65 protein-coding genes (2 of these 65 cut by a window edge) are annotated in these 53,671 nt (G+C 63.2%); 30 read left to right on the top strand and 35 right to left on the bottom strand.

The genetic code is table 11. The features are described 5' to 3' along the window. Positions 1-742: the 5' portion of an L-malyl-CoA/beta-methylmalyl-CoA lyase gene (locus tag BUB53_RS07915; protein ID WP_073034176.1), read on the bottom strand. 218 nt of this gene lie to the left of the window's left edge; only the first 742 of its 960 coding nucleotides appear in the window; it begins with the start codon at positions 740-742; its stop codon lies beyond the left edge, outside the window. A gap of 364 nt (positions 743-1,106) precedes the next feature. Between BUB53_RS07915 and BUB53_RS07910 the strand changes: the two genes are divergently transcribed. From BUB53_RS07910 to BUB53_RS07870, 10 genes are all read left to right on the top strand, one after another. Beyond that, the gene (locus BUB53_RS07910) at positions 1,107-2,351 is read left to right on the top strand and encodes an MFS transporter (RefSeq protein ID WP_229709506.1); all 1,245 of its coding nucleotides are present in this window, start codon (positions 1,107-1,109) and stop codon (positions 2,349-2,351) included. 125 nt (positions 2,352-2,476) lie between these two features. Next, the gene (gene dgcN, locus BUB53_RS07905) at positions 2,477-3,478 is read left to right on the top strand and encodes an N-acetyltransferase DgcN (RefSeq protein ID WP_073034174.1); all 1,002 of its coding nucleotides are present in this window, start codon (positions 2,477-2,479) and stop codon (positions 3,476-3,478) included. A gap of 75 nt (positions 3,479-3,553) precedes the next feature. Continuing rightward, the gene (gene dgcA, locus BUB53_RS07900; protein ID WP_073034346.1) at positions 3,554-4,519 is read left to right on the top strand and encodes an N-acetyl-D-Glu racemase DgcA; all 966 of its coding nucleotides are present in this window, start codon (positions 3,554-3,556) and stop codon (positions 4,517-4,519) included. A 4-nt stretch (positions 4,520-4,523) separates the two neighbouring features. Continuing rightward, complete coding sequence (locus tag BUB53_RS07895; RefSeq protein ID WP_073034173.1) at positions 4,524-5,384, top strand: D-amino-acid transaminase; 861 nt, start codon at positions 4,524-4,526, stop codon at positions 5,382-5,384. Positions 5,385-5,528: 144 nt separating this feature from the next. After that, positions 5,529-5,738, top strand: a complete 210-nt coding sequence (locus tag BUB53_RS23495) for a type II toxin-antitoxin system prevent-host-death family antitoxin (protein WP_084729035.1) — start codon at positions 5,529-5,531, stop codon at positions 5,736-5,738. 102 nt (positions 5,739-5,840) lie between these two features. Beyond that, on the top strand, positions 5,841-6,152 hold the full coding sequence (locus BUB53_RS22435; RefSeq protein ID WP_143163163.1) for a hypothetical protein: 312 nt from the start codon (positions 5,841-5,843) through the stop codon (positions 6,150-6,152). 21 nt (positions 6,153-6,173) lie between these two features. Beyond that, entirely contained in the window at positions 6,174-6,530 is a 357-nt protein-coding gene (locus tag BUB53_RS07885) for an iron chaperone (protein ID WP_073034172.1), read from the top strand. Positions 6,531-6,846: 316 nt separating this feature from the next. Then, on the top strand, positions 6,847-7,464 hold the full coding sequence (locus BUB53_RS07880; protein ID WP_159437776.1) for a phage minor head protein: 618 nt from the start codon (positions 6,847-6,849) through the stop codon (positions 7,462-7,464). Next, a complete protein-coding gene (locus BUB53_RS07875) occupies positions 7,436-7,783 on the top strand; it encodes an endonuclease toxin domain-containing protein (protein WP_073034170.1) in 348 nt (115 codons plus the stop codon). The genes BUB53_RS07880 and BUB53_RS07875 overlap by 29 nt, the downstream gene beginning before the upstream one ends. After that, entirely contained in the window at positions 7,780-8,349 is a 570-nt protein-coding gene (locus BUB53_RS07870) for a contact-dependent growth inhibition system immunity protein (protein WP_073034169.1), read from the top strand. Before BUB53_RS07875 ends, BUB53_RS07870 begins: the two co-directional genes overlap by 4 nt. Positions 8,350-8,403: 54 nt before the next feature. Here the strand turns inward: BUB53_RS07870 and BUB53_RS07865 are convergent, their stop codons facing one another. The 3 genes from BUB53_RS07865 to BUB53_RS07855 are packed head-to-tail and all read right to left on the bottom strand — an operon-like array spanning position 8,404 to position 9,710. Further along, positions 8,404-8,622, bottom strand: a complete 219-nt coding sequence (locus BUB53_RS07865) for a hypothetical protein (RefSeq protein ID WP_073034168.1) — start codon at positions 8,620-8,622, stop codon at positions 8,404-8,406. 42 nt (positions 8,623-8,664) lie between these two features. Next, the gene (locus tag BUB53_RS07860) at positions 8,665-8,991 is read right to left on the bottom strand and encodes an AzlD domain-containing protein (protein WP_073034167.1); all 327 of its coding nucleotides are present in this window, start codon (positions 8,989-8,991) and stop codon (positions 8,665-8,667) included. Then, positions 8,988-9,710 carry an AzlC family ABC transporter permease gene (locus tag BUB53_RS07855; RefSeq protein ID WP_073034166.1) on the bottom strand — a complete coding sequence of 241 codons (723 nt, stop codon included), beginning with the start codon at positions 9,708-9,710 and terminating at the stop codon, positions 8,988-8,990. Before BUB53_RS07855 ends, BUB53_RS07860 begins: the two co-directional genes overlap by 4 nt. A gap of 54 nt (positions 9,711-9,764) precedes the next feature. On the opposite strand from BUB53_RS07855, the gene fdhD reads away from it, so the two are divergent. The 4 genes from fdhD to BUB53_RS07835 all read left to right on the top strand — a co-directional run bounded on the left by fdhD (position 9,765) and on the right by BUB53_RS07835 (position 13,174). Beyond that, positions 9,765-10,655: a formate dehydrogenase accessory sulfurtransferase FdhD gene (gene fdhD, locus BUB53_RS07850; protein ID WP_073034165.1), complete on the top strand. Its 891-nt coding sequence runs from the start codon at positions 9,765-9,767 to the stop codon at positions 10,653-10,655. After that, complete coding sequence (mobA, locus tag BUB53_RS07845; protein ID WP_073034164.1) at positions 10,652-11,296, top strand: molybdenum cofactor guanylyltransferase MobA; 645 nt, start codon at positions 10,652-10,654, stop codon at positions 11,294-11,296. The genes fdhD and mobA overlap by 4 nt, the downstream gene beginning before the upstream one ends. Then, a complete protein-coding gene (mobB, locus tag BUB53_RS07840; RefSeq protein ID WP_073034163.1) occupies positions 11,293-11,784 on the top strand; it encodes a molybdopterin-guanine dinucleotide biosynthesis protein B in 492 nt (163 codons plus the stop codon). The genes mobA and mobB overlap by 4 nt, the downstream gene beginning before the upstream one ends. An 88-nt stretch (positions 11,785-11,872) precedes the next feature. After that, positions 11,873-13,174: a molybdopterin-binding protein gene (locus BUB53_RS07835; RefSeq protein ID WP_073034162.1), complete on the top strand. Its 1,302-nt coding sequence runs from the start codon at positions 11,873-11,875 to the stop codon at positions 13,172-13,174. 491 nt (positions 13,175-13,665) lie between these two features. Here the strand turns inward: BUB53_RS07835 and BUB53_RS07830 are convergent, their stop codons facing one another. From BUB53_RS07830 to greA, 14 genes are all read right to left on the bottom strand, one after another. After that, positions 13,666-14,361, bottom strand: a complete 696-nt coding sequence (locus BUB53_RS07830; protein WP_073034161.1) for an ABC transporter ATP-binding protein — start codon at positions 14,359-14,361, stop codon at positions 13,666-13,668. After that, positions 14,361-15,077, bottom strand: a complete 717-nt coding sequence (locus tag BUB53_RS07825; RefSeq protein WP_073034160.1) for an ABC transporter ATP-binding protein — start codon at positions 15,075-15,077, stop codon at positions 14,361-14,363. The genes BUB53_RS07830 and BUB53_RS07825 overlap by 1 nt, the downstream gene beginning before the upstream one ends. After that, positions 15,074-16,021, bottom strand: a complete 948-nt coding sequence (locus BUB53_RS07820) for a branched-chain amino acid ABC transporter permease (protein ID WP_073034159.1) — start codon at positions 16,019-16,021, stop codon at positions 15,074-15,076. The genes BUB53_RS07825 and BUB53_RS07820 overlap by 4 nt, the downstream gene beginning before the upstream one ends. After that, complete coding sequence (locus BUB53_RS07815; RefSeq protein WP_073034158.1) at positions 16,018-16,944, bottom strand: branched-chain amino acid ABC transporter permease; 927 nt, start codon at positions 16,942-16,944, stop codon at positions 16,018-16,020. The genes BUB53_RS07820 and BUB53_RS07815 overlap by 4 nt, the downstream gene beginning before the upstream one ends. 428 nt (positions 16,945-17,372) lie before the next feature. After that, complete coding sequence (locus BUB53_RS07805) at positions 17,373-18,131, bottom strand: TIGR02186 family protein (protein WP_073034156.1); 759 nt, start codon at positions 18,129-18,131, stop codon at positions 17,373-17,375. Position 18,132: 1 nt separating this feature from the next. After that, complete coding sequence (locus tag BUB53_RS07800; RefSeq protein ID WP_073034155.1) at positions 18,133-19,050, bottom strand: sulfite exporter TauE/SafE family protein; 918 nt, start codon at positions 19,048-19,050, stop codon at positions 18,133-18,135. A gap of 112 nt (positions 19,051-19,162) precedes the next feature. Then, positions 19,163-19,588: a GNAT family N-acetyltransferase gene (locus BUB53_RS07795; RefSeq protein WP_073034154.1), complete on the bottom strand. Its 426-nt coding sequence runs from the start codon at positions 19,586-19,588 to the stop codon at positions 19,163-19,165. Next, positions 19,578-20,177: a tRNA (adenosine(37)-N6)-threonylcarbamoyltransferase complex dimerization subunit type 1 TsaB gene (tsaB, locus tag BUB53_RS07790; protein ID WP_188744982.1), complete on the bottom strand. Its 600-nt coding sequence runs from the start codon at positions 20,175-20,177 to the stop codon at positions 19,578-19,580. The genes BUB53_RS07795 and tsaB overlap by 11 nt, the downstream gene beginning before the upstream one ends. Further along, positions 20,167-20,730 (bottom strand): NifU family protein, encoded by a 564-nt coding sequence (locus BUB53_RS07785; RefSeq protein ID WP_073034153.1) that lies wholly within the window; start codon positions 20,728-20,730, stop codon positions 20,167-20,169. Before BUB53_RS07785 ends, tsaB begins: the two co-directional genes overlap by 11 nt. Positions 20,731-20,861: 131 nt before the next feature. Next, the gene (locus BUB53_RS07780) at positions 20,862-21,563 is read right to left on the bottom strand and encodes a class I SAM-dependent methyltransferase (RefSeq protein WP_073034152.1); all 702 of its coding nucleotides are present in this window, start codon (positions 21,561-21,563) and stop codon (positions 20,862-20,864) included. A 234-nt stretch (positions 21,564-21,797) separates the two neighbouring features. After that, entirely contained in the window at positions 21,798-21,986 is a 189-nt protein-coding gene (locus tag BUB53_RS07775) for a type II toxin-antitoxin system Phd/YefM family antitoxin (RefSeq protein ID WP_073034151.1), read from the bottom strand. A 177-nt stretch (positions 21,987-22,163) separates the two neighbouring features. Next, the gene (locus BUB53_RS07770) at positions 22,164-22,619 is read right to left on the bottom strand and encodes a universal stress protein (RefSeq protein WP_073034150.1); all 456 of its coding nucleotides are present in this window, start codon (positions 22,617-22,619) and stop codon (positions 22,164-22,166) included. 88 nt (positions 22,620-22,707) lie between these two features. Next, the gene (locus tag BUB53_RS07765) at positions 22,708-23,730 is read right to left on the bottom strand and encodes a 6TM ABC transporter family protein (protein WP_084728999.1); all 1,023 of its coding nucleotides are present in this window, start codon (positions 23,728-23,730) and stop codon (positions 22,708-22,710) included. A 13-nt stretch (positions 23,731-23,743) separates the two neighbouring features. Beyond that, complete coding sequence (gene greA, locus BUB53_RS07760) at positions 23,744-24,214, bottom strand: transcription elongation factor GreA (protein WP_073034148.1); 471 nt, start codon at positions 24,212-24,214, stop codon at positions 23,744-23,746. Between the two features lie 263 nt (positions 24,215-24,477). On the opposite strand from greA, the gene BUB53_RS07755 reads away from it, so the two are divergent. From BUB53_RS07755 to BUB53_RS07745, 3 genes are all read left to right on the top strand, one after another. After that, positions 24,478-26,127, top strand: coding sequence for an electron transfer flavoprotein-ubiquinone oxidoreductase (locus tag BUB53_RS07755; protein WP_073034344.1), 1,650 nt, complete (start codon positions 24,478-24,480; stop codon positions 26,125-26,127). Positions 26,128-26,234: 107 nt separating this feature from the next. After that, positions 26,235-27,950, top strand: coding sequence for a tetratricopeptide repeat protein (locus BUB53_RS07750; protein WP_073034147.1), 1,716 nt, complete (start codon positions 26,235-26,237; stop codon positions 27,948-27,950). Continuing rightward, the gene (locus BUB53_RS07745; RefSeq protein WP_073034146.1) at positions 27,937-28,779 is read left to right on the top strand and encodes a 4-(cytidine 5'-diphospho)-2-C-methyl-D-erythritol kinase; all 843 of its coding nucleotides are present in this window, start codon (positions 27,937-27,939) and stop codon (positions 28,777-28,779) included. Before BUB53_RS07750 ends, BUB53_RS07745 begins: the two co-directional genes overlap by 14 nt. Here BUB53_RS07745 and BUB53_RS07740 read toward each other — a convergent pair. After that, positions 28,772-29,773, bottom strand: coding sequence for a polyprenyl synthetase family protein (locus tag BUB53_RS07740; RefSeq protein WP_073034145.1), 1,002 nt, complete (start codon positions 29,771-29,773; stop codon positions 28,772-28,774). The two genes, BUB53_RS07745 and BUB53_RS07740, sit on opposite strands and share 8 nt — an antisense overlap. A gap of 60 nt (positions 29,774-29,833) precedes the next feature. Between BUB53_RS07740 and BUB53_RS07735 the strand changes: the two genes are divergently transcribed. The 3 genes from BUB53_RS07735 (at position 29,834) to BUB53_RS07725 (ending at position 31,102) form a co-directional block, all read left to right on the top strand. Beyond that, on the top strand, positions 29,834-30,049 hold the full coding sequence (locus tag BUB53_RS07735) for a putative signal transducing protein (RefSeq protein WP_073034144.1): 216 nt from the start codon (positions 29,834-29,836) through the stop codon (positions 30,047-30,049). Then, positions 30,042-30,818, top strand: coding sequence for a tRNA1(Val) (adenine(37)-N6)-methyltransferase (locus BUB53_RS07730; protein WP_073034143.1), 777 nt, complete (start codon positions 30,042-30,044; stop codon positions 30,816-30,818). Before BUB53_RS07735 ends, BUB53_RS07730 begins: the two co-directional genes overlap by 8 nt. 113 nt (positions 30,819-30,931) lie before the next feature. Next, positions 30,932-31,102, top strand: a complete 171-nt coding sequence (locus BUB53_RS07725) for a YdcH family protein (RefSeq protein WP_073034142.1) — start codon at positions 30,932-30,934, stop codon at positions 31,100-31,102. A 227-nt stretch (positions 31,103-31,329) separates the two neighbouring features. Here the strand turns inward: BUB53_RS07725 and phbB are convergent, their stop codons facing one another. The 3 genes from phbB to BUB53_RS07710 all read right to left on the bottom strand — a co-directional run bounded on the left by phbB (position 31,330) and on the right by BUB53_RS07710 (position 34,383). Continuing rightward, positions 31,330-32,052 carry an acetoacetyl-CoA reductase gene (gene phbB / locus BUB53_RS07720; protein ID WP_073034141.1) on the bottom strand — a complete coding sequence of 241 codons (723 nt, stop codon included), beginning with the start codon at positions 32,050-32,052 and terminating at the stop codon, positions 31,330-31,332. A gap of 185 nt (positions 32,053-32,237) precedes the next feature. Then, the gene (locus BUB53_RS07715) at positions 32,238-33,413 is read right to left on the bottom strand and encodes an acetyl-CoA C-acetyltransferase (protein WP_073034140.1); all 1,176 of its coding nucleotides are present in this window, start codon (positions 33,411-33,413) and stop codon (positions 32,238-32,240) included. 133 nt (positions 33,414-33,546) lie between these two features. Further along, positions 33,547-34,383 (bottom strand): EAL domain-containing protein, encoded by an 837-nt coding sequence (locus BUB53_RS07710; RefSeq protein ID WP_073034139.1) that lies wholly within the window; start codon positions 34,381-34,383, stop codon positions 33,547-33,549. A 112-nt stretch (positions 34,384-34,495) separates the two neighbouring features. Between BUB53_RS07710 and BUB53_RS07705 the strand changes: the two genes are divergently transcribed. From BUB53_RS07705 to BUB53_RS07685, 5 genes are all read left to right on the top strand, one after another. Beyond that, a complete protein-coding gene (locus tag BUB53_RS07705) occupies positions 34,496-35,065 on the top strand; it encodes a DNA-3-methyladenine glycosylase I (RefSeq protein ID WP_073034138.1) in 570 nt (189 codons plus the stop codon). Between the two features lie 139 nt (positions 35,066-35,204). Further along, positions 35,205-36,392 carry a dual-specificity RNA methyltransferase RlmN gene (rlmN, locus tag BUB53_RS07700; RefSeq protein ID WP_073034343.1) on the top strand — a complete coding sequence of 396 codons (1,188 nt, stop codon included), beginning with the start codon at positions 35,205-35,207 and terminating at the stop codon, positions 36,390-36,392. Between the two features lie 54 nt (positions 36,393-36,446). Beyond that, positions 36,447-37,412, top strand: coding sequence for an amidoligase family protein (locus tag BUB53_RS07695; protein ID WP_073034137.1), 966 nt, complete (start codon positions 36,447-36,449; stop codon positions 37,410-37,412). Beyond that, positions 37,409-38,122, top strand: coding sequence for a gamma-glutamyl-gamma-aminobutyrate hydrolase family protein (locus BUB53_RS07690; RefSeq protein ID WP_073034136.1), 714 nt, complete (start codon positions 37,409-37,411; stop codon positions 38,120-38,122). Before BUB53_RS07695 ends, BUB53_RS07690 begins: the two co-directional genes overlap by 4 nt. 202 nt (positions 38,123-38,324) lie before the next feature. Then, positions 38,325-38,525 (top strand): hypothetical protein, encoded by a 201-nt coding sequence (locus BUB53_RS07685; RefSeq protein ID WP_073034135.1) that lies wholly within the window; start codon positions 38,325-38,327, stop codon positions 38,523-38,525. Between the two features lie 96 nt (positions 38,526-38,621). On the opposite strand, the gene BUB53_RS07680 is transcribed toward BUB53_RS07685, so the two are convergent. The 4 genes from BUB53_RS07680 to BUB53_RS07665 form a co-directional block, all read right to left on the bottom strand. Continuing rightward, a complete protein-coding gene (locus tag BUB53_RS07680; protein ID WP_073034134.1) occupies positions 38,622-39,446 on the bottom strand; it encodes an LOG family protein in 825 nt (274 codons plus the stop codon). Positions 39,447-39,510: 64 nt separating this feature from the next. After that, positions 39,511-40,584, bottom strand: coding sequence for a 5-(carboxyamino)imidazole ribonucleotide synthase (locus BUB53_RS07675; RefSeq protein WP_073034133.1), 1,074 nt, complete (start codon positions 40,582-40,584; stop codon positions 39,511-39,513). After that, on the bottom strand, positions 40,577-41,065 hold the full coding sequence (gene purE, locus BUB53_RS07670; RefSeq protein ID WP_073034132.1) for a 5-(carboxyamino)imidazole ribonucleotide mutase: 489 nt from the start codon (positions 41,063-41,065) through the stop codon (positions 40,577-40,579). The genes BUB53_RS07675 and purE overlap by 8 nt, the downstream gene beginning before the upstream one ends. Positions 41,066-41,129: 64 nt before the next feature. Further along, positions 41,130-41,354, bottom strand: coding sequence for a YdcH family protein (locus BUB53_RS07665; RefSeq protein ID WP_073034131.1), 225 nt, complete (start codon positions 41,352-41,354; stop codon positions 41,130-41,132). 157 nt (positions 41,355-41,511) lie between these two features. On the opposite strand from BUB53_RS07665, the gene BUB53_RS07660 reads away from it, so the two are divergent. Both BUB53_RS07660 and BUB53_RS07655 read left to right on the top strand, forming a co-directional pair. Continuing rightward, on the top strand, positions 41,512-41,925 hold the full coding sequence (locus BUB53_RS07660; protein ID WP_073034342.1) for an Hsp20 family protein: 414 nt from the start codon (positions 41,512-41,514) through the stop codon (positions 41,923-41,925). A 5-nt stretch (positions 41,926-41,930) separates the two neighbouring features. Continuing rightward, positions 41,931-42,158: a DUF1150 family protein gene (locus BUB53_RS07655; RefSeq protein ID WP_073034130.1), complete on the top strand. Its 228-nt coding sequence runs from the start codon at positions 41,931-41,933 to the stop codon at positions 42,156-42,158. 48 nt (positions 42,159-42,206) lie between these two features. On the opposite strand, the gene BUB53_RS07650 is transcribed toward BUB53_RS07655, so the two are convergent. Both BUB53_RS07650 and BUB53_RS07645 read right to left on the bottom strand, forming a co-directional pair. Further along, positions 42,207-42,908, bottom strand: coding sequence for a hypothetical protein (locus BUB53_RS07650; RefSeq protein ID WP_073034129.1), 702 nt, complete (start codon positions 42,906-42,908; stop codon positions 42,207-42,209). Between the two features lie 101 nt (positions 42,909-43,009). After that, on the bottom strand, positions 43,010-44,722 hold the full coding sequence (locus tag BUB53_RS07645; protein ID WP_073034128.1) for a bifunctional sulfate adenylyltransferase/adenylylsulfate kinase: 1,713 nt from the start codon (positions 44,720-44,722) through the stop codon (positions 43,010-43,012). Positions 44,723-45,024: 302 nt separating this feature from the next. Between BUB53_RS07645 and BUB53_RS07640 the strand changes: the two genes are divergently transcribed. Then, positions 45,025-46,077 (top strand): cytochrome-c peroxidase, encoded by a 1,053-nt coding sequence (locus BUB53_RS07640; protein ID WP_073034127.1) that lies wholly within the window; start codon positions 45,025-45,027, stop codon positions 46,075-46,077. Positions 46,078-46,263: 186 nt separating this feature from the next. On the opposite strand, the gene trxB is transcribed toward BUB53_RS07640, so the two are convergent. Continuing rightward, entirely contained in the window at positions 46,264-47,208 is a 945-nt protein-coding gene (trxB, locus tag BUB53_RS07635) for a thioredoxin-disulfide reductase (protein ID WP_073034126.1), read from the bottom strand. Positions 47,209-47,352: 144 nt separating this feature from the next. Here trxB and BUB53_RS07630 point away from each other — a divergent pair, with 144 nt between their 5' ends. Next, positions 47,353-47,727 carry a hypothetical protein gene (locus tag BUB53_RS07630; RefSeq protein WP_073034125.1) on the top strand — a complete coding sequence of 125 codons (375 nt, stop codon included), beginning with the start codon at positions 47,353-47,355 and terminating at the stop codon, positions 47,725-47,727. A gap of 76 nt (positions 47,728-47,803) precedes the next feature. Here BUB53_RS07630 and BUB53_RS07625 read toward each other — a convergent pair whose 3' ends face one another. Continuing rightward, positions 47,804-48,622 (bottom strand): VWA domain-containing protein, encoded by an 819-nt coding sequence (locus BUB53_RS07625; RefSeq protein WP_084728997.1) that lies wholly within the window; start codon positions 48,620-48,622, stop codon positions 47,804-47,806. A gap of 354 nt (positions 48,623-48,976) precedes the next feature. Between BUB53_RS07625 and BUB53_RS07620 the strand changes: the two genes are divergently transcribed. Beyond that, positions 48,977-49,477, top strand: a complete 501-nt coding sequence (locus BUB53_RS07620) for an Lrp/AsnC family transcriptional regulator (protein WP_073034123.1) — start codon at positions 48,977-48,979, stop codon at positions 49,475-49,477. Positions 49,478-49,507: 30 nt separating this feature from the next. On the opposite strand, the gene BUB53_RS07615 is transcribed toward BUB53_RS07620, so the two are convergent. The 5 genes from BUB53_RS07615 to lgt form a co-directional block, all read right to left on the bottom strand. Then, positions 49,508-50,311 carry a Hint domain-containing protein gene (locus BUB53_RS07615; RefSeq protein WP_084728995.1) on the bottom strand — a complete coding sequence of 268 codons (804 nt, stop codon included), beginning with the start codon at positions 50,309-50,311 and terminating at the stop codon, positions 49,508-49,510. A gap of 266 nt (positions 50,312-50,577) precedes the next feature. Beyond that, positions 50,578-50,715 carry a hypothetical protein gene (locus tag BUB53_RS22935; protein WP_188744981.1) on the bottom strand — a complete coding sequence of 46 codons (138 nt, stop codon included), beginning with the start codon at positions 50,713-50,715 and terminating at the stop codon, positions 50,578-50,580. 273 nt (positions 50,716-50,988) lie between these two features. Then, positions 50,989-51,744 (bottom strand): peptidoglycan editing factor PgeF, encoded by a 756-nt coding sequence (pgeF, locus tag BUB53_RS07605; RefSeq protein WP_073034120.1) that lies wholly within the window; start codon positions 51,742-51,744, stop codon positions 50,989-50,991. Further along, entirely contained in the window at positions 51,741-52,805 is a 1,065-nt protein-coding gene (locus BUB53_RS07600; RefSeq protein ID WP_073034119.1) for a class I SAM-dependent methyltransferase, read from the bottom strand. Before BUB53_RS07600 ends, pgeF begins: the two co-directional genes overlap by 4 nt. Continuing rightward, positions 52,802-53,671: the 3' portion of a prolipoprotein diacylglyceryl transferase gene (gene lgt, locus BUB53_RS07595; RefSeq protein WP_073034118.1), read on the bottom strand. 18 nt of this gene lie beyond the right edge of the window; 870 of the gene's 888 nt are visible here — the last part of the coding sequence; the start codon falls outside the window, past its right edge; it ends in the stop codon at positions 52,802-52,804. Before lgt ends, BUB53_RS07600 begins: the two co-directional genes overlap by 4 nt.

Below are 53,671 nucleotides of genomic sequence, written 5' to 3'. Positions count from 1 at the left end.
TTCCGACCATACCCAGCGTGGCCGAACGCAGCGCCTGCGCGCGGAAGCCGTCATCGTCCGAGAAATCCCCGAACGGGCCGTCCACCGGCAGCAACCCGTGGGTGCGGCAGGCGGCGACGATGGCGGTCTGCGCCCAGTGCCATGGGTCGGACCAGTATTTCTCGCCCTCGCGGATCATGTAGTAGTTTTCCTGCGTTCCGCCGATGCCGGTGGTGGCCATGCCCATCGACGCGGCAAAGTCGGCAGCGCCAAGGCTCATGGCTTGCAGGCGCGGGCTGGCGGCGGCGATTTCCTCGACATGGGCGATACCAGCGGCGGATTCGATGATCACCTCGAAGCTGATCGGTTTGGTGCGACCCTTGGCGGCCTCGATCGAGGTCACCAGAGCATCGACCGCATAGATATCCCCGGCGCACCCGACCTTGGGGATCATGATCTGATCCAGCCGGTCGCCGGTCTGTTCCAGCAGGTCGACGACATCGCGATACCAGAACGGCGAATCCAGCCCGTTGATGCGAACCGACAGGTACTTGTTGCCCCAGTCCACGGTGTTGATCGCCTCGATGGCCTGTTTGCGGGCCATGTCCTTGTCCGTCGGGGCGACGGAATCTTCGAGGTCGATATTGATGACGTCGGCGGCGCTGCCGGCCATCTTCTCGAACAGTTTGGCATTCGAGGCCGGGCCGAACAACTGGCAACGGTTCGGACGGGCAGGAGCGGGAGGTTGCAGGCGGAAACTCATTTTGCGTGGCCTCTTTTCAAAAGTTGCACGAAAGGTCGCCTGATCGGTATATAATTGCACGTCGACCTGCAACCGGGTTTTGTGATGCAATGCAGCATGACCGGAATGCGCCCGCAGGATACTTCACGTCTAATGCGCTGAATCCATGAGATAAACCCTGCCTGCAAGCGGCCGATATAATGTCAGTACAGCATTGGCGCCGGATGCGGCGGCGCAGCATATTGCCCGATCCTGCGCTTATCAGCGCCCGATAACCTATTTCACGACGCGCAATGGGCGCAATCGCAGGTAAGCGACATTTTTTGTCGCAAAGTGAGGGGCCATTGTGGATGGTCCGTGTGACCCCATACATATGCAACGCGCATTGATCGATAACTGGGCGCTGTTCGCCGGCATCCTGATGCTGATGGTGGCCAACGGGCTGATGATGACCTTGTTGACGATCCGGGGGTCGGAGCTTGGGTTTTCATCGACAGTGGTCGGGATCATGCAGGCCGGGTATCCGGCCGGGGCCCTGATCGGTACGGTGATCGCGCCCAGAATGATCGAAGGGTCGGGCCATGTGCGGGCCTTTGCGGCCCTGGCCTCGCTGTGTTCGATCTCGGCAATCATTCACCTGTTGACCGACGACCCCTACACCTGGACGGCAATGCGGGTTCTGGCCGGGTTCTGTTTTCCGGGGCTTTACGTGATCACCGAAAGCTGGCTCAACGGAGAGGTCGAGAACCATCAGCGCGCCCAGGTCCTTTCCGTTTACTTCTTTGCGCAGTTCGGAGGGCAAGCCTTTGGCACCGCCCTGATCGGGGTGCCGGGGGCCTCGGTCACGGTGTTGTTCGGCACCGTATCGATCCTGATTTCACTGTCGATCGTGCCGCTTCTTCTGACGGCGGGTGACCCGCCGGACTATGAGGTACCCGAGCGTATGCCGATGCGCAGCCTGTTCAGGATTTCGCCCATCGCGGTGATCGGGTCGATCCTGTCCGGCGCGACGATGGGGGCGCTGTTTGCCTCGGGGCCGCTTTACGGGCTGGATCTCGGCATGACGCGTGGCCAGGCGGCGGGGATTTCGGTGGCGCTGACGCTGGCCGGAGCGGTCGCGCAGTATCCTGCCGCCTATGTCGCGGACCGGTTCGACCGGCGCGGGGCCCTGATCGGCTTGTCGGCGATCGGGTGTCTTGTGGTGGTTTACTCGTTGTTGCAATCCGGCGAGGCCGCACTGACCCTGCGGTTCGCGATCATGTCGGCGGCCTGTGTGCCGGTGTATTCGGTCTGTCTTGCCCATGCCAACGACCAGTTGCGGCGATCTCAGGTGGTGGCCGCCGGGGGCGCCATGGCGTTTTCGCTGAATCTTGGCCTGTTTTTCGGGGTGTTCTCGGGTCCGGCGATCATGGACCTGATGGGGCGGACGGGGTTGATGCTGTATCTGCTGTTGCTTTTTGGGCTGACCCTTTTGATCACGTTGCTGCGCCGGGTCCAGAGGGAAAGCCCGGAAGAGACCGGAAAGGTCGTCACCGTGGGCAGCTTTGGCCAGCCACAGACCGCCTATTGGAGCGCCGAGACCATGGTAGCCGAGGGTCAGGAGGATGATGCGGGAGAATCTTCGGAATAATCTTGATATAGTCGAAAGTTATTGCTCTCTTTGTGCAAAGAGTCGGAATTTCGGTAGAATTTAGCGCCGTTCACGTCGCAAGCTGCGTCTGAAACCGTGATTCCCCCGCTTCGAAAGGTGCTGCCATGATCGAGACCCCTTATCTGCTGTTTCTGGGCGATGCCCCCGATATGCTGGCTGCCAAGGTGGCCATCGGTATCCGCGACTGGCGCCCCGAAAACGCCGTGGGGCAATTGCGGCTGGAGGGCTGCGGCGCCGATCTGGGCCTGACCGACATGACCCTGGCCGAAGCCAGGGCCGCCGGTGCCAAGACGCTGGTGATCGGCGTGGCCAACCGGGGCGGCGTGATTTCCAAGGAATGGAAAAAGGTTCTGGTCACCGCCCTCGAGGAAGGGTTCGACCTTGCCGCCGGGTTACATAACCTGCTGCGCGACGAACCCGATCTTGTCGCCGTGGCCGAGGCCACAGGCCGCGCCCTGCATGACGTGCGCGTTCCCGAGGTGGATTACCCCATCGCCGACGGCAAGAAACGGCGCGGCAAGCGCTGCCTGCCGGTGGGAACCGACTGTTCGGTGGGCAAGATGTACACCGCCATGGCGATGGAACGCGACATGCACGAGCGCGGGATGAAGGCCACCTTCCGCGCTACCGGCCAGACCGGCATCCTGATCACCGGCGACGGCGTGCCGCTGGATGCGGTGATTGCCGATTTCATGGCCGGGTCGGTGGAGTGGCTGACCCCCGACAACGACGAGGATCACTGGGACCTGATCGAAGGTCAGGGCAGCCTGTTCCACGTTTCGTTTTCCGGCGTGACCATGGCGCTGATCCATGGCGGGCAGCCCGATGCGCTGATTCTGTGCCACGAACCCACCCGCGCCCATATGCGCGGTCTGCCGGAATACACCCTGCCGTCGCTCGAAGATCTGCGCGACACCGCCCTGCCGCTGGCCCGCATCGCCAACCCGGCCTGCGTGGTGGCGGGCGTTTCGGTGAACACCCAGCACATGAGCGAAGACGAGGCCCGCGCCTATCTGGCCGAGGTCGAAGAGCGCATGGACCTGCCCGCGACCGATCCGTACCGCTTTGGCGCGGCCAGGCTGGTGGACGCGCTGGACGCCCTGTGATCTGATCGCAGCACCCGGAGGCGTCCGGTGGATGCCTCCGGCGGGGATATTTGGAGCAAGAAGAAGGGTGGGAGCGTGGAAATTTCAGTGGCCCGCGATGTGTTCCGGCTGGCGCAGGTTTTTACCATCAGCCGTGGCTCGCGCAGCGAAGCACAGGTGCTGACCGTGCGGATCAGCGACGGTGACGTGACCGGCTGGGGCGAATGCGTGCCCTATGCCCGGTATGAGGAAACGCTGGACAGCGTGACCGCCCAGATTGAAAGCCTGCCCGCCCGGTTCAACCGGACCGAATTGCAGGGGCTGCTGCCCGCCGGGGCCGCGCGCAACGCTGTGGATTGCGCCCTGTGGGATATCGAGGCGAAACGCGCGGGCAAGCGCGTGTGGGAACTGGCCGGGCTGCCCGCCCCGACCCCTGAAATCACCGCCTATACCCTGTCGCTGGACACGCCTGAAAAGATGCGCGAACAGGCCGCCCGAAACGCGCACCGTCCGCTGCTCAAGATCAAGCTGGGCACGCCCGACGACATGCCCCGCGTCGAAGCCGTGCGCGCGGGCGCGCCGGATGCGCGCATCATCGTGGACGCCAACGAGGGCTGGAGCGCCGATGTCTATGCCGATCTGGCCCCGCATCTGGTGCGCCTTGGCGTCAGCCTTGTCGAACAACCCCTGCCCGCAGGCGATGACGAGGCCCTGCGCGGGATCGAGCGCCCTCTGCCCGTCTGCGCCGACGAGGCCTGCCATGACCGCGACAGCCTGCCGGGGCTGAAGGGCAAGTATGACGTGATCAACATCAAGCTCGACAAGACCGGCGGCCTGACCGAGGCGCTGGCGCTGCGCGAGGCCGCGCTGGCGCAGGGCTACAAGGTGATGGTCGGCTGCATGGTGGGCAGTTCGCTGGCGATGGCGCCGGCGGTGCTGGTGGCGCAGGGCGCGATGGTGACAGACCTTGACGGCCCGCTTTTATTGGCCGAAGACCGCGAGAACGCTTTGACATTCGACGAGGCCGGGGTGCATCCGCCGACGGCCGATCTTTGGGGATAACGCCATGCGCACTGTTTACGTGAACGGAACCTACCTGCCGGAAACCGAAGCCACGGTTTCGATCTTTGACCGGGCCTTTCTGATGGCCGACGGGGTCTATGAAGTGACCAGCGTTCTGGGCGGCAAACTCATTGATTTCGAAGGACATCTGGCGCGGCTCGAACGTTCGCTGAGCGAGTTGGACATCAGGAAGCCCGCAGTGTTCGACGATCTGCTGGAGATTCATCGCGAACTGGTGAAGGTCAACGGGATCGAGGACGGTCTGGTGTATCTCCAGATGACGCGGGGCAGTGACGGGGACCGGGATTTCGCCTTTCCCGATCCCGAGACGACCGAGCCGACCGTGGTGCTGTTCACCCAGTCGAAACCCGGCCTCGCCAACAGCCCGCAGGCCGAAAAAGGGTTGAAAATCATTAGCATAGACGACATTCGCTGGGGCCGTCGCGACATCAAGACAGTGCAGCTTCTGTATCCCTCGATGGGCAAGATGATGGCCAAGAGGGCGGGGTGCGACGATGCCTGGCTGGTCGAGGACGGGCATGTGACCGAAGGCACCAGCAACAACGCCTATATCGTCAAGGGCGGCAAGATCATCACCCGTCAGCTGAGCAACGATATCCTGCACGGCATCACCCGCGCCGCCGTTCTGCGGTTCGCGAAAGAGGCGCAAATGACTGTGGAAGAACGGTTTTTCACCGTCGACGAGGCAAAACAGGCCGACGAGGCATTCGTCACCTCGGCCAGCGCCTTCGTCATGCCGGTGGTGGAAATCGACGGGCAAAGCGTGGGTGACGGCACGCCGGGGCCGGTCGCGAAACGACTGCGCGAAATCTATCTGGAAGAGAGCCTGAAAGCGGCGATCTGAGACAGCCCGCGTTTCGTACGTTTTGTACGACGTGTACGCGGGTTTTGTACGAAAATCGGGGGGTATGCGGAAATTTGCGTCCATCGTGGACGCATCGCCGCGCGGCGCGACCGGTTTTCCCGCTGTTAACCCGCTGCGGGCAGGCTGACCGGGTCATGCCAAAGGAGCGCCGATGTTCATACGGGTCAACAGCCGCAAACTGCGCAAAAACCGGGGCGCCTATCTGGATCACGTCATGGCGACCACCTGACGATCACCCGCCACGGGCGCGAACAGGTGGCGCTGATCCCGGCGGCAGACCTGCACCGGCTGGAAGAGGTGGAACCCGAGACATCGGGCGAGGCCGACGGATGACGGTGATCACGAGACAGAAACCGGAGGCCGCCGCGCAGTGCCATGCGGACCGGGAGAGGCGGCGACCGGGCACGTATCGAACCCATGCTCCGGTTTGCAACGATGATTGAGAGCCTGAATGGAGTCGAAGGGCTGTTTGAAACCGATTGTGTTGAAAAAGTCGGTGTGCTGCGAAGAAGTAGCAAATCTGCCGAACATCCTCCCGCGAAAGCTCCGTCGCTCAAACACAGTTTGCCCAAGGGCGACATGCGGGAACGCTGTTCCAAAATTTTGAGGCGATTTTCAGGTTGCAGAGTTTTTCAACAGAATCAGCCCAGATTGATGGATGCTGCAGGGCGCGCGAACGACCGCTCTGAAGAGGCCGCCGTTTCAAATGACGCCACAAACTGTGATAATGGGCATCGCACCAATTGATTGCAGGGAGAAATTCGAGCGATGGCAAAGTTTGCGAACCACGACGAGTACATCGAAGCAGCGCCGGAGCAATTTCATGATCTTCTTGTGCAGTTGCGTGCCCGATTGGCAGAAGCTCTTCCAGACGCTGACGAAGTGATCATGTACGACATGCCTGGGTTCGGTTTTGGAAAGGACGTTGTTGCCGGATACGCCGCCTTCAGCAATCAATGCGGTCTCTATGTAAGCAAAGGGGCCATAGCAGCCCACGCCGACGAGATCGCTGCTGCTGGACTTAAAGCGACTAAGACTGGTGTTACATTTTCGGCGAAGAAGCCCATCCCTGATGACTTGATTTCAAAGCTGGCTCTTGCATCTCGCGAGGAGTTGGGCGTTTAGCCCTCCCAACATACAAGATCGGTCTTTGGCCGGATCGTCACCAACGGCAGCTTTGTCCCACGGTGCCCCGCTCAGGCAAGCCGCGGCGAAGGTCGGGCGCGAGCCCATACTTCCAATTGCTGCGCGAAGTACGAATGGCCGCTATGGCCAATCAATCCAATTGGCACCGAACGGTGTGATTTCAGCTTGTTAACCGGACTCCCGGAAAATGCCCCCCGTTCATTCGGATGCGGCGTGGGTCATGGAAACGAAGTTTACTCAATTTCTGAGGTCGGGTGGGAGCGGCGGTTACGTGTTGTCGAGGGGCACGCGTGGGATGCTCGCGCGCCCGCTATCGCGCAAAGCAGATATCCCCGGCCTTGCCGCTTTGCAGCAGAGGTTTGCCACCAATCTGGACTTTGCGGATCAGATCAACGTTGACCTCCTGCTGCGATTCACGCGCGACGGATTTGAAGCCCCTCTTTCCTTCGGCGACTTGGCGGATGTTTCCGGCGACAAAAACGCTGCGATGCAGGCGTGGTCGGAACGGCTGGAAACGATCTGGGCTGACCATGGCGAGCGGCCAAGTCGCTTCAACTCCGTCCGTCGTGCGATGGAAGAAAACCTGATCACGTCATTCTCCGGGCTGATCAATGAACGCAGGCAACGCGCCCTTGGAATTGATCAGTATATCTGGCGGTCCCGTGATGACGACAAAGTGCGCCACAAACATGCAGAGCATGACGACAAGGTCTTTGATTGGGACAATCCGCCCGAAACCGGCCATCCCGGACAAGCCTATAACTGCCGGTGTTTTGCCGAACCATACCTCCTTGATGAACCGGATTGTGAGCCTGATTTCGTCGCGGCTCAGGGGCGGGCCGATCAGGGAACAGGGCGGACCTTGGGAAGATCACCTCGAGCGATTGGGCGGGCTGGGAGAGCGTACACCTGACAACTTCAAGACCTTCGACTTCTGGGACGGCGATGCAGGCATTGCGACCAGCGCAAAGACGATAGACACGCGTGCACCGGGATATGTGGACCGACCGAGCCGTCTCTATGGTGCTTTGAAGCGTTACATCGACCAAATTGACAGCTTCGAATACGACAACAAGAAGGGCATCGAAATCAACGCGGACGACATCACCCTCAAACGCCTAGAACTCGCCGTGCCCGACGGCACCACCCCGGAACAGTTTACCCAAATTCAACGGGCGATAGACTACGCTGAGAGTTTGGGGATCGACGTAAATGTAAGGCAAATCCAATGAGAAAAGTGCTTACTTTCGAAGAACAAAGAGCGAAAGCTCTCGCAGAGGCGGCTGAGCGGAAAAAACGCGCCAAGCCTCCCAAAGAGCGTAAAAGTGCCTATGTCACGGGCTATCGCAAATTTACGGAAATCGCCTCCCAAGCGGTTTATGGGGCCTCGTATCCAGACCCCAAGGGATACCATCAATATTTGTTGCCAGACCTAACGGCTCTGGAGATCGGCGGTCACGCGCGGGCCGCCCTCTTGGCCAGCCGGTTCATTACGCCAGAACATCCAGAGTGGGATGACGTCATCCGTTTTCCAACAAAGGAAGAATTCAAAGCGTGGGAAGAGGCAGACAAGGCGCGCGCTGGTGTCAAGACGCTGAAAGCGCTGTTTAACGGTGCGGGCCATGTTTCGTTGAAATTGCGGGACGGCAAAATCGCAATCAAGCCAACGCGCTATCGCGGACATGGTCACTGGGAGGGCATTCGCGGCCATGAAGATACGGTCTTGCCGGAAGACGTGTCGGACGAAGCGTTTGGCAAGGCCATTCTGGAGGCGCTGGAGGTGAGCCGATCGGCGTAGGTCTTCAATGGAAATGCGCCAGTTAAAGCAGACCTTGGAGCAGGTGCAGCGAAGTCACACTTTGTTCCGCATATCAGCCATCGGCACCATGCCCGGCTGTTGTCTGGATTGTGCCCGCAGAGGTTTTTCCCACTTGCGCGAAACAGCGCCGAAGGCGCCGCGCATCGCCGGGCCGCCTGCACGGGCTGGCGATTGGGTGAGGATGGTGCGCCGCTTTGATCTCTTTCGGATTTGGCAGGCATAAACCGCAAAGAATGGCCGTTTGATCGCCATCCCGCGGCCCGACGATGCGCGGCTTGCCTGATGACCACGTCACTACCCCAGCAGGTACAGCCCGCCATAGAGCGTGGATGCGCCGAGGAAAATCGCCAGCAGCATGTTGCGCGTCACGATGCCCGCGATGATCGTGACCAGCGCCGCCGCCATGCGCGGCGCATCCGGCACGCCGCCCGTCGCCTCGGGCCAGACCACCAGCGGGGCCACCAGCCCCGGCAGAACCGCCACCGCCGTATAGCGCAGGTGCCGCAGAATCCACGGCGGCAGGGGCCGGTCCCCGATCAGCCCGAGAAAGGCAAAGCGCAGCGTGAAACTGCCCAGCCCCAGCAGGATCATCACCAGCCACAATTCGCCCTTGTCGATCATGATCCGCTCCTTTCTGCCCGGCGGCTGTCGATCAGTTCCACCTGCGCCCCGGCCATCATGCCCAACAGCCCCGCCACCAGCAGGCCCAGGTTATAGGGCAGGAAGGCAAAGATCAGCGCCGTCGCCACCGAAACGAACCCCGCCGCCACATGGGCACGGGTGCGCATCATCGGCCCGATCAGCGCCAGGAACATGATCGGAATCGCGAAATCCAGCGCGAAACTTTCGGGAATCGCCTGCCCCACCACCGCGCCGACACCGGTGAACAGGTACCACGGCGGACAGACCGGCGCGGCGACGCCGAAGAAATAGATCAGCCGCTGCTTCACCGTCCATTCGCGCCGCGCGTCGAATTTCAGGATCGAACAGGCATAGGTCTGATCGACGATGAAATAGGCCGCCCAAGCGCGCTGCGCCAATGTCGCCTTGCCCAGGTAAGGCACCAGAGAGGCCGAATACATCGCCATCCGCAGATTGACCGCCAGCGACGAAATCAGCACGATCAGAGTCGGCGCGTCGTTGCGCATCAGCTCGATCGCCGTGAACTGCGCCGCGCCCGCGATCACCAGAAACGAAAATGTCACCGCTTCGAACACGTTCAGGCCCGCTTCGGCAGCGACGACTCCGAACAGGGTTGAAAACGGGACCATCACCAGAATGAACGGCGCACTGTCCCGAACACCCTGAAAGAAGATGGATTTCGAACTTTCCGTCGGCACGGCATCGTCCTAGATTGGTTGCAATGCCAACGGCCTAGACCGAACCCGCAGGAGATGCAATTGGCCACCACCGACGATCTGTCCGGCTACATCATCGCGCCCGATCCGAACGCCCCGCGCCTGACCCGCGCGGTGGACGGCGTCGATCACGAGGGCCGCCCCGCGCATATTTCCGTGGTCGAGGAACGCCCGCTGACCATTTTCCTCAATGGGCAGGAAATCGTCACCGCCATGACCATCGGCGATTACCCGGAATACCTGGCGCTCGGCTTCCTGCGCAATCAGGGCATGCTGCGCGCCGATGAAACCGTGCATCGCGTGGAGTATGACGACGACCTCGAAACCGTCGTCGTGCGCACCGACGGGCAAACGACGTATGAGGAAAAGCTCAGGAAAAAGACCCGCACCAGCGGCTGCGCCGTGGGCACGGTGTTCGGCGACATGATGGAGGGGCTGGAGCAGGTCACGCTGCCCGATACGCAGGTCAGAACCTCGGACCTCTACGCGCTGGCCGCCACCATCAACCGCACGCCGTCGCTCTATCTTCAGGCCGGGGCGATTCATGGCACGGTGCTGTGCGCGGGTGACCGCCCGCTGGTCTATATGGAGGACGTGGGCCGCCACAACGCCGTCGACAAGATCGCCGGATGGATGTTCTCCGAAGGCGTCGCGCCGGGTGACAAGCTGCTTTACACCACCGGGCGGCTGACCTCGGAAATGGTGATCAAGACGGCGCTGATGGGCATCCCCGTTCTGGCCTCGCGCTCGGGGTTCACCGCATGGGGCGTGGAAATCGCGCGGCAGGTGGGCCTGACCCTGATCGGCCGGATGCGCGGCAGGCGTTTCGTCTGCCTGTCCGGCGAAGAGCGTCTCTTGCGCGATGCCGACCCGTCCGGCATCCCCGACGAGGACAGCAAACACCGCCGCAAGGGCGCCCCGACATGAGCCGACCGCTTGGCGTGATCCTGGCCGGGGGGCAGGCGACCCGCATGGGCGGGGGCGACAAGGGGCTGCTGCCGCTTGGCGACGGCACGATCCTGTCCCATGTGATCGACCGGCTCGCGCCGCAGGTGGCGGGGCTTGCGCTCAACGCCAATGGCGACCCGGCGCGCTTTGACGCCTGCAATCTGCCCGTCCTGCCCGACAGCATCGCCGATTTCCCCGGCCCTCTGGCCGGTGTCCTCGCCGGGCTCGACTGGGCCGCCGTGCAGGGCGCCGGGACCATCGTCACCGTCGCCGCCGACACGCCGTTTTTCCCCCGCGATCTGGTCGCGCGCCTGCTCGAGGTGGCGCAGGACATGACCCACCCGCTGGTTCTGGCCGCCACCCCGCGCCCGGACAACGAACGCACCAGATCGCTCAGCCGCTCGGGCCTGATTCGTCACCCCACCTTCGGCCTCTGGCCGGTGGCCCTGCGCGACGATCTGCGCGCCGCGCTGAACGACGGGCTGCGCAAGGTGGTGCTGTGGACCGAAAAACACGATGGCCGCGAGGCCCTGTTCGACGATCCCGGCGACCCTTTCTTCAACGTCAACACCCCCGAAGACCTGCAACAGGCGCGGGCCATGCGAAAGGACAGCGCATGAACGTCTACGGCGTCGTCGGCTGGAAGAACGCCGGCAAGACCGGGCTGATGGAACGCCTCGTGACCGAGATCACCGGGCGCGGAGTCAGCGTATCCACCGTGAAACACGCCCATCACAGCTTTGACGTGGACCGCCCCGGCAAGGACAGCCACCGCCACCGCGTCGCCGGCGCAACCGAGGTGTTGCTGGCCTCGCGCAACCGTTTCGCGCTGATGCATGAATTGCGCGACGATGCCGAACCGGCGCTGAGCGCGCTGTTGCAGAAACTCGCCCCCGTCGATCTGGTGCTGATCGAAGGCTACAAGCGCGACAGCCACCCCAAGATCGAGGCCCACCGCGCCGTCACCGGCAATCCGCTGATCGCGCCCGGCGATCCCACCGTGCGCGCCGTGGCCAGCGATACGCCGCTCGATCTGGACCGCCCCGTGTTCGACCTGAACGACACCGCGGCGATTGCCGATTTCATCCTGTCCGAGGTCGGGCTGTGACCCGGTTCGACCGCGTTGCCTTGCCCGCTTGCCCCGGCCCGCGCTGCGCGCCATGCTGGACATAACCGCACCTGAGGAGGGCTGGATTATGGGCCTTGGTCCCGAGGATACGCCGAACCGCGCCGCAGGCGCTGACCGCCTGCAACCTCCGCCCCTGCGCGACGATTGTTTTGCCCTGCCCGCCGGGGTGGACTGGACCCCGGTGGACGACGCGCTGGCGCTGTTGCGCGACCGGCTGCACCCGGTGGTGGGCCATGAGGTCCTGCCGCTCATGCAGGCGCAGGGCCGCGTTCTGGCCGAAGACGTGATCGCGCGCCGCTCCAACCCGCCGCAGCCCAACACGGCGGTCGACGGCTATGGCTTCGCCCATGCTACGCTGCCGCCGGGCGATCCGGTGCTGCCGCTGGTGCAGGGGCGCGCCGCCGCCGGGGGGCCCTTCGACGGGGCCGTGCCGCCGGGCCACGCCATCCGGGTGCTGACCGGCGCGGCGCTGCCCGATGGGGTCGATACCGTCATCCTTCAGGAAGACGTGACCGCCTCGGAGACCGAAATCGCCTTTCGCTCCGGCATCAGGCCGGGCGCCAACACCCGCAACGCGGGCGAAGACGTGGCGGAGGGCGACACGATCCTGAGCACGGGCCGCACCCTGACCCCTGCCGATCTGGCGCTGGTCTCGGCCACCGGCCTGTCGGACCTGCCCGTGCATCACCGCCTGCGCGTCGCCGTGATCTCGACCGGCGATGAACTGGTCGAGCCGGGCACCCCCGCCGCGCCGGGCCAGATATTCGACGCCAACCGCCCGATGCTTCTGGCGCTGGCGCGGCAATTCGGGTTCGACACGCTCGATCTGGGCCGCATTCCCGACGACCGCACGGCCCTGCGCGCGGCGTTCGATCGCGGGGCGCAACAGGCCGACCTGATCCTGACCTCCGGCGGCGCCTCCGCGGGCGACGAGGATCACGTTTCGGCTTTGCTGAACGAAACCGGCGCAATGGCCGAATGGCGCATCGCCGTCAAACCGGGCCGCCCGCTGGCCCTGGGGATGTGGGCCGGAACCCCGGTCTTCGGCCTGCCCGGCAACCCGGTGGCGGCGCTGGTCTGTACGCTGATCTTCGCCCGCCCCGCCATGGCCCGCCTTGCCGGGGCGGGCTGGCACCGCCCGCAGGGCTTCACCCTTCCCGCCGCCTTCACCAAGACCAAGAAACCGGGACGGCGCGAATACCTGCGCGCGCGCATCCGCGACGGCCGCGCCGAGGCGTTCAAATCCGAAGGCTCCGGGCGCATCAGCGGCCTCAGCTGGGCCGACGGCCTGATCGAACTGCCCGACGGCCCGCTGGAGATCACCCCCGGCACCCCGGTCACCTTCCTGCCCTTCACCAGCTTCCTGTAAAAAGTCGGGCTTTTCTTCTTGCCGGAAGTATCCCGAAACCTGTCACATAGTTTTATCATCCCACCCGTGCTGCCCTTCGCTGCACGATGCGGGAACAGCGGCTGTGCGGGATGGGGTGGATGTTGCCTCGCCCGGACTCAAGGCGCGCCCTGCGCGCCGCCGGGCATCGCCCGACCGCCCCCCGGGCGGGCGATCCTGCATCGGCAGCCCACCGAACTACCGTTGGATGCGACCTCACCATAAATCGCCATCGAAAGACCGGCGCTCGCCCACCCGCGGTCGGGCGATGCCCGGCGCACAAAGCCGTCCTCGGACTCACACCCGCCATTCACCACACCTCCCACGATTGTCCACTTGCAGTCCTGGCGTGGGCCGCTGGCGCTCCATCCTCAATAAAATGGAGAAACGCTGTCGAAAATGGGAGCTCTATATATCGCGGTTCATATCCGGGAGATCGTTTCAGCCCCGAACAGACAGCGCCCCCGAACCGCTCAGACCCCGACGTAACGCTCCACGATGCCGTGATCCGCGCGCAGGGCGTCGGCCTCCATCACCTCGCCGTTGCGCCCGGTTTCGATAAAGGCCACCCGGTCGGCCACGGACAGCACCGCATCGACGCGCTGTTCCACCAGCAACACGGCCACGCCCGCATCGCGCATCTGCACGATCACCTGACGGATCGCCTCGATCATCGAGGGCTGCAAGCCCTCGGTCGGCTCGTCCAGCAACAGCACCTTGGGCCGCAGGCACAGGGCGCGGGCGGTGGCCAGCATCTGTTGTTCTCCCCCCGACAGGGTCTGCGCGGGCTGCGCCATGCGCTCGCGCAGGCGCGGGAACAGGTCCAGCACCTCCTCCAGCGTGTCCCGCCCCGAGCCGCGCGCGCGCAGCCCGATCTCAAGGTTCTGCGCCACGCTCAGCCCGGCAAACAGCCGCCGCCCCTGCGGCACGTATCCGATCCCGGCCTTCGGCACCTCATGGGCGGGCAGGCGGCCGATGTCCTGCCCGTCCAGCATCACGCGCCCCGCCATCAGCGGCAACAGCCCCATGATCGCCTTCATGCAGGTGGTTTTGCCCGCACCGTTGCGGCCCAGCAAACAGACGATCTCGCCCGCCGCCACGTCCAGCGAAAAGCCCTGCAACACCCGGCCCCCGCCATAGCCCGCGTCGATTGCCTCCAGCCTCAGCATCAGCCCGCCTCCGTGCCCAGATAGGCCGCCTGCACGGCGCGGTTTTCGTGAATCTCCTGTGGCGTGCCCTCGGCCAGAACCTCACCGAAATTCAGCACCGTCACCCGGTCGGCCACGTCCCAGACGACGCGCATGTTGTGCTCGATCAGCAAAACGGTGGTCTGGCCGCGCAAGCCCCCGATCAGCCCGGTAAAGCGCGCGATTTCGCCCTCGGACAGCCCCTGTGTCGGCTCGTCGAGGATCAGCAGGCGCGGGGCCTGCGCCAGCCCCATGGCGATTTCCAGCAGGCGCTGGTGCCCGTAGCTGAGGTTGCCCGCCTCCTCCCCGGCGCGCTCTTCCAGCCCGACCTGCGCCAGCGCCTCGTGCACGGCACTGTCGACATGACCGCCCGCCAGCCGCCGCCGCGCCGCCAGCGCCACGTTCTCGCGCACGCTCAGCCGCGCGAAAACCGAGGTGATCTGGAACGTATAGGCCATGCCCAGCCCGATCCGTTTATGCGCGGGCAGGGCGGTGATGTCGCGCCCGTCAAAAGCCACCGTGCCCGAGGATGGCGCGATCCGCCCGCAGATCATGCCGACCAGCGTCGTCTTGCCCGCACCGTTGGGGCCGATCAATGCGCGCACCTCGCCCACCGTCAGGTCGAGGTCCACGTCCGAGACCGCGACCAGCCCGTCGAAATGCTTCGACAGCGCGCGCGTGGACAACAGCGCGCTCATGGCAGCCCCCTCCAGACCCGGCGGCGCACCTCGCCCGCCAGCCCCTGCGGCGCGAACAGCGTCAGAGCCACCAGAACCACGCCCGCGATCAGCATATAGGCCGTGGTCACGCCCGAACTCAGGTCGATCAGGTAGAACATGAACAGCGTGCCGATGAACGGGCCCAGCACCGTGCCCGCCCCGCCCAGCAACACCCATAACAGCGGGAAGATCGAATATTGCACACTGGCAAAACTCGCCCCCGCATAGCCGAAGAGCAGCCCATAGGCCGCCCCGGCAGCGGCCGAGATCGTCCCCGACACCACCATCGCGCCCAGCTTGTGCACATAGGTGTCATAGCCCAGCATCTGCACCCGGTCCTCGTTTTCGCGGATCGCCACCAGAACCCGGCCAAAGGGCGCGCGCACCATCCACAGGCTCAGGCTCAGGCTGATCGCGAACAGCCCGAAGGCCGCGAAATAGCGGTTCACCGGATCGCTCAGGTTGATCCCCCACAACATGCGCTGCGCGGTCTGGATCACGAACCCCTCGTCGCCGCGCGTGTACTCCCCGAAATAGAGGATCGTCAGGTATCCCGCCTGCGCGAACATCAGCGTCACGATCATGAAGGCCACGCCGGTCGTGCGCAGCGCCAACAGCGCCAGCGCGCCGGATATCAGCGCGCCCGCCACCACCCCGGCCAGAAACGCCGGGGCAGGGGACAGCCCGCCATACTGGATGCCAAGCCCCATGGCGTACATGCCCGCGGCAAAGAACAGGGCATGCCCGAGGCTCAACAGGCCGGTATAGCCGAACAGGATGTTATAGCCGATGGCATAGCTGGCCAGCACCATGATCCGCGCCAGATTGCCGTGATGATAGGCGGGCAGGACAAACTGCGCCGCGAACAGCACCGCCAGCAGCCCGCCATGCAGGGCAAGGATGCGCGCCGTCTGCCGGGTCATGGCGCGCGTGTCCCGAACAATCCGTTGGGCCGGAACACCAGCACCAGCCCGACCAGAAGCGTCGCGAGGATCTTCGCCAGCGTGGGCGAGAAGAACACCGAGATGATCCCGTCGCTCAGCCCGATCAGAATGGCGGCGACCACCGTGCCGGGCAGCGATCCCAGCCCGCCGATGATCACGACGATGAACGACAACAACAGCGGATCGGCCCCCATCAGGTAATGCGCCTGCTGGATCGGCACGATCAGCACCGCAGCCAGCGCCGCCAGCCCCGCGCCGATGCCGAAGACCAGCGCATAGACCTTTTCCACCGGGATGCCGAAGGCCAGCGCCATGTCGCGATCCGCCTGCGTGGCGCGCATCAGCAACCCGATGCGCGTGCGCGCCATCATCGCCCAGACCCCGCCCAGCACCGCCGCCGCCGCGCCGATCACCGCCAGCTTGTAGGTGGTGGTGGACAGCCCCCAGGGGTAATACATCTCCCATCCCGTTTCGGTGCGCCCGATCCAGGGCAGGGCAAGGCGCTGGTTGAACGGGGCCTCGACGGGCCGGGCATCGGGGCCATAGGTCATCAGGGTCAGTTGTTGCAGGATATAGAGCAGCCCGATGGTGGCGACGATGGTGCGCTCGGGGTCATACTCCAGCCGCTTGAGGATCGTCATGTCGGCAGCGGCGGCAATCGTCCCCACCACCAGCGGCGCGATCACCAGGGCGGCGGCAAAGCCCATCGCGGGAGGCCCGCCGATACTGTTGGCCACCCACCACGCGATCACCGCGCCCAGCATGAAGAATTCCCCATGCGCGATGTTCACCACCCGCATGACGCCAAAGACCAGCGACAGCCCGACAGCGGTCAGCGCCAGCACGGCGGCGGTGACCGCCCCTTCGAGGCTGGCCAGCAGGATATAAGGGCCCAGTTCCATATCGCGCCTAGGGATGCCCCGGTACGCGCGTCAGGGCAAGGGCAAAGGCAGGTTGCGGACAGTTTGGCGCGGATCGTGCTGGAAAATCGCGCGGTTGGGCGGGGGCAGAGCGGGCCTTGAGGTTCCCGATGCCAGAGCCGTGCGAAAACTGCGGTCATCGCCTTCGCGCGGAGTCAAGGCCGCAGGCCGCCGCGCGATCGCCGACCCGCCCCCACGGGGCGGCGATTGGCCCACCTCATGCACAACATTGATGTTTTCCAGATTTGGCAAAGATAAAATGCGCTGAACAGAGGTTGTGTCGCCACCCCGCGGGTCGGCGATCACGCGTCTTGTTGCAAAGTCAGCCACGAGCCAACAAACAGATCCCCGATATCCCACGACACACCGCACCCTTACAGCGTGCCGCATACCCCGCCCCGGTCGGGAGGTCAGCCGCCTTGCCGCAACATGCGGAACGCCGCCGAGGCGCCCCAGCCCGCCGCAATCGCGATGGCCAGCGACAGCAGGCCATAAGCCAGCGGCTGCTGGCGCGACAGGGTGTACAGCCAGCGCTCCAGCCCCACCTTGCGCACGTCGATCACGGTTTCGAACTGCGATATCACATTGCCGCCACGCGTCAGGAAGATGCGCGTCTGGTATTCGCCCTCGGTCAGGTTCGCGGGCAGGCCGATCTCGGTGCGGAACAGGGTCTGCTCGTCCAGCACGACCTCGCCTTCCAGCATCTGATAGGCGCCGTTGTTCCGGCGGATACGGATCAGCGCCTCGGTGAAGGCCTGCGCATCCGCCACGTTGCCCGGCGCCCCGACCGAACGGATCGCGCGCCCGATGCTCACCTTGTGACGCAGGTCCTCGACATTCGACAGAACCTGCTCCATCGGCCCCGTCGTGGCCACCGCGTAGAAACTGGGGGCCGAGTCGATCCCCACCGCATCGGTATTGGCCCAGATGCCCAGAACCCGCTCCTTGCGGCGCACCACCAGCGGCTTGGACGGCCCGGCGATGGCGACGACCACATCGAGCGGCTCTTCGGGAATGGGGGCCTCGCGCTTGATCGCCCCGAACACCAGAATTTCCGACCCCTCGAAGGTGGCGGTGATCCGCACCCGGTCGCTCGACAGGCCCAGCACGATATCCTCGGCACGCAGGGGCAGGGCGACAAGGCACAGCAAAAGGGCCAGCCGCAGCATCTCAAAGCCCCCCGGCGGCGGTGATGGAATAGAGCTCGGACGGTTCGATCAGCAGATCCAGCGCCAGCTTGGAACACACGGTCAGAACCATCAGCGCCAGCAGGACGCGCAATTGCTCGGCCTTCATGCGCATCCCGATCTGGGTGCCGAACTGCGCCCCGATCACGCCCCCCACCAGCAGCATCACCGCCAGCGCGATATCGACGGTGAAATTCGTCGTGGCATGCAGCAGCGTGGTAAAGGCGGTGACGAAAATGATCTGGAACAGCGAGGTGCCGACAACCACCTTGGTGGGCATGCCCAGCAGGTAGATCATCGCGGGCACCATGATGAAACCGCCGCCCACACCCATGATCGCGGCCAGAACCCCCACCGCCAGCCCCACCAGAAGCGGGGGGATCACGCTGATATAGAGGCCGCTGGTGCGAAACCGCATCTTCATCGGCAGGCCATGCACCCAGTTGTGTTTCTTGCGCCTGGAGATGGGGCCGCCCTTGCGGGCACGGCGGATGGCGCGCAGGCTCTCGATCAGCATCATCGCGCCGATCACACCAAGGAACACGACATAGCACAGCGTCACCAGCAGATCGACCTGGCCCAGCGATTTCAGATAGTTGAACACGAAAACGCCTGCACCCGCACCGGCCAGCCCGCCGATCAGCAGAACCGTTCCCATGCGCAGATCGACTGTTTTCTTGCGCAAATGCGCCAGCAGCCCCGAGAACGAGGAGGCGACGATCTGCGCCGCGCCGGTCGCCACGGCCACCGCCGGGGACACGCCGATGAAGAACAGCAAGGGCGTCATCAGGAACCCGCCGCCAACCCCGAACATGCCCGAAAGCACGCCCACCAGCCCCCCGAGCCCCAGCAGGAGGAAGGCATTGACCGAAACCTCGGCTATGGGCAGGTAGATTTGCATGGCTGTTCCTAGCCGCAGTTCCCGCCCGTTTGCAAGCCGCCTGCCGGGCCCGGCAGGCTCAGGCCTGATCAATTCTTGTTATCTGGACTTATCTTTCGTGATCTCCGCAGGTTCAGCCCTGCCGGAGCAACGCCTTGCGCAGGATCAGGGCATCCGCCGCCGACCCGTTGGCGCGCGGATAATACCCCTCGCGCCGTGCGGCCTGTTCATAGCCCGTCACCGCATAGAGCCCACGGGCGGCGGTGTTGTCCTCGGCCACCTCCAGAAAGACGGTACCGGCCCCGCGCGCCACGGCTTCGGCCTCGAACAGCGCCAGCGTGCCGCGCCCCACGCCCTGACGGCGGGCCTCGGGAGCGGTGGCAATGGTCAGCAGCTCGGCCTCGCCCGCGATCACCCGGCCAAGCGCAAAACCCCGCGCATCGCCCACCGCAAACACAAGCGGGCTGTCCAGCAACCCGGCGAATTCCCCGGCGCTCCACGCCCGCCCCTGCCCGGCAAAGGCCCGGCCATGCAGACCGGCCAGCGCCTCAGGCGTCATCCAGGATCACCGGCGGCGCATCGCGCGACGGGGCGGCATCGGCGGGTTTGACATAGAGCGGCGCAGGGGCCTCACCGGGGCCGCCCTCCCGTTTCGCCGCCACCCGAGCAATCGCCTCGGCCAGTTCCACAGGCGCGGGGCGTTCCGCCACCGGCAGGCCGAATGCGGCGATCTCCTCGGGCGGGGCCAGCCGGGGGGCCTCCCCCGCGGCCTGCACATAAGACATGCCGCGCGGGCCGGGGATGACGGGCAGATGCGGCTCGGGATGCAGCCGCGCAATCGCCTCGAACCCGGACACGCCCAGTGCCGGGATTTCCAGCGCCAGCGCCAGACCGCGCGCCGCCGAAACCGAAATGCGGATGCCGGTGAAATTGCCGGGGCCGGTGCCCACGCCGATCCGGTCCAGATCGGCCCATGCCGCGCCGCCCTCGGCCAGCACCTCCTGCAACAGCGGCATCAGCCGTTCGGCCTGTCCGCGCCCCATATCCTCGGCGCGGGCAGCCAGAATCCGGTCACCGCACAGCAAAGCGGCCGCGCAATGCGCGGCCGATGTATCGAATCCCAGAACCAGAGGCGCGTCACAGGCCAACGGGGCGCACCTCGGTCACCTCGGGGATGTAGTGGCGCAACAGGTTCTCGATCCCCATCTTCAGCGTGATGGTGGACGAGGGGCAGCCCGCGCAGGCGCCCTGCATGTGCAGGTAAACCACGCCCTTGTCGAAGCCGTGAAAGGTGATGTCGCCGCCATCCTGCGCCACGGCGGGGCGCACGCGGGTGTCCAGAAGTTCCTTGATCTGGCCGACGATCTCGGCATCCTCGCCGTCATGCTCGGCATGGCCCGAGGCCGCATCGGCCTCGCCCGTCATGATCGGCGCGCCGGATTGGTAATGCTCCATGATCGCGCCCAGAATGGCGGGCTTCATGTGATCCCACTCGGTGCTGTCGTCCTTGGTGACGGTGACGAAGTCATTGCCGAAGAACACGCCGGTCACGCCCGGCACGCCGAAAATCCGCTGCGCGAGCGGCGATTTTCCGGCTCCCTCGGCACTGGGGAAATCTGCGGTCCCGGCTTCGAGCACGGTCTGGCCGGGCAGGAATTTCAGCGTCGCGGGGTTCGGCGTGGATTCGGTCTGGATGAACATGGGCGGCCTTTCTCATCTGTCCCTTCGGATATGCGCGCCGCAACCCTGCCTGTCAAGGTTTGGAATGATTCTAAACTTTGGCGAGCGGGGCTGTAAGGGCAGGGGGTTCGACTGTCCCGCCTGCTGACCGTCTAGGTTTTTTTGGGGGGATAAATGTTGTTTACCACATCACTCGCAACCAGGTCCCATTTGAGCAGATCGTCCCGATATGGTCCGATTTTTCGCGCCAGGCATTGAACGCCACCATTCAGGTTGCGTCTGTATAGCTTGAGCATCGAACCGTCATTCGTACATGAAAAGGCTCTCATTGGGCGGCCTTCGGCCTTGGAAACGATCTCAAATCCTGTGTACTCATTGAAAAGCGACAAAAAGGCCTGGTGAGGGAAACGCCAAAAATCCCAAGGCATTTCATGTTCTGGCCAAGCGGGGTGCGTTTGGGTCAATACATACCCGCCCGGCTTCAAAACACGGTTTATTTCAAGCGCTGCCTTCCATGGGAATACAAGGTGCTCAAAAACAGAGGTCGAATAGACGATATCGAAATGATCGTTTGGAACCAGATTTGACAATTCGTGAACATCACCGACAATATCCACGTTCTCACCTTCGAGAACGTCGAAACCTGTATACTCCCTGGCATTGGGAAACTTGTTTCGGTCGATGTTTCCCGAAACATTTCTGGACCCGATTTCAAGAACATTCGGGGCATCGAGCTGGCGAAGATATTCAGTTGCTTCAGCGTCGTGCTTTGACAATGGATCGTCCTTGACGGACTTCTGAAACATTCTCATGTATTGGTTCACCAGGCGAAAACGAAGTTGCAAATTGCGCATGTGGATTTCCAAGTGAGTGATTAATGTTTCCTTAGTGCCCTTCGCAGTTTTTGTCTTGCGGAGCAACCTTGAAACCGAAGTCGCCGGGTTCACGGAATCTGTCTGAACCCGTTCAGGTGAACGATGCGTGTCGCAAACTTGACCGCAGGTTCAGGGCCCCCAATCGCCGAGTCAATCGGCCCGTATGACAACGCGCCGTGATCTGCGGCCCCCGCCTTTCTCCCGTGATCACCGTCATCCGTCGGCCTCGCCCGATGTCTCGTGCTCCACCTCTTCCAGCCGGTGCAGGTCTGCCGCCGGGATCAGCGCCACCTGTTCGCGCCCGTGGCGGGTGATCATCACGCGGTCGCCGGTCGCCATGACGTGATCCAGATAGGCGCCCCAGTTTTCGCGCAGTTTGCGGCTGTTGACCTGTATGAACATCGGCGCTCCTTTGGCATGACCCGGTCAGCCTGCCCGCAGCGGGTTAACAGCAGGGAAACCGGGCGCGCGCCGCGCGGCGATGCGTCCATCATGGATGCAAATTTTCGCACACCCCCCGATTTTCGTACAAAACCCGCGTACACGTCGTACAAAACGTACGAAACGCGGCAGGGCGGATCAGGTGATGGCTTCCAGCCGTTCCTTGCTCAGGTCGCCGGGCACGATGGTGATCGGAATCGGCAGGCTCCCCGAACTGCGCGAAAGCTGTGTCACCAGCGGCCCCGGCCCCTTCTTCCCGGTCCCCGCGCCCAGCACCAGCACGCCGATTGCCGGGTCGTCCTGCACCTGCGCGATGATCTCGGACACGGCCTCGCCCTCGCGAATGACCAGTTCGGGATCAACACCTTGCTTGTCGCGCATCCATTTCGCGAACACCTCGAAATGCGCCTCGATCCGCTCCCGCGCCTCTTCGCGCATGATGTCGCCCACGCCGATCCAGTGATTGAACTCCTCGGGCGGGATCACCGCCAGAATCTCGACCCCCGCCTGCGTATGCGCCGCCCGCATCGCCGCAAAGCGCATCGCATTCAGACATTCGCGGCTATCGTCCAACACCACCAGAAACTTGCGCATGTCACATTCTCCTCAGATCGGCATCATGGCCGGGAAAGACGGTCAGGGCAATGATTGAAGTCAAGTGATTGAAAGTAAATGGATTTTATTAATCGAAAGTGCCCGCCACCCGGCCCAGAAGCATGAAGGCGCGGGCGGTGCGGGTGTCGGACAGTTCCGAGATTTCCGCATCGCTGGCGGTCTCCGCGAACTGCGCGAACATCCGGTCGAACAATCGCAGAAAGTGATGCGCCGCATCCCGAAAGATCGGGTCCCGCTTCATCCGCGCCGCCGACAAGGCCAGCGAAGACCGGTCCCGCACCCCGCCAAGCGCAGCGATCGCCCGCCCGCGTTCCCCCGCGGCAAAGCGGCGCCACAGTTCCGGGCGGGCCATGTCGGGGCGCAGGTCGTCCATGTAGATGCCGTCATGCGACAGCAGCGTCAGAACGTCCTGCGCCGCCTGAATCAGCTGCGCGCTGTTGCGGTCCTTCAGCGCCTTGCGCAGCGCGGCAAACCCTTCCCGGTCATCAGCAGTTTCGGGGAAATTCATGGCCCGCACGAAATCCGACCGTTCCAGCGGCGGGTTCAGATCCTCGACCGGGGTGCCAAGCGGCAAGACCACCTGATCGTCGCTGTCATCGGCCTGCACCGGCTCGACCCGCACCGGCAGTTGCGGCGGGATGGCGTCGCGCGTCGAGGTGAACATCGCCAGCGCGGTTTCCGCTTTTCTCTGGGCCGCCGCGATTTCATCCAGCTTGCGCGTGACCGAGGGCTCATCGGCGCCGGATCGGCTCTGGGCCTGTGCGACATATGTCTGGCGCATCGCATCGATGGCGGTTTGCAGGCGCTGGCTTTCTTCGCGCATCACGCGTGAAGAACGTGCCGCCGTCGCCGCCACCCAGATCATGCCGACGGGCAGGAACACCGCCAGCATGACCATGATGAACCGCAGCGCGCCGCCGGCATCCGCGCCGCTGCTGGTCGGGTCCAGAACCACAAAGAACACTGCCGCGCCCAAAAGCCACAAGGCGGACAGGATCAGGGCGGTCAATTCGATCACGGTGATCCGCTCGTTGCCGGGGCGGTCATAAATCCCCAGGGGTGTCGGGGGCGAATCCTTGCGCTCGGGCATGTGTGCTGACCTGTCAGATATAGTCGACCTTTAGCACTTCGTAGGACCGTTCGCCACCGGGAGTACGCACCTCGACGCTGTCGCCCTCTTCCTTGCCGATCAGGGCGCGGGCGATAGGCGATTTTATGTTCAGCAGGCCGTTTTCGATATCGGCCTCATACTCGCCGACGATCTGGTAGGTCTTCTCTTCGTCGGTATCCTCGTCAACCAGCGTGACGGTCGCGCCGAACTTGATCGGGCCGCTCATTTTGGCCGGGTCGATGACATCGGCCAGGCTGATCACGCCTTCCAGTTCCTTGATGCGCCCCTCGATGAACGACTGTTTTTCCTTGGCCGAATGATACTCGGCGTTCTCGGACAAATCCCCGTGTTCGCGGGCCTCGGAAATGGCGCGGATGATGGCCGGGCGTTCCTCGGATTTGAGGTGTTTCAGCTCTGCCTCAAGCGCCGCGTGGCCCTTGCGGGTCATCGGAATCTTTTCCATTACGTCTGTCCACTGTTATTGCGGGGCCGGTTGCGCGCCGCCCCGTCAGGAATTCCTCAGGTTCGCGCCAGATTGCCCCGAGCAGGGCCGATATTGCAATAGGGGATGCTGCGATGCCGCGCAATCCGGCCACGGAAAGTGGAAATTTGCCGTTTTAGCCCCGGTTTAACGTCGTGTTTCAATTGACCTTCACGGCGCGGGCAGGCTAACCACATCCGCAACTTTGTTACGCAATAGCCACGCCCTGAGAAAGGATGCTCAACATGTCCGACATGACGCGCGAAGCGATGGAATACGATGTGGTGATCGTGGGGGCCGGGCCTGCGGGCCTGAGCGCGGCGATCCGCCTGAAACAGCTGGACCCCTCGCGCGAAGTGGTTGTCCTTGAAAAGGGCAGCGAGGTCGGCGCGCATATCCTGTCGGGTGCGGTGCTGGACCCCTGCGGGCTGGATGCGCTGATCCCCGACTGGAAGGAAAAAGGCGCGCCGCTGAATACGCCCGTGCGGCAGGACAATTTCTATCTGCTGGGCGAGGGCGGCAAGATTCGCGTGCCCAACTGGCCGATGCCGCCGCTGATGAACAACCACGGCAATTACATCGTGTCGATGGGCAATGTCTGCCGCTGGATGGCCGAACAGGCCGAGGCACTGGGCGTTGAAATCTTCCCCGGCATGGCCTGCTCGGAACTGGTCTATGGCGAGAACGGCGAGATCAAGGGCGTCGTGGCGGGTGAATTCGGCAAGAACCCTGATGGCACCCCCGGCCCGGCCTATGAGCCCGGCATGGAACTGCTTGGCAAATACGTGTTCCTGTCCGAAGGCGTGCGCGGCAGCCTCGCCAAGGAAGTGATCGCCAAATACGACCTGAGCGCCGGGAAGGAGCCGCAGAAATTCGGCATCGGCATGAAGGAAATCTGGGAAATCGACCCGGCCAGGCACAACGAAGGTGAAGTCTCCCACACGATGGGCTGGCCGCTTGGCAAGAATGCCGGCGGCGGGTCGTTCATCTATCACCTCGAAAACAATCAGGTCTATGTCGGTTTCGTGGTGCACCTGAACTACAAGAACCCGCATCTCTATCCCTACATGGAATTCCAGCGGTTCAAGCATCACCCGATGGTGGCCGAACTTCTGAAAGGCGGCAAGCGCGTGGCCTATGGCGCGCGGGCGATTTCCGAAGGCGGGTATCAGTCGATGCCCAAGATGGTTGCGCCGGGTGTGGCTCTGCTGGGCTGTTCGGTGGGCATGGTCAACGTGCCGCGCATCAAGGGCAACCACAACGCGATGCTTTCGGGCAAGGCGGCGGCCGAGGCCGCACATATGGCGCTCGAGGCCGGTCGGGGCAGCGACGAGTTGAACGATTACGAAACCGAAGTGCGCGATGGCGCCATCGGCAAGGACCTGAAAAAGGTGCGCAACGTGAAACCGCTGTGGTCGAAGTTTGGCCTTGGGGCGTCACTGGCGCTTGGCGGGTTCGACATGTGGACCAATACGCTTGGCTTTTCCCTGCTGGGCACCATCGGCCACGGCAAGACCGACGCCGAGGCGACCGAGCCCGCCGACAAGCACAAGGACATCGCCTATCCCAAACCCGACGGCAAGCTGAGCTTCGACCGGCTGACCAATGTCAGCTTCTCGATGACCAACCACGAGGAAAGCCAGCCCTGTCATCTGCAACTGAAGGACCCCAGTGTTCCGATTGACGTGAACCTGCCCAAGTTCGACGAACCCGCGCAGCGCTATTGCCCGGCAGGGGTTTACGAAGTGGTGCGCGAAGAGGGCAAGGAGCCCAAGTTCGTGATCAACTTCCAGAACTGCGTCCACTGCAAGACCTGCGACATCAAGGACCCCAGCCAGAATATCAACTGGGTCACGCCGCAGGGCGGCGACGGGCCGAACTATCCGAATATGTAAATGATCCGCGAAAAGCGGCGCGCGGGGCGGTCTTTGGGCCGCCCCGCATTGCTTTGGGGGGGCGGGCATACTAGGTTTGCGGCGACACACCAGCAGAGGCAGGCCCCGTGACATCCAAACCCCTTTCCGCCCTTTTCCTTGCCGCACTCGTTCAGGTTCTGCCGCTGCCTGCCGTAGCGGACGAGGCCGTCGGATCATACCTGGCGGCACGGCAGGCGCGCTATGATTACGATTTCGCCGCCGCCGCACGCTATTTCACCCAGGCCCTGACCGAAGATCCTTCCAATCCGGCGATCCTTGAAAATGCCGTGGTGGCCAATATGGCGCTTGGTCAGTTCGATCGCGCCATCCCGATCGCCCACAAGATGGAAGCGGACGATCTGAGAAGCCAGATTTCGCATATGGTCCTGATCGCCGAATCCGCCGCGCAGGAAGATTACGATGCCCTGCTGACCCGGATCGAAGATGCGCGCGGGATGGGCCCGCTGGCCGATGGTCTGATCGCTGCGTGGTCCTATCTGGGCAAGGGGGACATGCGCACCGCGCTCGAGACGTTCGACGAGGTGGCCGATCAGCGTGGTTTGCGCAGTTTTGCCCTCTATCACAAGGCGCTAGCCCTGGCCTCGGTCGGGGATTTCGAAGGTGCCGAAGCCATTTTTTCCGATGGGGATGAAGGCCCGTTGCAGCAGACCCGCCGAGGGATTCTGGCCTGGGCCGAAGTGTTGAGCCAGCTCGAGCGCAACGACGACGCCATTGCCCGGATCGACGAGGCGTTCGGCGGCGATCTCGACCCGGAGGTTGCGCAATTGCGGGATCGTCTGGCGGCTGGCGAACAGGTGCCCTTCGCCCGGATCGGCAGCGCAAAGGATGGTTTGGCCGAGGTTTTCTATTCGCTTGGGCGGGCGCTGATTTCCGAGACGGGCGGAGAATACACGCTGCTCTATTCGCGCGCGGCAGAGTATCTGAGCCCAGGCTTCGTGGACGCGATCATCATGTCCGCGGAATTGCTCGAAAGTCTGGATCGTCTGGAATTGGCGGCGGAGACTTATCGCCGCGTTCCGCGCGACGATCCGTCCTTCCACGCCGCCGAAATGGGACGTGCGGAAACCCTGCGTCGCGCCGACAAGACGGATGCGGCCATCGAGGTTCTGGTCCAGCTTTCGCAAATCCATGGCGACCTGCCTGCGGTTCATGTCGCTCTGGCCGATCTTTACCGGCAACTGGAACGGTTTGCCGAGGCGGTTGCCGCGTATGACCGGGCGCTCGATCTCTATGCGGAACGCGAAACCGAGCAATGGTTCGTGCATTACGCCCGTGCGATCAGCCACGAACGTCTGGACAACTGGCCCGAGGCCGAGGCGGATTTCCGCAAGGCGCTCGAACTCAATCCCGGACAACCGCAGGTCCTGAACTACCTCGGATATTCACTGGTCGAAAAACAGATCAAGCTGGACGAGGCACTGTCGCTGATCGAACAGGCCGTCGCCTCGCAACCCAACAGCGGCTATATCGTGGATAGTCTGGGCTGGGTTCTCTACCGCCTTGGTCGTTATGACGAGGCCATCGGCCATATGGAACGCGCCGCCGAACTGATGCCGGTGGACCCTGTGGTCAATGATCATCTGGGTGATGTCCTGTGGGCCGTCGGGCGTCAAACCGAGGCCGAATTTCAATGGAAACGCGCCTTGTCCTTCGTGAACAAGGAAAACCCCTCGCCGGATATCGAGCCGGGCCGCATTCGCCGCAAGATAGAGGTCGGTTTGGACCGCGTTCTTGCCGAAGAGGGGGCGCCGCCTTTGAAAGTGGCCGATGACAACGATTGAGGTTTTTGCGCCCGCCAAGGTGAACCTGACGCTGCACGTGACCGGGCAGCGCGCCGATGGCTATCACGCGCTCGACTCATTGGTCGTTTTCGCGGGGATTGGCGATATTGTAGGGGTTTCGCGCGCTGAAGAGCCCAGTTTGACAGTCGGCGGTCCGATGGCGGCTGGGGTGCCCACGGATCGGGGCAATCTGGTGATGAAGGCCGCGCGGCTGATGGACGTGGCGGCGGATATCCATCTGGAAAAACACCTGCCTGCCGCTGCCGGGCTTGGTGGCGGATCAAGCGATGCGGCGGCGACCGTTTCGGCGCTTGCCCGTTTGACCGGGCAACCGCTGCCCGACGCCGGCGATCTGTTGTGTCTTGGGGCTGACGTGCCGGTTTGCTTGCAGCAATCCACGGCACGGATGCGCGGGGTCGGGGAAGATGTGACGCCTCTGCCCGGCCTGCCCGAGTTGCACGCCGTTCTGGTCAATCCGGGCCTGCCGGTGATGACGCAACAGGTGTTTGCAGGCTTGGCGGATCGGACGAACCCGCCGATGCCAGATCCGCTGCCGGAATTCACATCAACCGCCGCTTTGATTGAATGGCTGGCCGGGATGCGCAATGACCTTGAGGCTCCGGCAATTGCCGCGCAACCGGTTATAAACCAGGTGTTCGATACGCTGAAGGTCACGCCCGGTTGCCTGCTGACCCGGATGTCGGGCTCTGGCGGAACCTGCTTCGGGCTCTACGGGGATGCCGAAACGGCCTCTTCCGCCGCAGGGCGCCTGCAAGAGGCCTATCCGTCCTGGTGGGTGGTCGCGACGGTGCTGAACGCCGCTAACTGACCCGCGCCACCACGTAATCGGCAAGCTCGATCAACATCTGGCGTACCGGATGTTCAGGCAGCGCCTGCATGGCCGCTTTGGCCTTGGCACTCCATCCAAGAGCATCCTGCCGCGTCGCCTCAAGCGCGCCGTGCCGGTTCAGCAAGTCGAGCGCATGTTCCAGATCGCTGTCGCGCTGATCGCCCTTTTCAATGGTGCGCTTCCAGAATGCGCGCTCGTCCTCATCGGCTGCGGCAATGGCCTTGATCACCGGCAGGGTCAGCTTGCGCTCGCGGAAATCGTCGCCCACGTTCTTGCCGGTTGCGCTGCTGTCCCCCTGATAATCCAGCAGGTCATCGACGATCTGGAACGCGATCCCGAGGGCATCGCCATAGTCGAACAGGGCTTTGACCTGCTCTTCGGGGGCTTGTGCGATCACGCCGCCCACTTCGGTGGCGGCGGAAAACAGGGCCGCCGTCTTGCCGCGGACCACTTGCAGGTATACGTTTTCGTCGGTTTTCAGGTCGCGCGCCGCGCTCAGTTGCAGAACCTCGCCCTCGGCGATCACGGCGGCGGCGTTCGACAGAATGTCCAGCACCCGCAGGTTTCCGGGCTCGACCATCAACTGAAAGGCACGGGCGAACAGGTAATCCCCGACCAGAACGCTGGATTTGTTGTCCCACAACAGGTTTGCGGTGGGCCGCCCCCGGCGTTGTTGGCTTTCGTCCACCACGTCGTCATGCAACAGCGTGGCGGTGTGGATGAATTCGACGGTGGCGGCCAGATGAACGTGAAACGCGCCGCCATAGCCGCACAGATCGGCACTGGCCAGCGTCAGCATGGGCCGCAGGCGTTTGCCTCCGGCCTCGACCAGATGGGCGGTGACCTCGGGGATGCGCGGAGCATGGCGCGACGCCATGCGCTGCCGGATCAGGGCGTTCACCGACTCCAGATCATTTGCAAGATGCTGGGCCAGTTGTTCGTGCGGCTTCGTTGCGGCGCGGTCCAGTCCCATCCCATCACACTCCCGTCACACTGGTCGACAAACCGTCGCCGGTGCCCTTATGTCATCCCCATGAAACAGTTGCTTGGCACGAACGATCCGACAATCATTGCCTTTGCCCGCGCCCTGCTTCAGGGCGAGGGTATAGACTGCTTTGAAATGGACGTAAATATGAGCATCCTCGAAGGCTCGATCGGGATTTTTCCGCGCCGCCTGATGGTGGCCGATGCGGATTTCGAGCGCGCGTCGACAGTTCTCACCGACAATGGAATCGACCTGAATGAGTGAGGCGGGAACCTGGCCCGAGGCGGAACTGACCCGTGATGCCTTTCTTGGCGGGCAGTTGCAGGTCTGGCAGCCGCGCCAGGGGTATCGCGCCGGTGTCGATCCCGTGTTGCTGGCGGCCAGCGTTCCGGCGCGTGCGGGCGACACGGTGCTGGAACTGGGCTGCGGGGCCGGGGTGGCATCGCTATGTCTGGGCCGCCGGATCGACGGTCTGCACCTGACGGGGCTGGAATTGCAGCCCGCCTATGCCGATCTGGCGCGGCGCAACGCGGCCGGGAACCGGATCAAACTACAGGTTATGACAGGCGATCTGACACAAATGCCGGACGATTTGCGGCAAAAGCAGTTCACCCATGTCATCGCCAACCCGCCTTATTTCGACAGGAATGCCAGCACGGCGGCCAATGACGCCGGACGGGAGCGGGCCCTGGGCGAGGTTACCCCGCTGGCCGACTGGGTTCGCGCCGCCGCGCGCCGCGCCGCGCCGAAGGGGTACGTCACCTTTATCCAGCGGCCCGACCGCTTGCCCGACCTGCTGCACGAGGCGCAGCGCCATCTTGGCAGCATTGAGGTATTGCCTCTGTTACCCCGCCGGGGCAGGCTGGCACAGTTGATTTTGCTGCGCGGGCGAAAGGGCGGGCGCGCGGCGTTTCGCATGCACGATGGATGGGTTCTGCACGAAGGCAGCAGACATGACCGGGATTGCGAAAACTATACCAAGGCCACAGGCGCAATCCTGCGCCATGGTGCGGCATTACCTTTTCCGGTCTGATTTACCTCAAATACCGTATGCAAAAATCAGCCTATGTTGCGTGTGCAGCGTGACAGAATTGTAAAAGTATGCTGCACTGGACACGTTCACATTATTCAGAGAGGAGACTGCCCATGAGCTTGACGTCGCATGTCGAGGAATTGAAGAAGAAACATCAGGCCCTCTCGGAACAGGTTGAAGAGGCGCAGCGCGCGCCGGGGTCAAACAATCTGCATATCTCCGAACTGAAAAAGCAGAAACTGCGGCTCAAGGAAGAAATCGAAAAGCTGAGCGAGCAGGCTTAACATATTGCGTGCGAAACACTCGCCGCATTGATCGAATCATGAGGACGATCATGGATCACAGCCATGACCGTCCGGGTCCACAGCCGTGATCTAAACTCACGATATGCGGCTGTGTTCCTACACTGCTACGGCACACCTTGCCGACAATCGGTGCAAGGGGTCCGCAAAAATCAAAGGGCCGGTCGTCAGGACCGGCCCTTTTCATATCGTGCCACCCGAAACAGGGATCAGACGAAGAACTGCCCACCGTTGGCCGAGATGGTCGAACCGTTGATAAAGCCCGCGTCATCCGAGCTCAGGAACGTCACGCAGCGCGCAATTTCCTCGGGTTCGCCCAAGCGACCGGCGGGAATCATGCCGATGATCGATTCGCGTACCTTTTCCGGCACCGCCATCACCATTTCCGTGGCGATATAGCCGGGGCAGACGGCGTTTGCCGTGATGCCCTTGGCCGCGCCCTCCTGTGCCAGCGACTTGACGATGCCCAGATCGCCGGCCTTGGTGGCGGCATAATTGACCTGAGCGAACTGGCCCTTCTGACCGTTGATCGAACTGATCACCACGATCCGGCCAAAGCCGCGTTCGCGCATACCGGGCCAGATCGGGTGAATGGTGTTGAACACGCCGGTCAGGTTGGTGTCGATCACCTCTTGCCACTGTTCGGGGCTCATCTTGTGGAAGGGGGCGTCGCGGGTGATGCCTGCGTTGGCGACGACGATGTCGATCGGGCCCAGGTCCTCTTCGACCCTGGCGATGCCGGCCTTGGATTCCTCGTAGCTGCCGACATTCCATTTATAGGTCTTGATGCCGGTTTCTTCGGTGAACTTGGCGGCGGCCCCATCATTGCCGGCATAGGTTGCGGCCACGTTGTGACCTTCGGCTTTGAGCGCCTTCGAAATGGCCGCGCCGATACCGCGCGAGCCGCCAGTGACGAGTGCTGTTCGAGCCATGTTATCCTCCAATCTGGCTAAGTATGTGTTGGTAACTCTGTTACTATTCATCGACGCGGTGCGCAATATTGTTGCGCGAAGATTTTGCCGCAGCGCAGCTATTTTTCAGAGTACACCGCATCCGTCGACAAAAAGAAAGGCGCCATCGGGCGCCTTTCAATGATGTTTTCTCGGGCTCGCATGGCTCAGTCGCGCTCAAGGCACATGGCCACGCCCATGCCGCCGCCGATGCACAGCGTGGCAAGGCCCTTCTTGGCGTCGCGACGCTTCATTTCGAACAGCAGCGTGTTCAGGATGCGCGCGCCGCTGGCGCCGATCGGGTGGCCGATGGCGATCGCGCCGCCGTTCACGTTCACGATCTCGGGGTTCCAGCCCATGTCCTTGTTGACGGCGCAGGCCTGCGCGGCAAAGGCTTCGTTGGCTTCCACCAGGTCCAGATCCTCGGGCTTCCAGCCCGCCTTTTCCAGGGCCTTGCGGCTGGCACTGATCGGGCCGACACCCATGATCGACGGGTCCAGCCCGGCGGTGGCGTAGCTGGCGATGCGGGCGAGCGGCTCGATCCCGCGCTTGGCGGCGTCATCGGCGCTCATCAGCAGGGCACCGGCGGCGCCGTCATTGATGCCGCTGGCGTTGGCTGCGGTCACAGTACCGTCCTTGGTGAAGGCCGGGCGCAGCTTCTGCATGTTTTCGATGGTGGCGCCGTGGCGGATATATTCATCCTTGTCGGCCACGATGTCGCCCTTGCGGGTCTTGATGGTAAAGGGAATCACCTCATCGTCGAACTTGCCGGCCTTCTGCGCGGCTTCGGCCTTGTTCTGGCTGGCCAGCGCGAATTCGTCCTGCATTTCACGGCTGATCTGCCACTGCTCGGCCACGTTCTCGGCGGTCTGGCCCATGTGATAGCCGTTGAACGCGTCCCACAGGCCATCGCGAATCATCGTGTCGATATATTTGACATCGCCCATCTTGTGGCCCGCGCGCAGATGTGCGGCATGGGGGCTGAGGGTCATGTTTTCCTGCCCGCCCGCACAAACGATGGCGGCATCGCCCAACTGGATGTGCTGCGCGGCCAGTGCGACCGAACGCAGGCCCGATCCGCAAACCTGGTTGATGCTCCAGGCGGCGCTTTCGATGGGCAGCCCGGCATTCACATGCGCCTGACGGGCCGGGTTCTGGCCCTGCGCGGCGGTCAGCACCTGACCGAGAATCGTTTCCGAGACTTCCGCCTTGTCGATACCCGCACGTTCGACAAGCGCCTCCAGCACCGCGGCCCCCAGATCGTGGGCGGGTGTATTGGCGAACGAGCCGCCGAAAGAACCGACAGCGGTACGCGCCGCGGATGCGATAACTACATTGGTCATGTGTGTCCTCCACCAAATGACGTCGTGGCCGAGGCGATGCCGCACAATGCTGTCGTGCAGGCTCGTTTCCCCCGCCGGTCATGATCGTTCTACCGCACTTGCCGCGCTGCGGCAACGGACCGTGTGTCACAGATCATGCGGTGGCCTTGCCCAGCCCGGCATCCACCCAGGGCAACCTCACGGATGGTGCGCCAAAGAAGTACCCCTGAAGACAGTCGATTCCGGCGCTTGTCAGATACGCCGCGTCCTCGGGGCGTTCCACGTTTTCCGCCACGGTCAGCATGTCGAACTGCTCGGCGATCGAGGCCAGCGCCGCCGTCAGAATCTGGTTGTCGGGGTTCTCGGCGATGCCCCGAATGAACTGCCCGTCGATTTTGAGGATATCGAAATAGAAATCGCGTAAATAGCGGAACGATGTGAAACCCGCACCGAAATGATCCAGCGCAAAGCTGATTCCCTCCTGTTGCAACTCGTTCATGAAGCCGGTCACGACTTCGGGAATCAACATGGCCGAGCTTTCGGTGATCTCCAGTATCAGCCGTTCGCCGATGGTCGGATCGCGTTGCAGCCATCCCGCAAGCGTATCGTTCCAGCGCCTGTATCCGGCCGAACGTGCCGACATATTGAGCGCAAGGCGCAGATCTGGGTATTCCGCCAGCGTCCTCAGCCCTTGTTCCAGCGCCAGGCAATCAATGATTCGTCCGGTTTCGGTGGTTTCGATGACATGGATGAACTCGTTGGCGGGGATGATCCGCCCGGTTTCGTCCAGCACGCGGATCAGTCCCTCGTAAAAGGCGGGCCGTGATTGACGGCCCGCGGGCACGATGGCCTGAAAGGCCAGCATCACCTGTTCATGTTCGACCGCCTGTTGCACCATCGCGATCACGGAACGATCCCGTGACGTGATGGCATAGGCCAGCGGGCTGTCCTGCCCTGCCGGGATGTCGGCCGGTTCGCGTTCGTGGCCCATTTGCACCTCCTGATCATCGAGTTCACAGGCTGTGCCGCAGCCGCTAAAGAACTGTTAAGCTGTCGATCTGAGACAAATTGAACGGGTCATGCCGTTTGGGAGGGTTTGCACGATGGAAAGATGCGGTTGGGTCGGGGATGATGACCTGTACAGGGCGTATCACGATACCGAATGGGGCGTGCCCGAATATGACAGCCGCGCGCTGTGGGAAAAGCTGATTCTCGACGGGTTTCAGGCCGGGCTGAGCTGGATCACCATCCTGCGCAAGCGCGATGCGTTTCGTGAGGCATTTCAAGGGTTTGATCCCGATGTCATCGCCACATGGGGCGAGCCGGAGGTGCAGCGCCTGCTGGCGAATCCGGGGATCGTGCGGCACCGTGGAAAGATCGAGGCGACCATCGGAAATGCCCGTGTCTGGCAACAGATCGAGGCGGAACAGGGCTTTGATCGGTACCTGTGGGATTACGTCGGTGGTACGCCGGTTCAGAACCAATGGACCCGGCTGGACGAGGTTCCGGCATACACGGAAATTTCCACGGCAATTTCAAAGGATTTGCGCAAAAGAGGGTTCAAATTTTGCGGGCCGACCATCGTCTATGCCTTCATGCAGGCGGTGGGGATGGTGAACGATCATCTGACGACCTGCCCCTGCCGCGAACAGGTGGCGCAGCTGACCCGCTGATCCGGCCAGAACCGGCATCGGTATGACGTCGGTAAAACGTCGGTATCGTGTCGGTGCATTGCAAAAGCGCCGGAATGTTTTGGAATCGGCGCACATATCCTATATGGAGGCCCATCTGACGACAGGACCGCGCAAACCCATGACCGATAGCACCGCCCCGATCACCCAGGACGTGATGACCATCCCCCGCAAACTGCCCGAGGGGCCGACCAACCTTGTCGGCCTGACCCGTGACAAGTTGCGCGAGGTTCTGATCGCGCACGGCACGCCGGAAAAGCAGGCTAGGATGCGGGTGAATCAGATCTGGCAGTGGGTCTATCAGTGGGGCGTGCGCGACTTTGCCGACATGACCAACCTGTCCAAGGCCTATCGCGCCGAACTGGCCGAGAATTTCGTTATCGAAATCCCGGAAATGGTCAGCAAGCAGGTCAGCGCCGATGGCACGCGCAAATACCTTGTGCGGATCGCCGGGGGGCATGAGGTCGAGGTGGTCTATATCCCCGAAACCGACCGGGGCACCTTGTGCATTTCCAGCCAGGTGGGTTGCACCCTGACCTGTTCCTTCTGTCACACCGGCACGCAGAAACTGGTGCGCAACCTGACCGCCGGGGAAATCGTCGGGCAGGTGATGATGGCGCGCGACGATCTGGGCGAATGGCCCGAACCGGGGCAGGGGACGGGCGAGAACGGCCCCCGGTTGCTGTCGAACATCGTGCTGATGGGCATGGGTGAGCCGCTTTATAACTTCGACAACGTGCGCGACGCGATGAAGATCGCCATGGATGGCGAGGGGATCAGCCTCAGCCGCCGCCGCATCACGCTCTCCACCTCCGGCGTCGTGCCCGAAATCGCCAAAACCGCCGAGGAAATCGGCTGCATGCTGGCGGTCAGCTTTCACGCCACCACAGACGAGGTGCGCGACAAGCTGGTGCCGATCAACAGGAAATGGAACATTGCCACGCTGCTGGAGGCCCTGCGCGACTATCCCAAGGCCAGCAACTCGGAGCGGATCACCTTTGAATATGTGATGCTCAAGGACGTGAACGACAGCGACGAAGACGCGCGCCGCCTCGTGCAGCTGATCAAGGGCATCCCGGCCAAAATCAACCTGATCCCGTTCAACGAATGGCCCGGCGCCCCGCATCAGCGCAGCGATTGGGACCGGATCGAGAAATTCGCCGATATCGTCTACAAGGCGGGCTATGCCAGCCCCATTCGCACCCCGCGCGGCGAAGACATCATGGCCGCCTGCGGCCAGTTGAAATCGGCCACCGAACGGGCACGCAAATCGCGCAGGCAGATCGAGGCCGAAGCCGGGATGGGCTGAGCCTAACGCCGGGTCGGCCTTGCGCAATCGGGATGGGAATGGTCAAGTGACCCCATGATCCGGTTTGCCCCGCTTCCCCAGCCGATGACCGCCACGGGCGCGCCGCGCCGCGTGGGCGTCGAGATCGAACTGGGCGGGCTGGACGAGGCGCATGTCGCGCGCCTGTGCGCCGACACGCTGGGCGGGCACGCCGTGCAGGAAGACAGCCATATCTGGACGGTGCACGACACCTGTATCGGTACGCTGGAAATCTATCTGGATATCTTTCTGCGCAAGGTGACCAAGACCAAACTGCGCGACCTTGCGCTGGATATCGGGCGCGAGGTCGTCCCGGTGGAAATCGTGACCCAGCCGCTGGATATGGACGGGCTGGTGCGGCTGGACGGTCTGAATGCGGTATTGCGCAAGGCGGGCGCGCTGGGCAGCAGGGCGGGATGGGCGTTCGGCTTTGGCGTTCACCTGAATGTCCAGATCGCATCGGATAGTGATGCCGATATCCTGCGCCCGCTGCTGGCCTATGCCCTGATCGAGGACTGGTTGCGCGCGGCCCACCCGATCGACGATTCGCGCAGGTTGCTGCCGTTCACCGATCCCTATCCGACAGAGTTCGTGCGTGCCCTGATCGGTCTTGGCCCGGACGGCACCGCGCACGCAGCGATGGTCCTGTACCTGCATCACACCCCCACGCGGAACCGGGGATTGGATATGCTGCCGATTTTCGCCCATTTCTGGCCCGAGCGGATCGCACAGGCGATTTCCGACAAGACCTCCGCCCGCCCCACATTTCATTTCCGCCTGCCGGATTGCCTGATCGACGATCCCGACTGGTCCATCGCGCAGGAATGGCAGCGTTGGGTGCTGGTCGAGCGGGTGGCCGCCGATGCGGCGCTTCTCGAACGCCTGTCGCGGGAATGGCTGGACGATCACGGATTGCTGACCCTGATACGCAGCGGTTGGGCCGAGCGTTGCGGCACGATCCTGCGCGCGGCGGGGTTGGATTTTACCGGGCTGCCGGGATGACACGACCGCTGATCGGGGTGACCACCTCGCGCCGGTCTGGCTGGCGCATCTTTCCGCTGATCGCGCTGAACGTCTGGATGGCGGGCGGGCGATCCGTGCGCTGGGTGGATGGGGCGGATGCCGATCTGTCCACGGTGGACGGCGTGATCATCGGTGGTGGCGACGATATCTCGCCCGATCTCTATGGCGGTCATCTGGTGCGCTCGGCACGGCTGGATTCCGGGCGCGATGCGCTGGAGCGGCGCGTGGTGCACGATGCGTTCGATCTCAACAAGCCGATGCTGGGGATTTGCCGGGGCAGCCAGATGCTGAACGTGGCGCTTGGCGGGACGTTGCATCAGGACGCGTATGGCGTCTATCGGGACAGCAGGTATTTGCGCACCATCCTGCCCCGAAAAACCGTGCATATCGCGCCGCAAACGCGGCTGGCCCATCTGGCGGGGACGGAGCCGATGAAGATCAACGCGCTGCACAGTCAGGCGGTGGATGGGCTGGGCCGTGGCCTGCGCGTGGCGGCCCGCGACGAAGGCGGCATGATCCAGGCCATCGAACGGCTGCGCGATCCCTTTGCCATCGGCGTGCAGTGGCACCCCGAGCATCTGTTTTATGCCCGCCGCCAGCAGGGCCTGTTCCGGGCGCTCGTATCCGCGGCCCGTGCCCGCCAGCAAAATCAGGCACAGCTCGAGCGGGTCGACCGGGACGAGGGATAAGCGCGGGCCGGTCCGAATCCGCCTGCGCGGGCCCCGAGAGTCACCGTTTTCACACGTCACGATTGAGGGGCACGATGCCTCGTTCAGCCCTGCATCGTCACAGCCGCTATGAAACCGCTTGCCTGCCACATTTCGGCACGATTGTCGCCCATATCGGTAACTATCCAGAAATCAGTGTGAAACTGTTCCAAGGCAGGAAACGATGAAACGGTATACGAGTGAAATGGAAACAGAAGTGTTGAGCCTTGTGCTGCGCGAGCGTGGCCTTGCCGTGTCCGAGCGTGAGTGGAAACATCGTTTGCGTGGCTATGGCTACGCAATTCGGGACACGGCCGAAGGCCGGATGGTAACCTCGCTTCTGCGCGGTGCGCCGGTATGTGCCCTGCCGTCCCGCGTGGCCTGATCCTTCGGGGTCGGACCACGCCCCTCTGAGGTATCGCAATCGACAGGCCGGGCAGGGCCTTCGGGGCCATGCCCGGTGCGATTGCCCGGTTCAGGTTCAGGCCGCCCCGTCGGCATACCAGTCGTCGATGATCTGCGCGGCTTCCTGCGCGGTCTCGACGAAGCGGAACAGCTCCAGATCCTCGGGGCTGATCGTTCCGGCATCGGCCAGGGCCTCCCAGTTGATGATCTTGCGCCAGAATTCCCCGCCGAACAGCAGGAACGGCACCTTGTTCATGCGGTCGGTCTGAATCAGCGTCAGCGCCTCGAACATCTCGTCCAGCGTGCCGAAACCGCCGGGGAACACGCAGATTGCCTTGGCGCGCATCAGGAAATGCATCTTGCGGATGCCGAAATAGTGGAAGTTGAAGCACAGCCCCGGCGTGACATATTCGTTCGGGGCCTGTTCGTGCGGCAGCACGATGTTCAGCCCGATGGACGACCCGCCCGCGTCGTCCGCGCCGCGATTGCCCGCCTCCATCACGCCGGGCCCGCCCCCCGTGGCCACGACGTATTCACGCCCGTAGCTCGCCATGGATTTCACCGTGATCATGCGGGAAAACTCGCGCGCCTCGTCATAATAGCGCGACAGATCCGACAGCGTTTCGGTGCGGGCGCTGTCCTTCTTCGACGGCTCGGGAATGCGCGCGCCCCCGAACAGCACGACGGTGCTTTCGATGCCGCGTTCGTTCAGGATCATCTCGGGCTTGAGCAACTCCAGTTGCAGCCGCACCGGGCGCAATTCGTCGCGGCACAGGAAATCCGAATCGGCAAAGGCCAGCCGGTAGGCCGGGGCGCGGGTCTGCGGCGTGTCGGGCACCTGCTCGGCGGTGCTGCGGTCGGAATGGGCGTCGCGGAACTGGCTGTTGCGGTCGTCTTTCATCACTCACACATCCTTTGCTGACGGTTCTGAAACAGGCGTACCGGGTTCGCCCTCGCTTGACCAGTCAGCCGCGTTTGATACGGTTTACATGGCCCATCTTGCGGCCCGGTTTCACCTCGGCCTTGCCGTAAAGATGCAGCGCCGCGCCGGCTTCCCCGGCGATGTCCGGCACGCGGTCCATGTCCTCGCCGATCAGGTTCTCCATCACCACGTCGGCATAGCGGCTTCCGTCGCCAAGCGGCCAGCCCGCCACCGCGCGGATGTGTTGCTCGAACTGGTCGATGGCGCAGCCCTGCTGCGTCCAGTGGCCCGAATTATGCACCCGCGGCGCGATCTCGTTCACCACCAGCCCTGCGGAGGTGACGAACAGTTCGACCCCCATGGCACCCACGTAATCCAGCTTGTTCAGGATCTGCGCGGTCAGCAGCACCGCGTCGGTGCGTTGCGATGCCGTCAGGCGGGCGGGAACGGTAGTGGTGCGCAGGATGCCGCCCTCGTGCACGTTTTCGCCGGGGTCGAAACAGGCCACGTCGCCCGCGATGTTGCGCGCGCCGATGACCGAAACCTCGTGGCTGAACTCCACGAACCCTTCCAGTATCGCGGATTGCCCGGCCATGTCGGCCAGTGCCTGCGCGGCATCGGCCTCCGACAGGATGCGCGCCTGCCCCTTGCCGTCATACCCGAAACGCCGCGTCTTGAGGATTGCGGGCAGGCCGATTTCGGCAATTGCTTCGGCCAGGTCCTCTTCGTCGTCGACAGCGGCGAAAGGGGCGGTTTTCAGGCCGAGATCGCTCAGAAACGCCTTCTCGGTCAGCCGGTCCTGGCTGATGCGCAGGGCCGTGCGACCGGGGCGCACGGGCTTGCCCAACCCGTCCAGCAGATCCAGCGCCGAGGTAGGGATGTTCTCGAATTCGTAGGTCACCACATCGACGGCCCCGGCAAACCGGCGCAGGGCGTCTTCGTCGTCGTAACCGGCCTGGATGTGCTCATGCGCCACGTGGCTGGCGGGGCAATCGGCGCCGGGTTCGAAAACGCAGGTCTTGAAGCCGAGCCGTGCTGCGGCAACCGACAGCATGCGGCCCAGCTGGCCGCCGCCCAGAATACCGATGGTGGCGCCGGTGGTCAGGTGTTCAGTCATCTTGGGGCTCATCCGGGATCGAGGCCGACAGGGCGGTGCGCCAGTCATCCAGCCGCGTCGCCAGCGCAGGGTCGCCATTGGCCAGTATACCCGCCGCCATCAGCCCGGCATTGGCCGCGCCCGCCGCGCCGATCGCCATGGTGGCCACCGGGAAACCCTTGGGCATCTGCACGATGGAATACAGGCTGTCCACGCCCGACAGCGCCTTGGTCTGCACCGGCACGCCGATCACCGGCACACGGGTTTTCGAGGCCATCATGCCGGGCAGATGCGCCGCGCCGCCCGCGCCCGCGATGATCACATGCAATCCGCGCTCCACCGCCGTCTTGCCGTAATCCCACAGCCGGTCCGGCGTGCGATGCGCCGAGACGATGCGCGCCTCATACGGTATATCCAGCTCATCGAGGATCGCCGCTGCTTCGCGCATGGTCGGCCAGTCCGACTGACTGCCCATGATGATACCGACTTTGACGTTGCCCATCTGTCATTGGCCCCTTTCGTTGGAGCGCGCACTATACCTGTCGCGCGCCGCGACGCAATCAGACTCAGGCGATGATGTCGGGATATAGGCGGTCTTCGATATAGGCGATCATGTCCTTGAGCCGCAGCTTGCGCTGCTTGAGCCGTTTGATGGTCAACGGATCGCCCGACCCCTTTTCATGCAGGGCCGAAATCGCCTCGTCCAGATCACGGTGCTGGCGGCGGAATTCCTCCAGTTCCACGCGCAGCACATCGTCCGATTTCATGGACAGATCGGCGAAAGCGTTCATTTCGGTGATTCCTCTCTGGAGGTCGGGCACACAGAATAGCCCTTTTCGCATCGATGGCAAAGCCCTTGCACGGGCCACGGGCGGCCCCCATATTCCCACTGTCGGGTTGCCGAAACGGGGCCCGGCATGGACTGTCGCTTTGATGAAGGACGTGTCGATGACAAAATTGACGCTGGGGTCGCATCCCTACATGCTGGGGTTTGAACAGCTTGAGCGTATGCTGGAACGCAGCGCCAAATCGGGAAACGAAGGCTACCCGCCGTTCAATATCGAGCAGACCTCGGAGAATTCCTATCGAATCACGCTCGCCGTGGCCGGGTTTGCCGAAGACGATCTGTCGATCACGGTCGAGGACCGCCAGTTGGTGATCCGTGGCCGCCAGGGCGATGACGTCGATAACCGGATCTACCTGCATCGCGGCATTGCCGCGCGCCAGTTCCAGCGCTCTTTCGTGCTGGCCGATGGTGTCGAGGTGGGCGAGGCGATCATGGAAAACGGTCTGCTGCATGTGGACCTGACCCGCGCCCAGCCCGAGCCGGTGGTGCAGAAGATCAAGATTAACAAGGGGTAACAGATATGGAAACAAGATACGATTTCGGCGCCGATCAGGGCCGCCCCATCGTCTATGTCCGGCCCGTGAACGTGGCGGACCTTCCCGAGGACATGCGCGAACAGGCCATGGGCAGCGAGACGCTTTATGCGCTGCACACGGCGGATGGCGAGCGCCTCGCGCTGGTGCGCGACCGCAGGCTGGCTTTCGTGCTGGCGCGCCAGAACAACATGGACCCGGTGACCGTCCACTGATCCGCCGGGACGATCCCTGAAACTCCGATGCGGATGCGGCCCGGCAGGTCAGTCCTGCGCGGGCCATATCCCGTAACGCGTGGTCAGCTCGTCAAGGCAGGCGATATTCGCGCTGTGCCGTGACCGTCCGCCAATCGCACTGTCCTGAAGCGCCGGACCATCGTCATGGGCCAGCCGCATCGCCTGCCGCGCCGCCGGTACGGCCCGGATCGCGATGCCTTGCCGGGCCAGTTGCCCCGACAGCCATATATCGTCCACCGGCCACGCCGTTGGGGGCGGGTCCATGTCCGGCCCGCTCAGCCAGGCAGGATCGGCGCAAACCCCGGCAAACCCTTGCGCAATCTCGACATGCGCAGGCGTCGGGGCCGATCCCCGCCGCCGCAGCCTTGCCACCCCATAGCCCTGCCCGGTCGTGGCCTCGCGCGCTGCGGCCCCATCCAGCAACGCCGCCGCCCATCCCGGCCCCATGATCCAGTCGTCATCGCACCATATCATCCGCTTGACCTGCCCCGCCAGCCGCCGCGCGGGGGGCAACGCCTTGGTGGCGGGCCCGAGATCGGTGTCATGCCACAGCAGGCCCACCCCTTCCGGCAGGGGCGGGGGCGTGACCGGGCCGGGAAAGCGCGCATAGCGGCGTGGCAGGCACAGGATCACGCGCACCGGGGCAGGGCGCTGCGCCAGCAACGCCCGCAGCACCGGCACCAGCCGGTCGAACCGGGACGGGATCGAGGTCAGCGAAATCGCGTACATGCCGCGACGCTTAAAAGAAAACGGGCCACCCCGGCAAGGGCGGCCCGTTTTCTGTTTCATATCGTCCGACAGGCTGAAATACCCGCCGTCTGGAGCGCTGATCAGCCCGCGATCAGGCCCATCTGCTCCAGCTTCAGGATCACCTGATGGGCGCAGTTGTCCACATCCACGTTCTCCGTCTCGACGCTCAGCTCGGGGTTCTGGGGCACGTCATAGGGATCGGAAATCCCGGTGAATTCCTTGATCTTGCCCTCGCGCGCCAGCTTGTAGAGCCCCTTGCGGTCGCGGCGTTCGCATTCCTCGAGCGAGGTGGCGACATGCACTTCGACGAAGGCGCCGTATTGCTCGATATCCTCGCGCACGGCGCGGCGGGTGGTTGCATAGGGCGCGATCGGCGCGCAGATTGCGATGCCGCCGTTCTTGGTGATTTCGGACGCGACATAGCCGATGCGGCGGATGTTCAGATCGCGGTGCTCCTTCGAGAAGCCCAGTTCCGAACTCAGGTTCTTCCGCACGATATCGCCATCCAGAAGCGTCACGGGACGGCCGCCCATCTCCATCAGCTTGACCATAAGGGCGTTGGCGATGGTCGACTTGCCCGAACCCGAGAAGCCGGTGAAGAACACGGTAAAGCCCTGCTGGCTGCGCGGCGGCCTTGTGCGGCGCAGTTCGGCCACCACCTCGGGGAACGAGAACCAGTCGGGGATTTCCAGACCTTCCTGCAAGCGGCGGCGCAGTTCGGTGCCCGAGATGTTCAGGATCGTGACATCGTCCTTGTCCTTGATCTCGTCCATGGCCTCGTACTGGGCGCGTTCCTGCACATAGACCATGTGTTTGAAATCGACCATCTGGATGCCGATCTCGTCCTGATGTTCGCGGAACAGGTCCTGCGCGTCATAGGGGCCATAGAAATCCTCGCCGGCGCTGTTCTTGCCGGGGCCTGCATGGTCGCGCCCGACGATGAAATGGGTGCAGCCGTGGTTCTTGCGGATCAGGCCGTGCCAGACGGCTTCGCGCGGGCCGGCCATGCGCATCGCCAGGTTCAGCAGGCTCATCGTGGTGGTCGAACCGGGGTACTTGTCCAGCACCGCCTCGTAACAGCGCACGCGGGTAAAGTGATCGACATCGCCCGGCTTGGTCATGCCTACGACCGGATGGATCAGCAGGTTGGCTTCGGCCTCTTTCGCGGCGCGGAAGGTCAGCTCCTGATGCGCGCGGTGCAGCGGGTTGCGTGTCTGGAACGCCACCACCTTGCGCCAGCCCAGTTTGCGGAAATAGGCGCGCAGCTCGTTCGGCGTGTCGCGGCTGCCGCGGAAATCGTAATGCACGGGCTGTTGAATCCCGGTGATCGGCCCACCCAGATAAACCTTGCCTGCGGTGTTGTGCAGATAGTTCACGGCCGGGTGTGCCGAGTCGTCGGCACCGAATACCTTTTCGGCTTCGCGCGACTTGTCGGGCGTCCAGCGGTCGGTCACCGTCATGGTGCCCAGAATGACGCCTTCCTGATCGCGCAGCGCGATATCCTGCCCCAGTTCCAGCGTCTCGGCAAAATTTTCCGAGACGTCCAGTGTGATCGGCATCGGCCACAGCGTGCCGTCGGCCAGGCGCATGTTTTCGACAACGCCGTTGTAATCCTCTTCGCTCAGGAATCCCTTGAGCGGGTTGAAGCCCCCGTTCATCAACAATTCCATATCGCAGATCTGACGCGGGGTCAGATCCCAACTGGTCAGGTCGGCGGCTTCGACCTTCAGTTTCTGGGCGGACTCGTAAGAGACATACAGTTCGGGGATCGGAGCCAGATTTTGCTGGGACATCGGTACTCTCGGCTTTCAAGGGTTGGATATCAGATACACGCATAAGATGCGCGGGACGGTTCGGTTGGCCATAGACCTGCAAAGCGGGTGGTTTCAAGGCCGAGTTGGGGCTTTTCGTAATTTGAGGCCATTTTGCAGCGAATATGGTATTAAATGGAAGATTTTCACCCCAATCCGAAAGGATTTGTAAATCTTTCTCCGATCAATATGCGCTATTTGATGCACATCAATGGCGATCGGGCGCCTTGAACTTAGAATAACTACAAACGTGCGAATCCTGCTTGACCAGTCTGGAGGCTAAAATGACATCTATTTGGAAAATCGCGCTTGGAACAGCGTCCGCAATGGCGCTTGCGTCCTCGGCGTCTGCGTCGGAGTTGCGCGATTACGCGCTGGAAATGTTTGCGGCCCTGCCGTCGACCATTCCGGCGCTCAAGGACAACCCCGTGACACCGCAAAAGATCGATCTGGGCAAGGCCCTGTTCTTCGATCCGCGGATGTCAGCGTCGGGGGTGTTCTCCTGTAACTCATGCCACAACCTGGCGACGGGCGGGGATGACAACATGCCCACCTCGATCGGTCATGGCTGGCAGAAGGGTCCGCGCAACTCGCCCACGGTGCTGAATGCCGTGTTCAATGAGGCGCAGTTCTGGGACGGCCGCGCCGCCGACCTGGCCGAACAGGCCAAAGGCCCGGTTCAGGCCGGGGTCGAAATGGCCAACACACCGGCCAACGTGGTGGCGACACTGAACTCGATGCCGCAGTATCAGGAATGGTTCAAGGCCTCCTTCCCGGGTGAGGACGATCCGGTCACCTTCGACAACTTCGCCAAGGCGATCGAGGCCTACGAGGCCACCCTGATCACGCCCGCCCCGTTCGACGCCTTCCTCAACGGCGACGACAACGCGCTGACGGACGAGCAGAAAGAGGGGCTCGCGCTCTTCATGGATACCGGCTGTGCATCCTGCCATAACGGCGTGAACATCGGCGGCACGGGGTATTTCCCCTTCGGCCTGATCGAAAAGCCGGGTGCCGACGTTCTGCCGCCGGATGACCGGGGCCGCTTTGCCGTGACGGAAACAGCGGACGATTCCTATGTGTTCCGCGCCGCGCCGCTGCGCAACATCGACCAGACCGCGCCCTATTTCCACTCCGGCAAGGTGTGGGATCTCAAGGTGGCCGTGGCCATCATGGGCACGTCGCAGCTCGGGACCGAACTGAACGACGATGAGGTGGACAAGATCGTGGCCTTCCTCGGCTCGCTGACCGGAGAGATGCCGCAGGTGACCTATCCTGTCCTGCCCACCGAAACCCTGGATACCCCGCGCCCCACGGGCGAGGTGGTGCCCAACTGATCGCCTGACGATCTGCTGAAACAGGAAACGGCGCGGGATATCCCGCGCCGTTGTCATGTTCGGGGGACCAAGGCAGCGCTCCTTATGTGACGTTGTGTCCTTGGCAGGCCGCGCGCCGCCTCCGGCGGGGATATTTCGGGCAAGAAGAAAGCCCGGATTGCCGTGTTTTTTTTGATAACGTCGCGCTCAGCTTTCCTGTTCGGCGATGAAGCGTTCCGCGTCCAGTGCGGCCATGCAGCCCATCCCGGCGCTGGTGACGGCCTGCCGATAGACATGGTCGGTCAGATCGCCGGCGGCAAAGATGCCGGGCACCGAGGTGCGCGTGCTACCGGGCTCGACCTTGACGTAATCGCCGTGATGCATCTCGACCTTGCCTTTCACCAACTCACTGGCGGGGGCGTGGCCGATAGCGATGAACACGCCCTTGCAGGGGATCTCGGTGCTTTCGCCGGTCTGGTTGTTCCTGACGCGCACGCCGGTCACGCCCTTGGGGTTGTCCTCGCCCAGAACCTCCTCAAGCTCGTGGAACCACAGGGTTTCCACCTTGGGATGCCTGAGCAGGCGGTTTTGCAGGATCTGCTCGGCGCGCAATTCGTCGCGGCGATGGATCAGCGTGACCTTGCTGGCAAAGTTCGTGAGGAACAGCGCCTCTTCGACCGCCGTGTTGCCGCCGCCGATCACCACGATTTCCTGACCCCGGTAAAAGAACCCGTCGCAGGTGGCGCAGGCGCTGACGCCGAAGCCCTTGAACGCCTCTTCGCTGTCCAGCCCCAGCCATTTGGCCCGCGCCCCCGTGGCCAGGATCACCGCATCGGCCGAGTAGGTGGTGCCGCTGTCGCCCCTGGCCACGAAGGGGCGGCTTTCGGTGTCGAGGTCGGTGATGATGTCGCCGACGATCTCGCAGCCCATCGCCTTGGCATGGGCCTCCATGCGAACCATCAGGTCGGGGCCCTGCACCTCGGTATCGCCGGGCCAGTTCTCGACCTCGGTGGTGGTGGTCAGCTGCCCGCCCGGTTCGATCCCCTGCACGAGGATCGGCTCCAGCATGGCGCGGCTGGCATAAACGCCTGCGGTATATCCGGCGGGGCCGGAGCCGATGATAAGGCATTTGGTGTGGCGGGTTTCGGTCATGGCTGAGCTCCCCTCAATTCGATTGCAATCCATATAGACGGCAGCTTGAGCGGGCAAAAGCCCGGACCGTAAATTCTTTGGCAATCAGACATGGAGGGGGTAGGATGACGGCAAGAGTTTTCTAATGGAATTAAAAGGCTGACCATGCAGTTCACGAATTTGACAAAGGCGATTTGCGCTTTCGCCCTGATGGCGGTTGCCGGGCCGGGCGCCGCGCAAGACACATCGGGAGACATTCCCGAAATGCCCTCGCATTGCAGTGTTCAGGACGCCGGAGAAATCATTCAGATCGTTGTGTGCGATCCGTCAGATGTGGAGCAGAAAACGCTTATTGAGGCCGGGCGCGCCGCCTGTGGGCTGGCGCTGCCGTGCGGGGCGTGGGTCTGGACCGATGCGGACAAGGCACCGTTGAAAGCGCCCGCAAATCACGATGGCCTGACTCAGGATCAGATCACTGCATCGAAAGGGGTGTGGGTGGCCGAACAGAAATCGTTCATCTTCATCGACGAAGCGAACTGACTTGGCTTATGCCATGATCGCATGAAAAAACCGCCGCATGATGCGGCGGTTTTCTGTTTCAATGATCCAAACCGGGTCAGGCCGCTTTGCGCTTGCGCCGTGCCACCAGACCGCCCAGGCCAAGGGCCGACAGCAGCAGGGGAAGACCCGCAGGAAGCGGGATCACGCCGTCGCCACCGCCCGTGTCGTCAACGACTTGCCTGACCTTCTTGTCGATGGCGTCGGCAAAGCCCGCAAAACTGCCAACTTTCAGAACAAACCCTTCCTGCGTCGCATTCGGCAGATTGTTCACATCCTCCACAAGAGAACAGCTCGGGCTGGGGCTGGACGATGCCGTATAGGTGCCGGCGTAGCAGGCCGACAAAAGAGTGCCCGTAGCGGCCCCCGATCCGATCGCCTCATAGCTGATTCCGTCGACCCCGGCATCTGACGCCGCTTCAACGGAACTTTGCAAAGATGATGCGCTCGATGCCCCGTCTGTCGCGATATTGAACAGTGTCGTCGCGCCCAGGCCACCGTCCATGCCTGTAAAGAGGTCGGTCAGCCGATTGACGGCCGCGTGGATCGAAGTGCCACCTCCGTTGTAGCTGATACCCTGGATCGTCGTTTGCAGGGATGCTTTGTTGGCCGCCGTTACGATAGTGGGCGTAATGATTGTTGAAGCACTGCTGTCGAAGGTGACCACCGCGATGCGATACTGATTGTCCCCGCCGGTCGGAATGTTGTCGATCGCGGCGGCAAGCGCGTTCTTGGTCGTGGTGAAGTTTCCACTTCCCACCGAGCCGGATTCATCAAGGGCAAAGCCCAGATCGATAATGGCGGCACTGGCGCTTGCGGCGCTCATTGCCAGGCCAACTGCCGTCGCTACAACAAGATTGGTTCTTTTTCTGGTCATGGTTTCAATATCCCCCTTAGGTTCAGGAAATCGTTCTGTTTAAAATTAATGTGAACCCCGGCCCGGCATGACCGGACAATTTATACTTGGTAAACAGGTCTCTTGCGCAGACGCCAACAAATCACTGGGTCCACATTAGTGACACAATGTTACCAGATTTTAATCACATTGATGAACGGATTTTTGTGAATTTTCCGGCGATTGCCCTCGTTAAGGGTCAATTTGTCCATTTTTGCAGGGATTGTTTTCCGTTTGGTTTATGTCTTCTTAACAATATTGCCGAGTTTTGAAATAATATTGCGGGCGCCTGCGGGGTTGTTATAACTTTCCCAAAACCCCCGATTGGAGCGAATCATGCCCGCAACCCGCCTCGATGAGATCGACCGCAAGATTCTGGCCGAGCTTCAGGCCGACGGCCGCATGACCAATGTCGAACTGGCCAAGCGCGTCGGAATCTCCGCACCGCCCTGCCTGCGCCGGGTGCGAACGCTCGAAGAGCAGGGCTATATCCGGGGCTATCACGCCGATGTCGATGCCCGTGAACTGGGGTTCGAGGTGCAGGTCTTTGCCAGCGTCGGCTTGCAGAGCCAGGCCGAATCCGACCTCAACGCCTTCGAGGCGCGCTGCAACGAATGGCCGCTGGTCCGTGAATGCCACATGCTCAACGGCGAGGTGGATTTCATCCTGAAATGCGTGGCGCCCGACCTGTCCACCTTTCAGCGGTTCCTGACCGAGGAACTGACCGCCGCCGACAATGTCGCCAGCGTCAAGACCTCGCTGGTCATCCGCGGGGCCAAGGACGAGCCCGGCGTGCCCTTCGACGTTCTCGAAGACAGGCTCAGCCACTCCGCCTGACCGGACAGCGCGCGCCGTCCGGCACCGGATTCAGGCCATCTGCATGTCTTGCGCGGCGCTCCCGAAGGGCAGGCGCGGATGCGACAGCGCGCCGAACTGGTGCGCTTCGCGGATATGCGGGAAATAGGACAGGAACAGCGACAGCATGTTCTGGCTCATGTGGCGCTCGAACCCTGCGCCGGGGTGATAGCTTTCGAATTCCAGACCGCCCGCGCAGATCGTCGAATGCCGCCGCAGCGCGATGTGGAACACCGTGACCGGATGCGCCGGGGTGATCTCGACCACGCTCATCCCGTCCGCCAGATCGCGCGCCGGGGTCAGCACCTGTTCGCCGCCGAAACTGTCGCGCAGGCCCAGGGGCCGGGACAAAAGCCGCGCGCCGGGGCCGGCCATCACGTCCATCATCGGACGCCCCATGCCAAGGGCGTCGCCCATGATCCGGGTGATCCGCCGGTTTTGCGGAACGGTTCCTTCGGCGTCGGGCACCAGCGTCATCGCCCCGAGCCACAACAACGGCATGGGGCCGTGTTCGCAGGTGACGATCTTCATGCCCGGCAGCAGATCCTCCACCGCGACGGGGCCGGTCGTCGTCTTGATCAGGGTGCCACGCGCAAAGGCGGAAAATGCCGCTTCGAACGGCGCGGTGGCGGGGCCGATATTCTCGGTTTCATGAATCGACCCGTCGTTGCGCAGGCTCAGGATGCGGTACTTCCGCAGCATCTGCCGTTTGCGGACCGTGTCGGTTGCCTCGGACCGGGATTGACCTGTGGCAACAGGGCGCATGGATGGGGCGTGTGCCGCCGGAATACGGGCGGCAAAAGGAGGGGTTGTCATGTAACGTCACCAGTTGGTCGTCACATCCGCGTCGGCCCCCACCGACAACGACAGAAGGACAGATTTCCATTCATGTTGTAATGGACTCAAAGATCGCCGCCATGGGGCCGCGCTGTCAAATTTTCGAGGAAATTGTTTCTTCTGGCAGGGCAATACCTCTGCCAGGCGGGGTTTGTTCCCGTTTGATGGCCCGCTCTGCCACAATTCGGACATCAAGCCATCGAATCGGGCCGCACAGAAGGCGGCCCGCGCCGAGGCGATCCGGGTCAGGCGATCCTGACTTTGCGGCGTGTCCCGGTGACGGAGGCGGCACTGGCGGCGCGGCGCACATCCCGCTGATAGGGCAGGGCCGGCATTTGCTGCTTGCTGGTTTCGATCACCGATTTCATCCAACGCTTTTTCATGGTCGTCCTCATTGTTCTCTGCTCGTCGGGTTTCGTCCCGTTGGGGCAGATACTGTCCTGCGTTTCGGGCCATGATTTGACGGTTGCGAGAAAATCGGCCGGCATTTTCGCCATGATTGTGCCGAAAAGGGGCAAAACCGGCCGGATTTGTTCAGCGTATTGATTTCAAAGGAATATTACTCCGGCCAACGGGGCATCCATGGTTCGCAATCCGGCATTGTTTCCATGAAATGGGGCGAACTTGTGGTCGGGTTTGCCCCGTCTTCGCCCGATTCACAGCCGGATGGCCGATATCATCCGCCCGTAATCCGCCTCCCTGGCGTGGGTCGTGCGGCGGTAGGAAAAGAATCGGGCCGGATCGGAATAGGTGCAGTGCCGGGTCCACTCCGCCTGTCCCACCCCCGCACGCCGCAGCCGGTGCAGCCCGTAGGCGGGCAGGTCGAACATATACCGATCCCCCTCGCCATTGGCGAAGAACCGGGAGTTGGCGGGATCTTCGGCAATGAAATCGTCCAGAAACTCGGGGCCGACCTCATAGGCGCGCTGGCTGATCGAGGGGCCGATCACCGCCGTGATGTTTTCCCGCGCCGCGCCAAGCGCCTCCATCGCGTCCAGCGTGGCCTCCAGCACACCGTCCAGCGCCCCGCGCCAGCCCGCATGGGCCGCCCCGATCACGCCCGCCTGCGGATCGGCAAACAGAACCGGCTGGCAATCGGCGGTCAGCACCGCCAGCGCCACGCCGGGCGTGGCCGTCACCAGAGCATCGGCGCGGGGCCGCTCGCTCAGCGGGCCGTCTATCGTCACGACATCGGCGGAATGCACCTGATGCACCGTCACCAGATGATCGGGCGAAACCTCCAGTGCTTCGGCCACGCGCGCGCGATTGATGCTGACGATCTCGGACAGGTCCGACGATCCGGGGCCGCAGTTCAGCCCCGAGAACACCCCCGACGATGCTCCGCCGCGCCGGGTAAAGAACCCGTGCCGCAAGGGGGCAAGGCTGTCGGCGGTGATGATCTCCAGCGTCATGGTTCCAATCCCGGTGGCGGGCTCGCGCCTTCGGGATAAAGGCCAAGCACCTTGAAGAGCGTCCCCATTTCCTGCGGATGGGTCAAGCGCCGATGTGCCGCAATATGACTTTCCAACGCCGCGCCCCTCAACCCCCTGGACAGGTTTTGGGCACGGGGCGTGATCCCGAGCCGTTCAAGGAAGACCCCCTGCGCAGTCAGGCGCGTATGCGCCGCGGGCGCGGCGGCCCGTGCCAGCGCCTCGAAATCCACATGCGCGGTCAGGTCGGCCAGCCCCGGATCGGCCAGCGGATCGGCCGCCTTGTGATCGCGGACCGCCTGCACCGTATCGCCAAGCGAGCGCCAGTCGCCGTAATCCACGATCAGCGCCGCGCCGCCGTGGCCAGCGATGCGCTGGCCGATTCCCTGTGCCGCATGGGCGGCGGGCCTGCACGATTCCACGATATCGCCATCGCGCGTGTCGTCCAGCCGATGCGCCAGTTGCGGGGCCTGTTGCCGGTCGGTCAGCCCAAGGGTCAGCGCCCCGTCCCTCACCCCGACGCAGCGCTCGCGCCAGCCCTCGCCGTCACGCTGAAACTGGCGTACCGGCAGGGCGTCGAAAAATTCGTTCGCCAGCAGGACCAGCGGCTGTTGGGGCAGGTCTTCGACGGTCTCCACCCAAACGACGCCCTCGCGCTGCAACGTGTCGCGCTGCACATCGCGCAATGTGGCCGAGGCCTCCACCAGATGTACCTGCGCCGCATCGTGAAACCCCGGCACGGCTTGCGTGGCGCGCAGCACATCGGCCATCAGCGTGCCCCGTCCGGGGCCGCATTCGGCCAGCGTGAAGGGCGCGGGCGCGCCCTGATCCAGCCACGCCTGCGCCAGCGACAGGCCCAGCAATTCGCCGAACATCTGGCTGATTTCCGGCGCGGTGGTAAAATCGCCACCCGCGCCCAACGGGTCGCGCGTGGCGTAATAGCCATGCTCGGGGTTCAGCAGGCATTCGGCCATGTAGTCGGCCAGCGTCATCGGCCCCTGCGCCACGATTCGCGCGATCAGGATGTCGCGCAGCCCGCTCATGCCCTGGTCCGTTGCGCCCACAGGGCAAATCCAAGCCCCAGAACCACCATCGGCAGCGACAGGAGCTGCCCCATGCTCAGGCCCATGCCGCCCGCCTGCACGACCCAGCCCATCGGGTTGTCGGGCGTGATGAACTGCGCATCCGCCTGCCGGGCGAATTCGACCACGAAACGCGACAGCCCATAGCCCGCAAAGAACACGCCGGTCACCAGACCGGGCCGTTTCAGCGCCCCGCGCTGCCAGACCAGCCACAGCAGGATCGCGCCCAGCAACAGCCCTTCCAGCCCGGCCTCGTACAATTGCGACGGATGGCGCGCGCACGGTCCTTCGACTCCGGGGCAGTCCTGCGCATAGTGCCCCGGAAACACCACGCCCCAGGGCAGGTCGGTGGGCTTGCCCCACAGTTCGGCATTGATGAAATTGGCGATCCGGCCCAGCAACAGCCCCGCAGGGGTGGCCATGCACAGCACATCGGCCACCGACAGCCACGGGATGCCGCGCCGCCGTGAAAACAGGATACAGGCCGTCACCACACCCAGCAGTCCGCCATGGAACGACATGCCCCCCTGCCAGATTTGCAGCGCCTCGGCGGGGTTCTCCAGATAATAGGCGGGCCGGTAGAACAGAACGAATCCCAGCCGCCCGCCCAGGATCACGCCCAGAATGACCCATGTCAGCAGGTCCTCGACCGCGCGCACATCCATCGGGGCCGCGTCGCCGCGCCACAGATGCGGCCGTTTGACCGCGGCCACCACCAGCCGCCAGCCGATCAGGATGCCCACGATATAAGCCAGCGCGTACCAGCGCAGCGCGAACTCCATGCCAAACACGGTAATCGAGAAAATCTCGGGCGAAATTTCGGGGAA

Origin of the sequence: Roseovarius pacificus, from assembly GCF_900142665.1 — a bacterium.
In the GTDB taxonomy this organism is placed as follows: domain Bacteria; phylum Pseudomonadota; class Alphaproteobacteria; order Rhodobacterales; family Rhodobacteraceae; genus Roseovarius; species Roseovarius pacificus.
Note: the sequence above shows the minus strand (reverse complement) of the source record. Positions and strands in the feature narration are given on the sequence as shown.

Coding starts and splice junctions, on each gene's coding strand:
- BUB53_RS07770 (WP_073034150.1), bottom strand. CDS start 22,619: ATGCGCAAGTTTCTGGTGGTGTTGGACGATAGCCGCGAATGTCTGAAT.
- greA (WP_073034148.1), bottom strand. CDS start 24,214: ATGGAAAAGATTCCGATGACCCGCAAGGGCCACGCGGCGCTTGAGGCA.
- BUB53_RS07730 (WP_073034143.1), top strand. CDS start 30,042: ATGAGTGAGGCGGGAACCTGGCCCGAGGCGGAACTGACCCGTGATGCC.
- BUB53_RS07710 (WP_073034139.1), bottom strand. CDS start 34,383: ATGGGCCACGAACGCGAACCGGCCGACATCCCGGCAGGGCAGGACAGC.
- BUB53_RS07780 (WP_073034152.1), bottom strand. CDS start 21,563: ATGCGCAATTTGCAACTTCGTTTTCGCCTGGTGAACCAATACATGAGA.
- BUB53_RS22435 (WP_143163163.1), top strand. CDS start 5,841: ATGATTGAGAGCCTGAATGGAGTCGAAGGGCTGTTTGAAACCGATTGT.
- BUB53_RS07740 (WP_073034145.1), bottom strand. CDS start 29,773: ATGGGACTGGACCGCGCCGCAACGAAGCCGCACGAACAACTGGCCCAG.
- BUB53_RS07640 (WP_073034127.1), top strand. CDS start 45,025: ATGACATCTATTTGGAAAATCGCGCTTGGAACAGCGTCCGCAATGGCG.
- BUB53_RS07725 (WP_073034142.1), top strand. CDS start 30,932: ATGAGCTTGACGTCGCATGTCGAGGAATTGAAGAAGAAACATCAGGCC.
- BUB53_RS07715 (WP_073034140.1), bottom strand. CDS start 33,413: ATGACCAATGTAGTTATCGCATCCGCGGCGCGTACCGCTGTCGGTTCT.
- BUB53_RS07660 (WP_073034342.1), top strand. CDS start 41,512: ATGACAAAATTGACGCTGGGGTCGCATCCCTACATGCTGGGGTTTGAA.
- BUB53_RS07685 (WP_073034135.1), top strand. CDS start 38,325: ATGAAACGGTATACGAGTGAAATGGAAACAGAAGTGTTGAGCCTTGTG.
- purE (WP_073034132.1), bottom strand. CDS start 41,065: ATGGGCAACGTCAAAGTCGGTATCATCATGGGCAGTCAGTCGGACTGG.
- BUB53_RS07630 (WP_073034125.1), top strand. CDS start 47,353: ATGCAGTTCACGAATTTGACAAAGGCGATTTGCGCTTTCGCCCTGATG.
- BUB53_RS07675 (WP_073034133.1), bottom strand. CDS start 40,584: ATGACTGAACACCTGACCACCGGCGCCACCATCGGTATTCTGGGCGGC.
- trxB (WP_073034126.1), bottom strand. CDS start 47,208: ATGACCGAAACCCGCCACACCAAATGCCTTATCATCGGCTCCGGCCCC.
- BUB53_RS07805 (WP_073034156.1), bottom strand. CDS start 18,131: ATGCTGCGGCTGGCCCTTTTGCTGTGCCTTGTCGCCCTGCCCCTGCGT.
- BUB53_RS07765 (WP_084728999.1), bottom strand. CDS start 23,730: ATGCCCGAGCGCAAGGATTCGCCCCCGACACCCCTGGGGATTTATGAC.
- BUB53_RS07745 (WP_073034146.1), top strand. CDS start 27,937: ATGACAACGATTGAGGTTTTTGCGCCCGCCAAGGTGAACCTGACGCTG.
- BUB53_RS07815 (WP_073034158.1), bottom strand. CDS start 16,944: ATGGAACTGGGCCCTTATATCCTGCTGGCCAGCCTCGAAGGGGCGGTC.
- BUB53_RS07885 (WP_073034172.1), top strand. CDS start 6,174: ATGGCAAAGTTTGCGAACCACGACGAGTACATCGAAGCAGCGCCGGAG.
- BUB53_RS07835 (WP_073034162.1), top strand. CDS start 11,873: ATGGGCCTTGGTCCCGAGGATACGCCGAACCGCGCCGCAGGCGCTGAC.
- BUB53_RS07755 (WP_073034344.1), top strand. CDS start 24,478: ATGTCCGACATGACGCGCGAAGCGATGGAATACGATGTGGTGATCGTG.
- BUB53_RS07680 (WP_073034134.1), bottom strand. CDS start 39,446: ATGAAAGACGACCGCAACAGCCAGTTCCGCGACGCCCATTCCGACCGC.
- fdhD (WP_073034165.1), top strand. CDS start 9,765: ATGCAATTGGCCACCACCGACGATCTGTCCGGCTACATCATCGCGCCC.
- BUB53_RS07825 (WP_073034160.1), bottom strand. CDS start 15,077: ATGAGCGCGCTGTTGTCCACGCGCGCGCTGTCGAAGCATTTCGACGGG.
- BUB53_RS07820 (WP_073034159.1), bottom strand. CDS start 16,021: ATGACCCGGCAGACGGCGCGCATCCTTGCCCTGCATGGCGGGCTGCTG.
- BUB53_RS07650 (WP_073034129.1), bottom strand. CDS start 42,908: ATGTACGCGATTTCGCTGACCTCGATCCCGTCCCGGTTCGACCGGCTG.
- dgcN (WP_073034174.1), top strand. CDS start 2,477: ATGATCGAGACCCCTTATCTGCTGTTTCTGGGCGATGCCCCCGATATG.
- BUB53_RS07895 (WP_073034173.1), top strand. CDS start 4,524: ATGCGCACTGTTTACGTGAACGGAACCTACCTGCCGGAAACCGAAGCC.
- mobA (WP_073034164.1), top strand. CDS start 10,652: ATGAGCCGACCGCTTGGCGTGATCCTGGCCGGGGGGCAGGCGACCCGC.
- pgeF (WP_073034120.1), bottom strand. CDS start 51,744: ATGACGCTGGAGATCATCACCGCCGACAGCCTTGCCCCCTTGCGGCAC.
- BUB53_RS07800 (WP_073034155.1), bottom strand. CDS start 19,050: ATGCAAATCTACCTGCCCATAGCCGAGGTTTCGGTCAATGCCTTCCTC.
- BUB53_RS07705 (WP_073034138.1), top strand. CDS start 34,496: ATGGAAAGATGCGGTTGGGTCGGGGATGATGACCTGTACAGGGCGTAT.
- BUB53_RS07645 (WP_073034128.1), bottom strand. CDS start 44,722: ATGTCCCAGCAAAATCTGGCTCCGATCCCCGAACTGTATGTCTCTTAC.
- BUB53_RS22935 (WP_188744981.1), bottom strand. CDS start 50,715: ATGAAAAAGCGTTGGATGAAATCGGTGATCGAAACCAGCAAGCAGCAA.
- BUB53_RS07870 (WP_073034169.1), top strand. CDS start 7,780: ATGAGAAAAGTGCTTACTTTCGAAGAACAAAGAGCGAAAGCTCTCGCA.
- BUB53_RS07665 (WP_073034131.1), bottom strand. CDS start 41,354: ATGAACGCTTTCGCCGATCTGTCCATGAAATCGGACGATGTGCTGCGC.
- BUB53_RS07695 (WP_073034137.1), top strand. CDS start 36,447: ATGATCCGGTTTGCCCCGCTTCCCCAGCCGATGACCGCCACGGGCGCG.
- BUB53_RS07830 (WP_073034161.1), bottom strand. CDS start 14,361: ATGCTGAGGCTGGAGGCAATCGACGCGGGCTATGGCGGGGGCCGGGTG.
- BUB53_RS07865 (WP_073034168.1), bottom strand. CDS start 8,622: ATGGCGATCAAACGGCCATTCTTTGCGGTTTATGCCTGCCAAATCCGA.
- BUB53_RS07655 (WP_073034130.1), top strand. CDS start 41,931: ATGGAAACAAGATACGATTTCGGCGCCGATCAGGGCCGCCCCATCGTC.
- BUB53_RS07785 (WP_073034153.1), bottom strand. CDS start 20,730: ATGTTCATCCAGACCGAATCCACGCCGAACCCCGCGACGCTGAAATTC.
- rlmN (WP_073034343.1), top strand. CDS start 35,205: ATGACCGATAGCACCGCCCCGATCACCCAGGACGTGATGACCATCCCC.
- mobB (WP_073034163.1), top strand. CDS start 11,293: ATGAACGTCTACGGCGTCGTCGGCTGGAAGAACGCCGGCAAGACCGGG.
- BUB53_RS07860 (WP_073034167.1), bottom strand. CDS start 8,991: ATGATCGACAAGGGCGAATTGTGGCTGGTGATGATCCTGCTGGGGCTG.
- BUB53_RS07735 (WP_073034144.1), top strand. CDS start 29,834: ATGAAACAGTTGCTTGGCACGAACGATCCGACAATCATTGCCTTTGCC.
- BUB53_RS07690 (WP_073034136.1), top strand. CDS start 37,409: ATGACACGACCGCTGATCGGGGTGACCACCTCGCGCCGGTCTGGCTGG.
- BUB53_RS07615 (WP_084728995.1), bottom strand. CDS start 50,311: ATGACAACCCCTCCTTTTGCCGCCCGTATTCCGGCGGCACACGCCCCA.
- phbB (WP_073034141.1), bottom strand. CDS start 32,052: ATGGCTCGAACAGCACTCGTCACTGGCGGCTCGCGCGGTATCGGCGCG.
- BUB53_RS07775 (WP_073034151.1), bottom strand. CDS start 21,986: ATGTTCATACAGGTCAACAGCCGCAAACTGCGCGAAAACTGGGGCGCC.
- BUB53_RS07795 (WP_073034154.1), bottom strand. CDS start 19,588: ATGACGCCTGAGGCGCTGGCCGGTCTGCATGGCCGGGCCTTTGCCGGG.
- BUB53_RS07600 (WP_073034119.1), bottom strand. CDS start 52,805: ATGAGCGGGCTGCGCGACATCCTGATCGCGCGAATCGTGGCGCAGGGG.
- BUB53_RS07880 (WP_159437776.1), top strand. CDS start 6,847: ATGCTCGCGCGCCCGCTATCGCGCAAAGCAGATATCCCCGGCCTTGCC.
- BUB53_RS07620 (WP_073034123.1), top strand. CDS start 48,977: ATGCCCGCAACCCGCCTCGATGAGATCGACCGCAAGATTCTGGCCGAG.
- BUB53_RS07625 (WP_084728997.1), bottom strand. CDS start 48,622: ATGACCAGAAAAAGAACCAATCTTGTTGTAGCGACGGCAGTTGGCCTG.